64 protein-coding genes, 9 tRNA genes, 2 pseudogenes and 1 riboswitch (1 of these 76 running past the window's edge) are annotated in these 56,967 nt (G+C 38.1%); of the genes and pseudogenes, 56 read left to right on the forward strand and 19 right to left on the reverse strand.

Translation table 11 applies throughout. The annotated features are described in order from the left end of the window. Position 1 precedes the first annotated feature (1 nt). The 9 genes from F1560_RS09165 (at position 2) to F1560_RS09205 (ending at position 797) form a co-directional block, all read left to right on the forward strand. A tRNA-Asp gene (locus F1560_RS09165) sits at positions 2–78 on the forward strand. 23 nt (positions 79–101) lie between these two features. Next, positions 102–177 (forward strand) — tRNA-Phe (locus F1560_RS09170). A 17-nt stretch (positions 178–194) separates the two neighbouring features. Continuing rightward, positions 195–279 (forward strand) — tRNA-Tyr (locus F1560_RS09175). A 15-nt stretch (positions 280–294) separates the two neighbouring features. Beyond that, positions 295–368, forward strand: a tRNA-Trp gene (locus F1560_RS09180). A gap of 14 nt (positions 369–382) precedes the next feature. Continuing rightward, positions 383–455: transfer RNA gene (locus F1560_RS09185), tRNA-His, on the forward strand. A 14-nt stretch (positions 456–469) separates the two neighbouring features. Next, positions 470–544, forward strand: a tRNA-Gln gene (locus tag F1560_RS09190). 3 nt (positions 545–547) lie between these two features. Then, positions 548–622: transfer RNA gene (locus tag F1560_RS09195), tRNA-Gly, on the forward strand. Positions 623–632: 10 nt separating this feature from the next. Continuing rightward, positions 633–706: transfer RNA gene (locus F1560_RS09200), tRNA-Cys, on the forward strand. A 7-nt stretch (positions 707–713) separates the two neighbouring features. After that, positions 714–797: transfer RNA gene (locus F1560_RS09205), tRNA-Leu, on the forward strand. A 224-nt stretch (positions 798–1,021) separates the two neighbouring features. Here F1560_RS09205 and F1560_RS09210 read toward each other — a convergent pair. Further along, positions 1,022–1,429, reverse strand: coding sequence for a hypothetical protein (locus F1560_RS09210; RefSeq protein ID WP_149474329.1), 408 nt, complete (start codon positions 1,427–1,429; stop codon positions 1,022–1,024). Positions 1,430–1,785: 356 nt separating this feature from the next. Between F1560_RS09210 and F1560_RS09215 the strand changes: the two genes are divergently transcribed. The 8 genes from F1560_RS09215 to F1560_RS09245 all read left to right on the forward strand — a co-directional run bounded on the left by F1560_RS09215 (position 1,786) and on the right by F1560_RS09245 (position 10,037). Continuing rightward, positions 1,786–3,285: an aldehyde dehydrogenase family protein gene (locus F1560_RS09215; RefSeq protein WP_149474330.1), complete on the forward strand. Its 1,500-nt coding sequence runs from the start codon at positions 1,786–1,788 to the stop codon at positions 3,283–3,285. 30 nt (positions 3,286–3,315) lie between these two features. Continuing rightward, positions 3,316–4,221: a 4-hydroxy-tetrahydrodipicolinate synthase gene (gene dapA / locus F1560_RS09220; protein ID WP_149474331.1), complete on the forward strand. Its 906-nt coding sequence runs from the start codon at positions 3,316–3,318 to the stop codon at positions 4,219–4,221. Then, the gene (locus tag F1560_RS09225; RefSeq protein ID WP_149474332.1) at positions 4,218–5,642 is read left to right on the forward strand and encodes a flavin monoamine oxidase family protein; all 1,425 of its coding nucleotides are present in this window, start codon (positions 4,218–4,220) and stop codon (positions 5,640–5,642) included. Before dapA ends, F1560_RS09225 begins: the two co-directional genes overlap by 4 nt. A gap of 158 nt (positions 5,643–5,800) precedes the next feature. Beyond that, a complete protein-coding gene (locus F1560_RS09230; protein ID WP_149474333.1) occupies positions 5,801–6,886 on the forward strand; it encodes a YkvI family membrane protein in 1,086 nt (361 codons plus the stop codon). Between the two features lie 139 nt (positions 6,887–7,025). Continuing rightward, entirely contained in the window at positions 7,026–7,898 is an 873-nt protein-coding gene (locus F1560_RS09235) for a MurR/RpiR family transcriptional regulator (protein WP_149474334.1), read from the forward strand. Positions 7,899–8,012: 114 nt separating this feature from the next. Further along, entirely contained in the window at positions 8,013–8,909 is an 897-nt protein-coding gene (locus F1560_RS09240) for a DMT family transporter (protein ID WP_149474335.1), read from the forward strand. Between the two features lie 65 nt (positions 8,910–8,974). Next, a complete protein-coding gene (locus F1560_RS22105) occupies positions 8,975–9,139 on the forward strand; it encodes a hypothetical protein (RefSeq protein WP_187773676.1) in 165 nt (54 codons plus the stop codon). Between the two features lie 301 nt (positions 9,140–9,440). Further along, positions 9,441–10,037 carry a peptidoglycan-binding domain-containing protein gene (locus tag F1560_RS09245; protein ID WP_149474336.1) on the forward strand — a complete coding sequence of 199 codons (597 nt, stop codon included), beginning with the start codon at positions 9,441–9,443 and terminating at the stop codon, positions 10,035–10,037. 129 nt (positions 10,038–10,166) lie between these two features. Here F1560_RS09245 and F1560_RS22415 read toward each other — a convergent pair. Further along, positions 10,167–10,445 (reverse strand): annotated as a pseudogene (locus F1560_RS22415) (hypothetical protein); the annotation flags it as partial. A gap of 212 nt (positions 10,446–10,657) precedes the next feature. Continuing rightward, complete coding sequence (locus tag F1560_RS09255; protein WP_149474337.1) at positions 10,658–11,206, reverse strand: hypothetical protein; 549 nt, start codon at positions 11,204–11,206, stop codon at positions 10,658–10,660. Between the two features lie 394 nt (positions 11,207–11,600). Between F1560_RS09255 and F1560_RS09260 the strand changes: the two genes are divergently transcribed. Together F1560_RS09260 and F1560_RS09265 are read left to right on the forward strand one after the other, a co-directional pair. Next, the gene (locus tag F1560_RS09260) at positions 11,601–13,877 is read left to right on the forward strand and encodes an ATP-binding cassette domain-containing protein (RefSeq protein WP_149474338.1); all 2,277 of its coding nucleotides are present in this window, start codon (positions 11,601–11,603) and stop codon (positions 13,875–13,877) included. Positions 13,878–14,049: 172 nt separating this feature from the next. After that, a complete protein-coding gene (locus F1560_RS09265) occupies positions 14,050–14,523 on the forward strand; it encodes a VOC family protein (protein WP_149474339.1) in 474 nt (157 codons plus the stop codon). 91 nt (positions 14,524–14,614) lie between these two features. On the opposite strand, the gene hpaB is transcribed toward F1560_RS09265, so the two are convergent. The 3 genes from hpaB to queC form a co-directional block, all read right to left on the reverse strand. Continuing rightward, positions 14,615–16,057, reverse strand: a complete 1,443-nt coding sequence (gene hpaB, locus F1560_RS09270) for a 4-hydroxyphenylacetate 3-monooxygenase, oxygenase component (protein ID WP_149474340.1) — start codon at positions 16,055–16,057, stop codon at positions 14,615–14,617. Positions 16,058–16,499: 442 nt separating this feature from the next. Continuing rightward, positions 16,500–17,042 carry a VUT family protein gene (locus F1560_RS09275; protein WP_149474341.1) on the reverse strand — a complete coding sequence of 181 codons (543 nt, stop codon included), beginning with the start codon at positions 17,040–17,042 and terminating at the stop codon, positions 16,500–16,502. A 1-nt stretch (position 17,043) separates the two neighbouring features. Continuing rightward, entirely contained in the window at positions 17,044–17,703 is a 660-nt protein-coding gene (gene queC, locus F1560_RS09280) for a 7-cyano-7-deazaguanine synthase QueC (protein WP_149474342.1), read from the reverse strand. 363 nt (positions 17,704–18,066) lie between these two features. Further along, positions 18,067–18,113: riboswitch (PreQ1 riboswitch) on the reverse strand. Between the two features lie 242 nt (positions 18,114–18,355). Between queC and F1560_RS09285 the strand changes: the two genes are divergently transcribed. Together F1560_RS09285 and F1560_RS09290 are read left to right on the forward strand one after the other, a co-directional pair. Next, positions 18,356–18,511 carry a helix-turn-helix domain-containing protein gene (locus F1560_RS09285; RefSeq protein WP_342780248.1) on the forward strand — a complete coding sequence of 52 codons (156 nt, stop codon included), beginning with the start codon at positions 18,356–18,358 and terminating at the stop codon, positions 18,509–18,511. A 64-nt stretch (positions 18,512–18,575) separates the two neighbouring features. Next, on the forward strand, positions 18,576–19,205 hold the full coding sequence (locus tag F1560_RS09290) for a DnaD domain-containing protein (RefSeq protein ID WP_187773677.1): 630 nt from the start codon (positions 18,576–18,578) through the stop codon (positions 19,203–19,205). Positions 19,206–19,724: 519 nt separating this feature from the next. Here F1560_RS09290 and F1560_RS09295 read toward each other — a convergent pair. After that, entirely contained in the window at positions 19,725–20,318 is a 594-nt protein-coding gene (locus tag F1560_RS09295) for a Crp/Fnr family transcriptional regulator (RefSeq protein WP_149474345.1), read from the reverse strand. 352 nt (positions 20,319–20,670) lie between these two features. Here F1560_RS09295 and F1560_RS09300 point away from each other — a divergent pair, with 352 nt between their 5' ends. From F1560_RS09300 to F1560_RS09320, 5 genes and pseudogenes are all read left to right on the forward strand, one after another. Further along, the gene (locus F1560_RS09300; RefSeq protein ID WP_149474346.1) at positions 20,671–21,951 is read left to right on the forward strand and encodes an SLC13 family permease; all 1,281 of its coding nucleotides are present in this window, start codon (positions 20,671–20,673) and stop codon (positions 21,949–21,951) included. Between the two features lie 82 nt (positions 21,952–22,033). Continuing rightward, positions 22,034–22,921: a DUF6282 family protein gene (locus tag F1560_RS09305; protein ID WP_149474347.1), complete on the forward strand. Its 888-nt coding sequence runs from the start codon at positions 22,034–22,036 to the stop codon at positions 22,919–22,921. Positions 22,922–22,957: 36 nt separating this feature from the next. Then, the gene (locus F1560_RS09310; protein WP_210095891.1) at positions 22,958–23,341 is read left to right on the forward strand and encodes a cupin domain-containing protein; all 384 of its coding nucleotides are present in this window, start codon (positions 22,958–22,960) and stop codon (positions 23,339–23,341) included. Between the two features lie 73 nt (positions 23,342–23,414). Continuing rightward, positions 23,415–24,179 carry an HpcH/HpaI aldolase family protein gene (locus tag F1560_RS09315; protein WP_245347652.1) on the forward strand — a complete coding sequence of 255 codons (765 nt, stop codon included), beginning with the start codon at positions 23,415–23,417 and terminating at the stop codon, positions 24,177–24,179. 395 nt (positions 24,180–24,574) lie between these two features. Continuing rightward, positions 24,575–24,760, forward strand: a pseudogene (locus tag F1560_RS09320) (zinc ribbon domain-containing protein); the annotation flags it as partial. A gap of 381 nt (positions 24,761–25,141) precedes the next feature. On the opposite strand, the gene F1560_RS22740 reads toward F1560_RS09320, so the two are convergent. Further along, on the reverse strand, positions 25,142–25,225 hold the full coding sequence (locus F1560_RS22740; protein ID WP_223116404.1) for a putative holin-like toxin: 84 nt from the start codon (positions 25,223–25,225) through the stop codon (positions 25,142–25,144). Positions 25,226–25,498: 273 nt separating this feature from the next. Further along, positions 25,499–25,912 carry a helix-turn-helix domain-containing protein gene (locus F1560_RS09325; protein ID WP_149474350.1) on the reverse strand — a complete coding sequence of 138 codons (414 nt, stop codon included), beginning with the start codon at positions 25,910–25,912 and terminating at the stop codon, positions 25,499–25,501. A 553-nt stretch (positions 25,913–26,465) separates the two neighbouring features. Here F1560_RS09325 and F1560_RS09330 point away from each other — a divergent pair. Continuing rightward, positions 26,466–26,846, forward strand: a complete 381-nt coding sequence (locus F1560_RS09330) for a cupredoxin domain-containing protein (protein ID WP_149474351.1) — start codon at positions 26,466–26,468, stop codon at positions 26,844–26,846. Positions 26,847–27,220: 374 nt separating this feature from the next. Here the strand turns inward: F1560_RS09330 and F1560_RS09340 are convergent, their stop codons facing one another. Further along, a complete protein-coding gene (locus F1560_RS09340) occupies positions 27,221–27,796 on the reverse strand; it encodes a Maf family protein (RefSeq protein ID WP_149474352.1) in 576 nt (191 codons plus the stop codon). A gap of 317 nt (positions 27,797–28,113) precedes the next feature. Here F1560_RS09340 and F1560_RS09345 point away from each other — a divergent pair, with 317 nt between their 5' ends. The 10 genes from F1560_RS09345 to F1560_RS09390 all read left to right on the forward strand — a co-directional run bounded on the left by F1560_RS09345 (position 28,114) and on the right by F1560_RS09390 (position 35,654). Further along, positions 28,114–28,674, forward strand: coding sequence for a biotin transporter BioY (locus F1560_RS09345; RefSeq protein ID WP_149474353.1), 561 nt, complete (start codon positions 28,114–28,116; stop codon positions 28,672–28,674). Between the two features lie 7 nt (positions 28,675–28,681). Then, the gene (locus F1560_RS09350; protein ID WP_246811929.1) at positions 28,682–30,127 is read left to right on the forward strand and encodes an AMP-binding protein; all 1,446 of its coding nucleotides are present in this window, start codon (positions 28,682–28,684) and stop codon (positions 30,125–30,127) included. Then, positions 30,124–31,218, forward strand: coding sequence for an acetyl-CoA C-acyltransferase (locus tag F1560_RS09355; protein ID WP_149474355.1), 1,095 nt, complete (start codon positions 30,124–30,126; stop codon positions 31,216–31,218). Before F1560_RS09350 ends, F1560_RS09355 begins: the two co-directional genes overlap by 4 nt. Then, the gene (locus tag F1560_RS09360) at positions 31,215–31,556 is read left to right on the forward strand and encodes a hypothetical protein (RefSeq protein WP_149474356.1); all 342 of its coding nucleotides are present in this window, start codon (positions 31,215–31,217) and stop codon (positions 31,554–31,556) included. Before F1560_RS09355 ends, F1560_RS09360 begins: the two co-directional genes overlap by 4 nt. Then, the gene (locus tag F1560_RS09365) at positions 31,523–31,906 is read left to right on the forward strand and encodes a MaoC family dehydratase (protein ID WP_149474357.1); all 384 of its coding nucleotides are present in this window, start codon (positions 31,523–31,525) and stop codon (positions 31,904–31,906) included. Before F1560_RS09360 ends, F1560_RS09365 begins: the two co-directional genes overlap by 34 nt. A 77-nt stretch (positions 31,907–31,983) precedes the next feature. After that, positions 31,984–32,727 carry a pirin family protein gene (locus F1560_RS09370; protein WP_149474358.1) on the forward strand — a complete coding sequence of 248 codons (744 nt, stop codon included), beginning with the start codon at positions 31,984–31,986 and terminating at the stop codon, positions 32,725–32,727. Then, positions 32,711–33,046 (forward strand): hypothetical protein, encoded by a 336-nt coding sequence (locus F1560_RS09375; RefSeq protein WP_149474359.1) that lies wholly within the window; start codon positions 32,711–32,713, stop codon positions 33,044–33,046. Before F1560_RS09370 ends, F1560_RS09375 begins: the two co-directional genes overlap by 17 nt. Positions 33,047–33,139: 93 nt before the next feature. Further along, positions 33,140–33,778 (forward strand): YczE/YyaS/YitT family protein, encoded by a 639-nt coding sequence (locus F1560_RS09380; protein WP_149474360.1) that lies wholly within the window; start codon positions 33,140–33,142, stop codon positions 33,776–33,778. Positions 33,779–33,848: 70 nt separating this feature from the next. After that, positions 33,849–34,811, forward strand: a complete 963-nt coding sequence (locus tag F1560_RS09385; RefSeq protein WP_149474361.1) for a cation diffusion facilitator family transporter — start codon at positions 33,849–33,851, stop codon at positions 34,809–34,811. 198 nt (positions 34,812–35,009) lie between these two features. Next, positions 35,010–35,654 (forward strand): hypothetical protein, encoded by a 645-nt coding sequence (locus F1560_RS09390; protein ID WP_149474362.1) that lies wholly within the window; start codon positions 35,010–35,012, stop codon positions 35,652–35,654. An 86-nt stretch (positions 35,655–35,740) separates the two neighbouring features. On the opposite strand, the gene F1560_RS22110 is transcribed toward F1560_RS09390, so the two are convergent. Further along, the gene (locus F1560_RS22110; RefSeq protein WP_187773679.1) at positions 35,741–35,884 is read right to left on the reverse strand and encodes a hypothetical protein; all 144 of its coding nucleotides are present in this window, start codon (positions 35,882–35,884) and stop codon (positions 35,741–35,743) included. A gap of 204 nt (positions 35,885–36,088) precedes the next feature. Between F1560_RS22110 and F1560_RS09395 the strand changes: the two genes are divergently transcribed. Together F1560_RS09395 and F1560_RS09400 are read left to right on the forward strand one after the other, a co-directional pair. Continuing rightward, on the forward strand, positions 36,089–37,543 hold the full coding sequence (locus F1560_RS09395) for a SulP family inorganic anion transporter (protein WP_149474363.1): 1,455 nt from the start codon (positions 36,089–36,091) through the stop codon (positions 37,541–37,543). Positions 37,544–37,583: 40 nt separating this feature from the next. Then, a complete protein-coding gene (locus F1560_RS09400; protein WP_342780250.1) occupies positions 37,584–38,006 on the forward strand; it encodes a universal stress protein in 423 nt (140 codons plus the stop codon). Positions 38,007–38,107: 101 nt separating this feature from the next. Here F1560_RS09400 and F1560_RS09405 read toward each other — a convergent pair whose 3' ends face one another. Together F1560_RS09405 and F1560_RS09410 are read right to left on the reverse strand one after the other, a co-directional pair. After that, the gene (locus tag F1560_RS09405; protein WP_149474365.1) at positions 38,108–39,226 is read right to left on the reverse strand and encodes an NAD(P)/FAD-dependent oxidoreductase; all 1,119 of its coding nucleotides are present in this window, start codon (positions 39,224–39,226) and stop codon (positions 38,108–38,110) included. A gap of 1 nt (position 39,227) precedes the next feature. Then, entirely contained in the window at positions 39,228–39,683 is a 456-nt protein-coding gene (locus F1560_RS09410) for a DinB family protein (RefSeq protein WP_149474366.1), read from the reverse strand. Between the two features lie 294 nt (positions 39,684–39,977). On the opposite strand from F1560_RS09410, the gene F1560_RS09415 reads away from it, so the two are divergent. Beyond that, positions 39,978–40,538: a hypothetical protein gene (locus F1560_RS09415; protein WP_246811923.1), complete on the forward strand. Its 561-nt coding sequence runs from the start codon at positions 39,978–39,980 to the stop codon at positions 40,536–40,538. 78 nt (positions 40,539–40,616) lie between these two features. Continuing rightward, positions 40,617–41,546, forward strand: a complete 930-nt coding sequence (locus F1560_RS09420) for a manganese-dependent inorganic pyrophosphatase (RefSeq protein WP_149474368.1) — start codon at positions 40,617–40,619, stop codon at positions 41,544–41,546. 109 nt (positions 41,547–41,655) lie between these two features. On the opposite strand, the gene F1560_RS09425 is transcribed toward F1560_RS09420, so the two are convergent. Further along, positions 41,656–41,856 (reverse strand): cold-shock protein, encoded by a 201-nt coding sequence (locus F1560_RS09425; protein ID WP_067724698.1) that lies wholly within the window; start codon positions 41,854–41,856, stop codon positions 41,656–41,658. A 305-nt stretch (positions 41,857–42,161) separates the two neighbouring features. Between F1560_RS09425 and F1560_RS09430 the strand changes: the two genes are divergently transcribed. Both F1560_RS09430 and mscL read left to right on the forward strand, forming a co-directional pair. Continuing rightward, the gene (locus F1560_RS09430) at positions 42,162–42,314 is read left to right on the forward strand and encodes a small acid-soluble spore protein P (RefSeq protein ID WP_149474369.1); all 153 of its coding nucleotides are present in this window, start codon (positions 42,162–42,164) and stop codon (positions 42,312–42,314) included. A 125-nt stretch (positions 42,315–42,439) separates the two neighbouring features. Further along, the gene (mscL, locus tag F1560_RS09435) at positions 42,440–42,817 is read left to right on the forward strand and encodes a large conductance mechanosensitive channel protein MscL (protein ID WP_149474370.1); all 378 of its coding nucleotides are present in this window, start codon (positions 42,440–42,442) and stop codon (positions 42,815–42,817) included. 11 nt (positions 42,818–42,828) lie between these two features. Here the strand turns inward: mscL and yidC are convergent, their stop codons facing one another. Continuing rightward, on the reverse strand, positions 42,829–43,644 hold the full coding sequence (gene yidC / locus F1560_RS09440) for a membrane protein insertase YidC (protein WP_149474371.1): 816 nt from the start codon (positions 43,642–43,644) through the stop codon (positions 42,829–42,831). After that, positions 43,536–43,952 (reverse strand): hypothetical protein, encoded by a 417-nt coding sequence (locus F1560_RS22115; RefSeq protein WP_187773680.1) that lies wholly within the window; start codon positions 43,950–43,952, stop codon positions 43,536–43,538. The genes yidC and F1560_RS22115 overlap by 109 nt, the downstream gene beginning before the upstream one ends. Before the next feature lie 565 nt (positions 43,953–44,517). Between F1560_RS22115 and F1560_RS09445 the strand changes: the two genes are divergently transcribed. From F1560_RS09445 to F1560_RS09495, 12 genes are all read left to right on the forward strand, one after another. After that, positions 44,518–45,501: an ABC transporter ATP-binding protein gene (locus tag F1560_RS09445; protein WP_149474372.1), complete on the forward strand. Its 984-nt coding sequence runs from the start codon at positions 44,518–44,520 to the stop codon at positions 45,499–45,501. Next, entirely contained in the window at positions 45,479–46,252 is a 774-nt protein-coding gene (locus F1560_RS09450) for an ABC transporter permease (RefSeq protein WP_149474373.1), read from the forward strand. Before F1560_RS09445 ends, F1560_RS09450 begins: the two co-directional genes overlap by 23 nt. A 210-nt stretch (positions 46,253–46,462) precedes the next feature. Next, positions 46,463–46,894 carry a spore coat protein gene (locus F1560_RS09455; protein ID WP_149474374.1) on the forward strand — a complete coding sequence of 144 codons (432 nt, stop codon included), beginning with the start codon at positions 46,463–46,465 and terminating at the stop codon, positions 46,892–46,894. A gap of 148 nt (positions 46,895–47,042) precedes the next feature. After that, positions 47,043–47,597, forward strand: a complete 555-nt coding sequence (locus F1560_RS09460) for an SLOG family protein (RefSeq protein ID WP_149474375.1) — start codon at positions 47,043–47,045, stop codon at positions 47,595–47,597. Between the two features lie 88 nt (positions 47,598–47,685). Further along, positions 47,686–48,348, forward strand: coding sequence for an SIMPL domain-containing protein (locus F1560_RS09465; RefSeq protein ID WP_149474376.1), 663 nt, complete (start codon positions 47,686–47,688; stop codon positions 48,346–48,348). A 318-nt stretch (positions 48,349–48,666) separates the two neighbouring features. Then, on the forward strand, positions 48,667–48,816 hold the full coding sequence (locus tag F1560_RS22120) for a hypothetical protein (protein ID WP_187773681.1): 150 nt from the start codon (positions 48,667–48,669) through the stop codon (positions 48,814–48,816). A gap of 152 nt (positions 48,817–48,968) precedes the next feature. Continuing rightward, complete coding sequence (locus tag F1560_RS09470; protein WP_149474377.1) at positions 48,969–49,466, forward strand: GNAT family N-acetyltransferase; 498 nt, start codon at positions 48,969–48,971, stop codon at positions 49,464–49,466. 95 nt (positions 49,467–49,561) lie between these two features. After that, positions 49,562–50,098: a GNAT family N-acetyltransferase gene (locus tag F1560_RS09475; RefSeq protein WP_149474378.1), complete on the forward strand. Its 537-nt coding sequence runs from the start codon at positions 49,562–49,564 to the stop codon at positions 50,096–50,098. A 10-nt stretch (positions 50,099–50,108) separates the two neighbouring features. Continuing rightward, a complete protein-coding gene (locus F1560_RS09480) occupies positions 50,109–50,207 on the forward strand; it encodes an LPXTG cell wall anchor domain-containing protein (RefSeq protein WP_149474379.1) in 99 nt (32 codons plus the stop codon). A gap of 63 nt (positions 50,208–50,270) precedes the next feature. Continuing rightward, positions 50,271–50,921 carry an alpha/beta fold hydrolase gene (locus tag F1560_RS09485; protein WP_149474380.1) on the forward strand — a complete coding sequence of 217 codons (651 nt, stop codon included), beginning with the start codon at positions 50,271–50,273 and terminating at the stop codon, positions 50,919–50,921. 185 nt (positions 50,922–51,106) lie between these two features. Beyond that, on the forward strand, positions 51,107–51,595 hold the full coding sequence (locus F1560_RS09490) for an NUDIX hydrolase (protein WP_149474381.1): 489 nt from the start codon (positions 51,107–51,109) through the stop codon (positions 51,593–51,595). Between the two features lie 16 nt (positions 51,596–51,611). Continuing rightward, entirely contained in the window at positions 51,612–52,448 is an 837-nt protein-coding gene (locus F1560_RS09495; protein ID WP_149474382.1) for a GNAT family N-acetyltransferase, read from the forward strand. Positions 52,449–52,521: 73 nt separating this feature from the next. On the opposite strand, the gene F1560_RS09500 is transcribed toward F1560_RS09495, so the two are convergent. The 3 genes from F1560_RS09500 to F1560_RS09510 are packed head-to-tail and all read right to left on the reverse strand — an operon-like array spanning position 52,522 to position 55,334. After that, positions 52,522–53,868 carry an amidohydrolase gene (locus F1560_RS09500; RefSeq protein ID WP_149474383.1) on the reverse strand — a complete coding sequence of 449 codons (1,347 nt, stop codon included), beginning with the start codon at positions 53,866–53,868 and terminating at the stop codon, positions 52,522–52,524. Between the two features lie 12 nt (positions 53,869–53,880). Next, complete coding sequence (locus tag F1560_RS09505) at positions 53,881–54,606, reverse strand: small-conductance mechanosensitive channel (RefSeq protein ID WP_245347631.1); 726 nt, start codon at positions 54,604–54,606, stop codon at positions 53,881–53,883. 20 nt (positions 54,607–54,626) lie between these two features. Next, a complete protein-coding gene (locus F1560_RS09510; protein ID WP_149474384.1) occupies positions 54,627–55,334 on the reverse strand; it encodes a DUF5058 family protein in 708 nt (235 codons plus the stop codon). 163 nt (positions 55,335–55,497) lie between these two features. On the opposite strand from F1560_RS09510, the gene F1560_RS09515 reads away from it, so the two are divergent. Beyond that, positions 55,498–56,967, forward strand: partial view of a helix-turn-helix domain-containing protein gene (locus tag F1560_RS09515; protein WP_149474385.1) — the 5' portion only. The gene runs 633 nt beyond the window's last position; the window shows 1,470 of its 2,103 coding nt (coding positions 1–1,470); its start codon is at positions 55,498–55,500; the stop codon falls past the right edge of the window.

A 56,967-nucleotide genomic window follows, 5' to 3' on the forward strand; every position in this document is an offset into this window, starting at 1 on the left:
TGGTCCGGTAGTTCAGTTGGTTAGAATGCCTGCCTGTCACGCAGGAGGTCGCGGGTTCGAGTCCCGTCCGGACCGCCATTTAAAACATATTATTTAGAAAAGGCTCAGTAGCTCAGTCGGTAGAGCAACGGACTGAAAATCCGTGTGTCGGCGGTTCGATTCCGTCCTGAGCCACCATTTACTTCAATGTTGTTGGAGGGGTAGCGAAGTGGCTAAACGCGGCGGACTGTAAATCCGCTCCCTCAGGGTTCGGCAGTTCGAATCTGCCCCCCTCCACCATTTTTTATGAATAATAGGGGTATAGTTTAACGGTAGAACTACGGTCTCCAAAACCGTCAATGTGGGTTCGATTCCTACTACCCCTGCCATTTACAATTATATGGCGATCGTGGCGAAGGGGTTAACGCACCGGATTGTGGCTCCGGCATTCGTGGGTTCGATTCCCATCGGTCGCCCTCATATAATTAATTGGGCCATAGCCAAGCGGTAAGGCATCGGGTTTTGATCCCGTGTACCCTAGGTTCGAATCCTAGTGGCCCAGCCATTTGCGGAAGTAGTTCAGTGGTAGAACACCACCTTGCCAAGGTGGGGGTCGCGGGTTCGAATCCCGTCTTCCGCTCCATTTTATTTTTGGCGGTATAGCCAAGTGGTAAGGCAGAGGTCTGCAAAACCTTTATCACCGGTTCAAATCCGGTTACCGCCTCCATACCTATGCCGGTGTGGCGGAATTGGCAGACGCGCGGGACTCAAAATCCCGTGTCTTCACGGACGTGTCGGTTCGACCCCGACCACCGGTATCAGAAAACGTTGATAAGACGGCGTTCTAACGAATATTATTCGTTTAGAGCGTCGTCTTTTTTGAGTTCATTTTATACAGAACGAGCGTATAAATCCCACACGTACTTTAGGCGTTCCCCTTTGAAACCTATTCAAAGGGGAACGCTTTTATTCACTTTTATATATCAGTTCTTAACTCTAAAAAGCACTCCAAACATTGAAGTGCTTTTTTATCAAAACAGAATTAATCATAGGCATATACAATTGAATTTCCACCTGAGTATTTCTTTAAATAAAATTCGGCTTGATCACCATCTACATATCCACTGATATTTCTAAAGACATGACAGCCATTTTCATCAAAATCGTTACTACCTGCTGTTTTATAATAGAGGCCTCTAGTACCATTAGAATATACTGCATCATCTCTATTATATGGATCTTCTTCATACAGCTGATAAAAACCTGGTTGACTATCAGAACTGAGACAAATTTTAAAATTGCCCCCACCTGAAAGAAAGATTTCGCTTTGGTTGGTAAATTCATCGCTACTCTGAGGATCCCAGTCCCCGGTACCATATGCGTATGAAGTGTCTGGGGTAATTACGAATGAAAGTGCGAATAAAGCTAAAATCACACCTATTTTCTTCATTATTTTCCCTCCCGTTTTGACTTAAAAAAGATTTATAATTCACAACAAAAAACCTTATATAGAAAATAATAACATGCATTAACTTGACCTTAAATGAGTCAATATCCCTGTGTTCTGTAAGTGGGTTTCTCAAATGAAAAATAATGTTTAATGAAATTGATCCCAACCCCCTTACGTTTTGATACTAATAGGTAAAATAAAGAAACGTCCTGTCTATCTAGTCAATAAATAAATATAATAGAAGAACATTTTTGGTTTAAAATATTCCTTTTTAAATAAAACGGTTGAAATTTGTTCATATAGATGGTAGAGTAAAGTCAATTCAAAAAATTACGTTTTTAAAGAGGAGGATTAATTTGCAAACAATTCAGTTTGAATTGAAGCCAAAAGTAAGAGAGTTTCTTGAGGGGAATATAGGACTTTATATTAATGGAGACTATGTCAACGCGGTATCTGGCAATAGATTGGATGTTTTAGATCCTGCTACAGAAGAAGTCATCGCACAAGTTGATAAGGGAGATAAACAGGATATTGATAAAGCTGTTAAAGCAGCAAGGGCGGCCTTTGATACAGGTGACTGGACAAAAATGAAAGCGCCTTCCCGTTCGCGAATTATTTATAAATTTGCAGACCTTCTTGAGGAAAACCGTGAAGAGCTAGCTCAATTGGTGTCACTAGATAATGGTAAACCATATAAAGTAGCTTTAACAGATGATGTAGACGGCACGATTGAGCATTTTAGATATTATGCTGGCTTTGCTACAAAAATCCAAGGGAAGACAACGAATGTTTCTCCAGATTATATCAATTACACGCTGCATGAACCTGTAGGAGTTGTTGGGCAAATCATTCCATGGAACTTCCCATTATTAATGGCTGCATGGAAGTTGGGATCGGCCCTAGCAGTTGGTTGTACAGTCGTGATTAAGCCAGCTAGCGAGACGCCATTACCCTTACTATATATCGCAAAGTTATTTGAAGAAGCTGGATTCCCAGATGGTGTTGTCAATATCGTCCCTGGATCAGGAAGAGGAGCAGGTGAGGCGATTACTACACATCCGCTAGTTGATAAAGTGGCATTTACCGGTTCAACCAATGTAGGTAAAGATGTTATGAGGAGAGCTGCGGATCAACTGAAAGACGTCACGCTAGAATTAGGCGGCAAATCACCTAGTATTATTCTGGAAGATGCAAACATCGAAAAAGCGATAGAAGGTGTTTTCGCGGGAACGATGTATAACCATGGTCAAAACTGCAGTGCTTGTACAAGAGTATATGTACAGAGAAAATTATATGATCAAGTTTTACAAGGGATTTCAGATGAATTAGAGCAAATCAAATTAGGACACGGGATGGATCCAGAGACAGATATGGGACCACTTGTATCGAAAAGACAGCAACAAACGGTACTTGATTATATCCAGAAAGGTGTAGAAGAAGGAGCAAAGCTAATTGGAGATGATACCCCTGCATCGGGTAAAGGATTTTTTGTGAAACCAGTTATTTTTGCAGATGTGGATGATGATATGACCATTGCGAGAGAAGAAATCTTTGGTCCAGTAATGACTGTTCATGTATTTGATACAGTGGAAGAAGTTATTCAGAGAGCAAATGATAGTGTGTATGGACTTGCAGCAAGTGTCTGGACAGAAAATATTAAAAAAGGTCACTACATTGCCGGCAAGTTGCAAGCGGGAACCGTATGGTTAAATGATGTTGGACAAGAGTGGGAAACGATGCCTTTTGGGGGTTATAAACAATCTGGGATTGGACGAGAAATGGGAGGAGAATATGGCTTAGCAAACTACACAGAAGTTAAAAGTATTTATGTAAATATTGAACAAGATGAAGCATAATACATTAAAAATATGAGGAGGTTTTTTAAAATGACAAGACCAGTAGGAATGATTCCAGCTATACCAACACCGATGAATGAGGATCATACAATTAATTTTGATGGAATTGGGGAAGTTTTAGATCACTTAATTGATAATGGAATTGAGACCGTACTAGTTGGCGGTAGTAACGGGGAATATTCCCTTATGAGTCTGGAGGAAAGAAAAGAAGTTATTCAATATGTTTGTGACAAAGTTAAAGGAAAAATGAAAGTAATGGCCGGAACAGGATGCCACCGGACAGAAGATGCGATAGCCTTGACTAAATTTGCATCAGATGCAGGTGCAGATTGGGCTTTGGTTATTAACCCTTATTATATGCATACAAGCGAGCAAGGAATTATTGATTTTTATAAAGCGGTTGCAGAGAACTCTGATATCGGAATTCTTATTTATCATTATCCTGATGTAACAAACGTGGAATTAAGTCCAGAATTAATCCATGAGATTAGCCAAATTGATGGTATTGTTGGGATAAAAAATACAGCAGATCAACTGCATACGAATAAGTTGTTAGCGTTAACAAAAGACAACGAAAGCTTTTCTCTTCTAACTGGATTCGAGCATCTGATTTTACCGACATTGGCAATCGGAGGGCATGGAGCAATTGGTGTCGTGCATAATTTAGTTCCAGCTGAATTGGTTCGTTTATATAATCTAGTTGTCAATGAAAATAATATTAAAGAAGCGAGTGAGTTAAACCAAAAATTAATGCCGCTTTACGATGTTATTGAAGAAGAAGTCATCCCAGGTACGGTGAAAGCTGGTTTAGAGGCATTAGGATTACCTGGAGGACCGAGTCGAGCACCTCTAATAGCAGCATCAGAGGAATATCGGAAAAAGGTAAAACAACTGTTAGCAGATGCAGATGTGTTAAAAACGGAGGAAGCGAAATGAAAGATGTCATCATCATTGGTGGAGGACTTGCCGGGCTCTCAGCAGCCTGGCGTCTGAAGCACCATAATCTATTAGTCTTAGAGTCGGAAAATCGCATTGGTGGACGTGTTCATTCAGAGCGTCGTGGGAATTACTGGCTGAATTGGGGTGGTCATTTATATGCCGGACCTGGATCAGCTACAGACGAATTACTACAATCTGTTGGAGTAACAGCATCACCTGTACCTGGCAAGTTAACAGCAATGTCTTTAAACGGAAGATTACTTTTAAATGGTGCTGTAGAAATGTATCCCTTTAGAGTTCCAATGTCATGGAAATCTCGCTTTGCTTTGATACGTGCCGGTGCAAAAGTACGGGCAGCTGTTATTCGCTACGGAAAAATGGCAAAAAGAAGACCTGGAGAAGATTATCGGGTCCAGCAACAACGAATTTTAGAATTTATGGGCGATCGAACGTTTACCGATTTTACAGGTAAACTACCGACAGACGCAGACTCCATTTTTAGACCTACGGTTAGTCGTTCAACGGGTAGTCCGGAGACAATCACAGCAGGATCAGGAATAGGATATTTCCACACCGTATGGAATAAAAGCGATGGACTTGGAAGGAATATTGATGGAGGACCATCCACACTTACAGACACGATTGCAAAAGCATTAAAGGAAAGCATCCAACTGAATGCGCAAGTAATTGAAGTGCTTCAGAAAAAAGAATCCATCGTCGTACGTTATATCCAAAATGGTATCGAACATGTGGAGGAATCTCGTTACGCAGTACTTGCTACTCCAGCTACAATAACAAGGAAAATAGCAACGAATATTGATTCAGAACTTGGTGAAGCACTCGAAAAGGTTACGTATGGTCCGCATGTAAGTGCAGCATTTCTAACCAATGAAACGGAACCGCAAGCCTGGGATAATGTTTATTCTTTTGCGACGCCGAAAAGAGCTTTTGATATTATTCTTAATCAAACGAATCTCATACGATCAAGAGAAACAAAAAGACAGCCAGGCAGCAGTATTATGACCTTTTCACCTGGCGAAAGTGGAAGTCGTTTAATTGATAAACCTGAAGAAGAAATTATTGAAATTATATTGAATGATTTAGATGACATCTTTCCTGGTTTTAGCGATCGCGTTGTTGAGGCAAGCGTAAATAAATATCCATTTGGATCAGCTTATATTTTCCCAGGACGGGCAGAGATACAGCCAATTTTAACAAAACCGGATGGCCGTTTATTCTTAGCAGGAGATTATTTAGGATCAACTTATACGGAGACAGCTATTCAGTCAGGGTTCACTGCTGGGCAAGAGATTAATAGCCTTCTGGGTGCGGATACGAATGAATATTTAGCAACAGCTACTCACATACAACCGAGCCTACATGGACTAATGAATCATGATAAAGCATTAATTAATTGAAAGCAGATTATTTGTAATACATGATTTATTTTAGGCGATGAAACCCATGCATTACAATTCAATTTTAATGGCATATGTTTCTTATTATTTGTAATCGCTTACTAAATCGGTTTGCAAATACTTTTAATGTAGTTTATTCAAGTTAGGAAGGGGAGCATATGAAAAATGTATTAAAAATTAGCAGTGCTTTTATTGGAGCAGTTTTAGGTGCTGGATTTGCCTCGGGACAAGAGATTATGCAATATTTTACAAGCTTCGGTCAGATAGGAATCCTCGGTTCGATCGTTGTTGCAGTACTATTTGGTATTACCGGCATGTTATTAGTGAGCATCGGATATCGATTAAAAGCTGTCTCTCATATGGAAGTCATTCGCAAAATAAGTGGACGTTATTTAGGAATGGGGTATGACATCGTTCTTATATTTACCCTTTTCGGAATTGGGGTAGTAATGCTAGCGGGATCTGGTCCTATTTTCAATCAGCAATTTAATATACCGACATATGTAGGCACGATACTAATGTCAGCACTCGTTCTAATAACGATTATGGCGGGAGTAAAGAACGTAATCCAAGTGCTTGCACTTGTAACACCGTTTTTTTTACTCGTCATCATCTTTGTAAATATTTATAGTATGGTAACCAGTGGCAATTCAAATGGAGATATGGAAGCAATTGCAGTACAGCAACATTCTGTGTCAAATCATTGGTTTTCCGCAGCATTTAATTATGTGTCTTTAGTTACACTTACAAACGCAGCCATGCTCTTTATTATGGGTGGAAATGAGACAAATGGTAAAAATGCTGCAATCGGAGGTTTCCTTGGTGGCTTATTTTGTGGACTATTAGTTCTTGTCAGTAATATTGCCATTTATCAAAACATAGATATTGTTGCAACTCTCCAAATGCCTACTTTAGGATTGGCGAGCGAAATATCTCCGCTTTTAGGGATAATATTCTCTATTACTCTATTTGGAATGATTTATGGAACAGCAGTAAGTATGTTTTTCTCTTTCAGTTCCCGCTTTTTTGAACCGAAAACGAAAGGTTTTAACCTATTTAGTGTGCTTAGTGTAATCGTAGCCTGTGGCTTAAGCTTTTATGGGTTTTCTGATTTAGTTTCCATTGTATTTCCTATTATTGGATACTTGGGATACATTTTTATGGTCATCTTAGTAGTTGGAGCATTTCGGCTAAAACCTAAAAAAGCAATCCCAGCAAAAGAAGAATGGAAAATAGCAAAGTAAATACGCATCTATTCTATTAGCTAGAGAGAGCTCCCTATATTGTTAATCATGACGTTTGCCACATGATAAGATATAATGTCCTATATGTACAGCAAGCAAGGCATTATATAAAGTGGATGATTTTAAGGAGGAACATGTAATGGCAGAAAATAATCACTCCTTGTTAAAGAATATGATCAACATGAAGGATAGTTTACCTAAAAGACAAAGACATTTATGTGATTATGTATTAAAAAATTATCAATCTTTAGGTTTAGTTACGATTCAGGAGCTCTCTCGCGAATCCAGTGTCGGTGTTTCAACGGTTATGCGGACCATTCATTCTTTAGGGTATAGTAATTTTAATGATTTTAGGAAAGATATTTATGATGAATCTTTGACTGAAACTACGAATTCACAATGGAAGTTAAGAACATCTCTTGAGGATGTTGTGGAAGGTAAGGAATACGAGCATACATTGGTTAGGATGTATAAAGAGTCTGTAAGTCTGCTAGATAAATCACTAAATGAGGATTTGCTAGAGAGCTTTGATAGGGCAATTGATATGCTGGTTCAAGCTAAATGTATTAATATTTATGGCACAAGACCCTATAAGCCGGTCGCTCTTTATTTTGAACAGCTAATTGGAGAGTTTTATCCAAAGGTAAGGCAGTTAAGTCACGATTCTGAAATCGTTTTCGATAAGGTGCTGCAAATAGAAAAGGACGAGGTTTTATTAGTTTTTGCCTTTGAACCATATACCGAACGAATTATTCGCGCTGCTAAAGTAGCACATGAATTAGATATTCCAATTATTTTAATCACCGATCATATATCTTGTCCAATTATTAAATATGCAACAACGATCCTGAAAATCGAAGTGAGCGAGGATAAATTCTCTATTATCCCGACAATTGCTCTAGTAGAAGCGATGGTAATTGAATTTGGGAAACGTTTTTCTGGTGACTCTATTGAAAAGCTGAATAAATTAGAAAAGATACTGAAAGAAAATTATGTAACGTTTTCTTATTAGAAGACGACCAGACGATTAACGGTACGAAGTAAAATCAGGTCAGTTAAATAAATACTGCCTGACTTTTATTAGGTTGTTTAGAAAATATAAAAACGTACTTATGGAGGGACAATATTGAAGCAGAGAACCATTAACATTCTATTAGTAATTACAATTATCTGCATCTCCTTATCTGCGATATTTGTGAAATTATCAGATGCCCCCTCTACGGTTATGGTCATGTATCGGATGTTTTTGGCGTGTTTATTAATTTCACCTATGGTTTTTAAACACCGTAAAGCATTTCTGGAGATAAAGATGAGAGAATGGGTAGCCATTGTATTTGCTGGTATCTTTTTAGCCGGCCATTTTGGATTATGGTTTGAATCATTAAACCATACGACAGTGGCAAGTTCTACTCTAATTCTGGCATTACAGCCTGCGATTGCCTTAGTCGGGGGGCTCCTCTTCTTTAAAGAAAAGGTAGATATCCGTACTGTGTTTGCGATGGGAGTTGCTTTTATTGGTGTTGCCATTGTTGGAGGGGGAAATTTAGGAGGCGGAAGTGGCGTTTTATTAGGAAATATTCTATCTTTCTTTGCTGTCATTTCTGTTGTTCTATATTTAATGATTGGCCAACGAAATGTTAAATCAATTAATCATTGGATATACAGCTTTTTAGTCTTTTTTATGGCTGGGGTAACTGTTGCTATCTTTAATTTGATCGGCGGGATATCTTTTATTGGTTATAGTACAAATGACTGGGTCGTCTTCATCATGCTCGCCATTTTTCCAACAGGAGCACATATCATCTTCAATATGCTATTAAATTATGTTAATACAACAACTGTTTCCATGAGTACATTAGGGGAACCGATTGGAGCTTCTGTTTTAGCGATTATCCTTTTAAATGAGATGCTCACTCCTGTGGAAATGGTTGGCGGTATCCTTATAATTGTAGGGATATTTTATTTTCTAAGATTGCAGGGAGGATTCAAACAGGTGGTTCTCAAGGAATCGGAAAGCTTGTAATGAATATGGGCATATCTATATGAAATATAGATATAAAAATAATAAAACCAAGGAAGAATAAACACATGATTACTGAATCGGTCGAGGGACTTGCTTCCTTGGCCCTTTTGTATGAAGAAAAAAACAAAGAGAACCAAGCCAGTTCAGCTACCTTCAAGATGACAGTCGGGAATACATTTGATAAATGTATGCTATTTTTCTCTGATAACATCATTATAACAAAGTTATAAAAATAAAAAAGATTAACAAAAAGTGTTTTACACATTTTTAATAGGGTACATATACAGTATTCAATTAATAACCTCTTGGAATAAGAAGGCTAAGGAGGTGGTCGAGAGCGAGGGAAAAAGGGATTTAAACACGCTCGTGACCAAACGGACCGCATCATGCGCAGCTGTATACAGACGTTGATACATCGGGAAAATAGTGCAGGTTATCCGTTATGGGTACCAAGAGATGTGACAAGGTATAGCTTGTCGTATCTGCCTCAGCGAATGCCGAAGTCTATCATTATTTTAGGAGGAGATTATGTTGAAAAAGAAATGGTTAGCTCTAATACCTGCAGTTATGCTTGTAGCAGTGCAACTTCCCTATCAAACCGCAGACGCTGCTTCAGAAAATGAAGCGATTCAACTATCGAAATCAGAAATACCACCAGGATATGAAGCGATATTAAATTGGCCACCTGAAGAGCAGCCAATTGTCAAACAAGGCAGCCAAAGTTTTGAAGCCGAATTTATTCAAGTGATGTTAAATCACTTTGGACTTGAAACAGGAGTTGATGGAGTTTTTGGTCCACATACTAACGAAAAAGTCCGTCAATTACAAGCTGTTAACGGATTAGTCCCGGACGGAATAGTCGGTGTGGATACATGGACTATATTACTTGACGAATATGAAGCAGGGTTGTTTACAGTCGAATCGGCGGTTGCTTATGCAGAGGCTGCTCTTGATAATGATGATCTAGTGTTTAGCAGCAATGGTGTGCTTCATGAGGACTCAGATGGAAGCGTATTTTATTCATTAAAAGCACAAAGTCAGGATTTTATTGATGACGGAGGTACTGGCACGGTCAGATTTTATGATGTTTATCAAAATGGAGATGTTGTGGAATCTGAACCAAGATAGACATCGACTTTATAGATTGAATCATTAAGAGAAAGTCCCCGACCACTGGTATCTAAAAATCAGTAGTATCAAGGCTTTCAACGTTTATGTTGAAAGCCTTTTTAACGCAGTAATAACGATAATGGTAATCTATTCGTTTGTACAAAGCGCCAACAAGCGTTTTAGGTTATCTTCAATAAATTTATTATCGGCACTGTTGATTCAGCGACCTGCAAAATGTCCTCAGATTGACTCGATAGGATTAAAAATAGTATTAGGTATAAACTTACCCCCGTATTCGTTATCTTCCACTATGCAGAAGAGATTCGTGTTCTTTGGCATGATACAGACATGCGCTTTAATGCTTTGGAGCGCCGTATCGAAATCCCCATTATAGTAGAGATTTGAACTAATATCTGCATTTTGTCCTCATAGCCAGGACCTTGTGGGATTCATCCAAAATTCGGACTTGCATGTTTATACACAGATACTATGGCATAAAAATAAGTGGCATTCACCAATCATATTATTTTTCATAGAAGCAGCAAGGGAAATTATCGCTATAGATGTGGAGAACAGCATAGGATTTACGTAAAAAAATAAGGCTCCACATTTACTTATGGGGCCTTTTATCCGTTTTGTTATTCAAAAGTTACACTAACTTCAGCATCTTCTTCATAATCCATGTTATCCCAGCTAAATACGTGAAGTAGCATTTCGAAATCTTCATCAAGTGAAGGGATCTCGCCACCTTCATAATCTTGAATAGTTAGTACTGCATCCGCTAATTTACCACCTGCAACTTCTGTGCTCATGCTAAGTAGCGCTTCATCAACCATTTTTCCATTGATAGACACTTCGCGAGCTTGGAAATCTACTGTGTCATCACGTTTATTTTCTACTTCAAATGTAACTTCGATTTTTTCTTCATCCCAAAATTCGTCATAGATTCTTTCAATACTAATTAAAGTTGCTTTAAAGTTCTCGTTATCTTCAATTTCTTGATTGAATTCATAAAGTTCTTCTTCATTAGCAGCTTCTTCTTCTTTTACTTCTTGCTCTTCACCGGAAGTCTGTTCTGTGTTTTCTTCGGCAGATTGATCAGAAGATGTACCTGGATCGCTATCGCCACAAGCTGCGAGGAATCCAACTAATAAAATAATAATTCCTAAAAATGATGCTTTTTTCATGGTGCTATTCTCCTTTTATGTAATGATATAAATATATCATATATAGTAAATAAAAGGAAGATAAATATGACTTTAGACATGCATGATAAGAACAGGTCATTGTAGCAGTTTCATTCATTTTAACCTAGAAGGAAGTAGGGTAATAAAAAAGAATTCGTTGATATTGTCTATTCTGATAAAAGTCTAGTCTTATATTTGTATATTAAAGCTTGGTTAGATATCCGAATATTTTGCTTTTAAGTAATGGAGAGGATAATATAATTAAGAAGTAAATGAACGTAGTGAGGAAATGAAACTAAAAAAATTTGTATAAAACGCTTTTTAATAATGGAAGGAAAGCCATTCATTGATAAAGAAAGAAATGTAAGTATTTAAAATAAGAAAGGATGTCAAAATGCCTAAAGCAAATGATGAAATAATGTTAAGAGGGCTAAAAGAAAATAATCTAAAAAATATTGATTTAAACATACCAAAAGGAAAAATCATTGTATTTACTGGTCTTTCAGGCTCGGGAAAAAGCTCAATTGTTTTTGATACATTAGCAACAGAAAGTAGAAGACAAATGACGTTAAACTATCCTCACTATCTCAGATATCAAATGCCAAGATACGAAAGACCTCACGCAGATCTTATGCAAAATTTAAGTCCAGTTGTAGTAGTAGAGCAAAGAGCTGTGGGAGGCAATTCTCGCTCAACAGTTGGCACCTATATGGATATACATCCTTTAACTAGACTTTTATTTTCAAGAATAGGAAAACCATCAATAGGTTCTGCTAACGAGTTTTCGAGCCAAAGCTCCTTTGGTAGGTGTCGAAAGTGTAGTGGATTTGGGGAGGTAGTTACGCCAGACCTAAATAAGATAATCGATTTCGATAAGTCACTTCGAAATTATGCAGTGAAATTCAAGCCATTGTCGCCTTCAGGTTGGCAAGGTAACTGGATGATGACCTGCGGATTATTTGATCCAGATAAACCGATAAAGGACTACTCGGAAGAAAAACGTCACCTGCTATTACATGGTCCCCCAGAAGGTGAAAAAGTCAATGCACCGTTTCACACAAAAAACGGACCTCAAAGGCATGATTGGGATGGGATATTGCCTAGATTTACGCGCCTTTATATCAATAGAGACGTCTCCAAGCTAAAAGGAGTATCCCAAGATGACATCTTAGCAGTATCAACACGGGTCTTTTGCCCAACCTGCAAAGGTTCAGGCCTAAACCTAAAGGTATTAGAATGTAGAATAAATGGTTTAAATATAGCAGAATACGATCAATTAGAGCTTACAGAACTACTGGAAGAACTAAAGAACATAAAAGATCCATTGGGGGAATATATAGCATTGCAAGCAATCCCACATATTAAACAACTAGTAGAAATGGGATTAGGATATTTGAGCTTATCAAGGAAAATGGGAACCCTATCCGGAGGAGAAGCTCAAAGAGTAAAAATAGCTCGCCATTTAGGGAGCAGTTTAAACAATATCACGTATATTTTCGACGAACCAAGTGCTGGTCTCCATCCAGAAGAAGTGGATATGTTAATACAGATGCTGAAAAGTCTGAAAGAGCAACATAATACGGTAATTATAATAGAACACGATTTGTCTGTAATAAAAGTAGCGGATGAAATAATAGAGATGGGGCCAGGAGCAGGTGTAGATGGAGGCGAAGTTGTCTATCAAGGAAAATTAACACGACTAAAAAAATCTCCAACTGCAACACATCTAAATCACAAGTTAAAAATAAACAAAAATCCAAGGAATAGCAACGATTATTTTACAATAAATAGAGCAAGTAATCATAACTTAAAAAATATAAGTGTAAATCTCCCTAAAAATGTCTTAGTCTCTATATGTGGCGTATCTGGTTCAGGTAAAAGCTCTTTAATGATGGAGGCATTCCCTGAAATTTATCCAGAAACCATCATGGTCGGGCAAGGAAGTATAGGAATCTCCAGTCGTTCGACACTAGCTACTTATATGGGAATAATGGATGATATTCGTTCCATATTTTCAAAAGAAACAGGACAACCAGCAGGTTTGTTCAGCTTTAACTCTTCAGGTGCATGTCTTGTCTGTAAAGGAAAAGGTGTCATTAAACCAGACGTAGCATTTGCAGATCCTGTGACAATTGCATGTGAAGCATGTGGTGGAACGAGATATTCAGACGAAGCGCTGTCCTATCGATATCAGGAAAAAAATATAGTGGAGATTTTAGAGCTAACGATCGATCAGGCTATGAGCTATTTTAAAATACCAAAGATCATAAAAAGAGTGAATACGCTAAAAGAAGTAGGATTAGGGTATCTAACTTTAGGACAAACGACAAGTTCTCTAAGTGGGGGGGAAACACAACGTCTGAAACTTGCAAGCCACTTACAAAAAGAAGGACAAGTCTATCTGTTAGACGAGCCGTCCTTAGGATTGCACACAAAAGATAATGGAAAGCTCTTAGAGGTATTTCAAAATTTTGTAAATAGAGGTAACTCTGTTATCATAATTGAACACAATTTAGACTTTATTGCGGCAAGTGATTGGGTTATAGAGATGGGTTCAGGGGGAGGAAAACAAGGTGGGGAAATTATATTTGAAGGAACTCCGGAAGAGATGTTGCATGCTGAAACATTGACAGCGAAGTGGTTAAAGGATGGAGTTAGAAATCCTGTTTAATGTCTATTCTTAAATTTAACGTCCTATAGAGCTAACAGAAGTAAAAAAAGAAGCATTCTTTTAGTCATTAATCTGTAAAAGTTTAATGGCTTTTTTGCTGTTGAATTTTTAAATAAATTATGGGAGTAACAGGCATATTCAAAGGGAATGTGTTCTTCAGGAGGGATTTATAATGACAGCAATTACACATATAGGTTTATCCGTTCCGGATATTGAGGCAGCTATCAAGTGGTATGGGGAGGTCTTAGGTTTCAAATTAATTGCTGGGCCATATACCTTTGTCTCGGATTTAGAAAAGGAACCTAATATGACCAATGACTTATTGGGGAAAGACATCAAAACAATGAGGAATGCTCATTTGATTTCGCAGAATCAGGTTGGCCTTGAGCTTTTTGAATTTCAGGAACCAAAAATGGAAGACAAAGGGAAGCAGGATTATCAAGGCTATTTTCATATCTGTTTAATAGCGGATAACATGGAAGAACTTGCGGATAAAATTGCAAATTCAGGTGGGAAAAAGCGGAGTGATATTTGGAATACATGGGAAGGGAAGCCCTATTATTTAGTCTATTGTGAAGATCCATTTGGAAATATAATTGAACTCTACAGCCATAGTACTGAGACTATGTATGCCAATAAGGAATAAACGTTTCAGCATATTAGGAACTTACCTTGGTTAATCAAGTAAATTAGATGATTACACAGAATCTGGCTTATTAGGCCAGATTCAAATAACTTCAATCCATCCCCAAAAAAGTCTTTACTCGTTTTACATAGGCTTCCTTATCATACGAAAAATACAAACCACTAGATAACCGGATTGGATCACCAAAGAAAAATCGTTCATATTGGGTTTCCCGTGTACCAAAGGCACTCATTGTCATTTCCCAAGCTAAGCGGAAAATCTTGACACGTGATTCAGCATCATCGGCTTTCGATTGCAAATATTGATCCAAGTCTTTTCTTAGTGATGATCGAAATGCCTGTTCCGTTGGGATCGACATCAATCCACTGGCTCCTAGTTGCTGGATAATTTCACCGAATCTTGCATAGGCCCGTGGAAATACATTACAAGCTACCTGTAGCGTTTTTTGATTAGGTCTCATGAATCCCCATTCATCCAATTCAGCTTCAACTTCTGCTTTGATAATCAATGCTTTCATAGTTTCCAATGCAACGATAATTTCTGATACCTTTTCCTGAACATGTTGGTAGTCACTAATATTGATAGTATCAATGATTGATTGAGCTACACCTAAGACAAATTCAGTTTTAACGATCTGTCTGGATACAGCCTGATGTAAAGTGAACGGCAAAAATGAACTAGCATCCATGAAAGTATTAGAGACTTGTATGTTATTGTAATAAAACACGCGTTCCCAGGGAACAAGTACATTATCGAAAACTACAATCGTATCCATTTCTTCATAGCGTGAACTTAATGGATAGTTAAATGTGGAATCACCGCCAACAAATGATTCCCGGCAGATAAATTTCAAACCTTTTGTATTACTGGGGATGGAAAATGCAAAACCATTTGCCTTATCTTGGATTCCGCCTGCCGAAAATACAACGATTTCATCTGTTATCCCACCCTGTGTTGCCAATAGCCTAGCCCCTTTAACAAGGATACCTTCATCTGTTTTGTCTATAACTTTTGTGGCAATTGGTTCATCATCTTCATCTTCAAAATAAAATTGTTCACGATTGACTTGTGGGTTTACAAATGTATGTGTCATGGAAATGTCGTTTTCACGGGCATATTCATAAAAGGATAATAAATGCTCGGGGAAACAGTTTTCCTTTCCTTTTAAAAGGTCTATGGATGATGCAAGTGCCATCATCACCGTATTCATATAGTCTGGACTTCTTCCCATCATGCCATTAGTTGACATAGCCCATTGTTGAACCATCTTTCTTCTTTTTACCAGATCCTCTTTCGTCTTTGGCTGCAAATAGGACATCCCAACGTGCTCACTAGTTGATGGAGAAGAATAGGTCATGATAGCTTGTAATGATTTATCATGCTGTAAATCATATAATGCAGCTTGACTCCTCATAACCCCTTTAAATGCTGGGTGCTCAGAGACTTTTCCTTCGATCGGATGGCCATCTACCCATATATCCATTTGCAGACGATCGATTCGATCAATATATTCACTCCCCGTAATGATTGACATATATTCACCCCTTATGATTTTTACAGAGTATAATCAAACGCCTATGCCATTTTATTCGGATTGTATTCGGATGTTACTGTTTTTAAATTCATTCCATGTTCATTTCTGAGGATAAACACTGGCGATATGTAACATCTCTATTTTTTCACAGGTGAATCAATGGAGAAATTCAACTATTTTCGAACAGGCTATTAACAGTATTGGATAAGGTGTTAAAGGTGTTTTCTTCTAAAATGACAATGCAACTGACACCGGGTTTTCTATTATTATATGAAAAAGAACTTTAATATTGAGGCTGAAAAACAGCCTGATTTAGCCATTAATCATTGATATAACAGCAAAAATGACGTACCCAGTTCATACGTCATTTGATCTGTCATTTAATTTATATGCGCCTAAAAACGGACCCTTTGACTTAGCCAGCACCCTTTTTTACGCGAATTTAGCCCACTGTTACTCGTCTTGCTCTCACCACATACACCTGATTTAGAATTAGTGCTCCAATTAGCTGAATAACGGTTTTCGCAATTACCTGCCCTAAAATCGCTGCTGGAACGGCCTCCCAAGGGATAAATCCTGCACCTAGTGGACTTAATCCAACAATAACGAAAACGACTGAATCTAGCAGTCCGCCGACAATCCCACTATAAAATACGCGCCATGCGATTGGCAGTTTTAATCTCGTATAAATCTCTGTATCTGCCGTTTCGGAAATAATAAAAGAAAGGGCAGAGGCTGCAACAATCATTAGTGTATCTCCAAGTAAAAAGGAAACTAGACCAGATAAAATTAGGGCTGTAAGAATGAATAAATAGGTCTTTGATCTTCCGTATTTGTTTTGCACCAAGTCACGAAAGATAAATGTCGCACCGATTAGAAATGTTCCCATTGGAATGATAAAAACACCAATCTCTAAAGGCATCATTGCCGCAGTGATGACATTAGCCGTGACAATTGAAATTAAATAAAAGAATACACGTACCATATTATTTCTCTCCCTTTTTCAGCAAGTATTGCTCTAAACCATTATGACGAAGCTTACAAGCTGGACACGCACCACAGCCGTCAGCCTTGATGCCGTTATAGCAGGTCAAAGTCTTTTCCCGAATTACATCTAATACACCTAACCCATCTGACAATTCCCAGACTTCCTTTTTATCCAACCACATTAACGGAGTATGGATTTCAAACGGTTCATCGATTGCCAGATTTAGCGTTACATTTAATGATTTAATAAAACTATCTCGGCAATCTGGATAGCCACTAAAATCCGTTTGACTAACCCCTGTCACTAGATGTTTTGCACCAACTTGTTTTGCTAACACACCAGCGAAGGATAGAAAAAGTAAATTTCTACCTGGTACGAATGTGTTAGGGAGTTCCGTTTCATCGCCTTCAGCTACGTCAATATCATCCCGCGTTAAGGCATTGGGTGCCAATTGATGCAGCAGCGACATATCTAAAATATGATGTTTTACACCAAGATCTTCTGCAATCTCTTTCGCACATTCAATTTCTAATTTATGGCGTTGACCATAATCAAACGTAACCGTTTCAACATCTTTAAATTGTTCCTTTGCCCAGAATAAACAGGTCGTGCTGTCCTGTCCTCCGCTAAAGACAACAATGGCTTTATCTTTCTTCATGTAAAAACTCCTTCTCCAAAAGAAAAAACAGCACTAAGAAATGCTGTTTTCTTAGTTTTTTATAGAGGGTAGCTAAAACCTCTTTGTATTCATTTTAATGCATATATTCTTCCTGAAATATGTATGACCATATCCTTATACGTTCCCGATTTTAAACAGCAATGGCCAATCAAAATTTGAAGACTAACAATACATGGACACTTTGTTACCACGAATTGTGTAATCCTTTTAAACCTTATGCTTGGCTATTCTCAGACATGAAAAAACCTCCCCGTATTTTTCCAAAACACTACGAGAGGCTATAGCAAACTACGATTCTAACAAAAAAAGCCACATCCAATATGGACATGGCTAATCGTCAATGTATCCATAGTTTTTTATAGAGGGTTTCAGCTATGAACCTCTTCCGATTCCGTGTTTCATTCCTATTTATGATAGCTGAGAATGGGGATGGTGTCAATATGATTGATATTTTCGGGAGATTTTTATGGTTATTAAAAAAGTAGTGATGAAGGATGCTGATTTTGAATCTCCGTAATACCATTTACCCCACCTAAGCAAAAAACAACCCACAATAACCCTACCAATCCCCCCTAAACCCAACTACTTTCGATTATAAAGATGAAAGGGGGAAACGATAGAGCATCGAATGATGACCGTAAAAGAAGTAGCTGCTTTTCTAGGTGTTCATTCCGATACAATTTATGATTTAGTGCGCGATCAGGAAATTCCACATTTTCGAATTAGAAGAAGGATTTTATTTTTGCCGGAAGTGATCGAGAACTGGATTCAGGAACGAGGAAATTAGCAGAGATAGGTGCTAGATAGAAGGCGCCATTTCCGAAATGCACATGGGAAAGGAAGCGGAGCATATGAATGTATGGAAAGAGATGAATGCTTTTCGGGATTGGCTATTATTAAACGAAATGTCCAGCAGCGGAATTGTATTATGGTATAGCTTATTTACCATATGGAATAAGGTTAGCTGTCAGAGTAAATTTAATGTATCCAATTCGACGCTGATGAAATTAACAGGTTTATCTAAACAGGGTCTAATCAATGCGAGGGCTACTCTTATTCAGCACCAATTTATTCATTACGAAAAAGGCAAGAAGGGACGTGCACCGGTTTATCAGTTGAACTCATTGGTCCAATCCGTTGAATCATCAAGATACCAATCGCAGTTCCAATCCAAGACCGAATCCCTTCCCTTACTAGATGATTTGAGAAATAGAAGAAGAGAAGGAAGAAAGATCGCATCCGAAAAACTGCTTGTCGTTTATGAACAAAATTTTGGCGGTCTTCCCCCAATTGTTATGCAATCCTTACATGATTGGTGTGAGGAGCTAGAAGAAGGGATTATTTTGGAAGCAATTGAATTGGCCGTGAAAAAAGGGGCGCGTACGTTTAGCTATGTGGAGAAAATTCTAGAGCAGTGGAAACGTGCCGGATTGAAAAACACAGCGGAGGTCAGAAATTACATAAAAATTAAAAGCAATTGAAAAAATGGATATCACAGAGCGGATAAAGTTATTCAATACGTTATTTGATAATTATTTTGACTCAAGACGCTCAAAAGAGCAAATTATAAGAGAGAAAGAAGAAATGCTTTACGGTAAAGAAGGTGAGTAGGATAGGCAAGCGCGGTGAAGTATGGACCGTAGAGTTAAATGGAAAGGGAAGACCAGTTTTTATTGTTAGAACTGACATTGTCATAGTAGAGATAGATTCAGTTGTTAGTTCACAAAGAAGTAAGCGCAAAACATAGTCACAGGGGCGGTTACTTCTTTTAATTTAAAAGAATGACGATGGTTACAATTAGGATTAAGCTTAAGAATTTCAGTTAAAAATCGCCATCTTGTATGATAGTGGTAAAAATGCAATTCTGGCATTCTGCTGAGACCTATTTTATTACCGAATTTAGCCCAATAGAAATGTTGAAAAAATAATTGTGTATAAACCTTATGGCAGAAGTCACATATTTAAACATAGAAAAAATTGAAGATATATATATAACAATTTCAATCCACAAAATCAGGATTACAATAAAGCTTAAGTTGTTCTGAATCCAGAACTTCAATGCAATTCCTTGATGTTTTGATGACATTCCCCTCGCGCAATTTTTTCAGAGAGCGGGCCACCTCTAACCTTGTTTCCCCAATCATCTCGCCGATTTCCGATTGTGTTAGGTTAATCCCCATTTTATTCAAGTAGTGCGTATATATGTAAACAATGTTGCATGTCTTAACGAAAGCAGAATCATAGCTGAGAGTAAGCGATTCGCGCATGAACAGATTGGAGTGCATAATGACATAATCCAGCATCGCAATGCTCAAATCAGGATTCTCCCTGAGCGCCTGATAGAAATCCTCTGGGCGGAAGCGAATCGTCTCGATATCGGTGATGGCGGTTATAACGAAAAAATCAACATCAATTTGGAATTTGCCATCCAACGGTCTACTTAAGGAGTAGGGGCAAATAGAACCCTCACCATGAAAGCAAATCGTCTTGCTTTCTCCTTCTATGTGATCGACAGATAATTTAAAGATGCCTTTCTCTACATAGTACAAGTATAAGGGTTCGATATTATTAGTGATGACATTGCCTTTCTCCAATAGATGCTCCTCCCCGATATTTAATAGTAAGGTTTTAAAATCTATAAATTGATTTTCGAAAAACAGATTGATCTTCCGCAAACTGTTCAATTCTCCCTTCAAATGTAAATTAATAAGCGATTAAATAAAAATCGAGATACTGATGGTAGATACTATCTTCCTTTTGTTTATCATTTATTATACAACAATATTAAACTTCTAATCTAAAAAAATAGCTATGTATCAAATGATATTGAAAGCGCTTTAAAATATTTTGTAAGATATGATTACAAAGGAGCAGTTATCAATCGCAGCATGTAGGTGAGTGAAAACGGTAAACTTACTGAGAAAAAGTATAGGAGGAACGAATGGAATGGAAGTTATTTCTTTATTATCACTGGTCATTGTAATTGCATTAGGGGTTTTCTTGAAAAAAAATATTGGTATCATCTCACTTGCGATGGCCATCATACTAGGAATGGCTGGTGGGATATCAAGTAATGATGTTGTCGTTGGATTCCCTACGAGTCTATTTCTGAACTTGTTTGGGATGTTCTTCTTTTTTGCAATTGCGCAGAATAATGGCTCTTTAGAACTGCTGTCCAAAAAGCTTTTTGTAAAACTTGGCCGTTATGCTTCCTTATATCCTCTTATGGTCTTTTTAGTAAGCGCACTCATCACTGTTGTCGATCCAGGTGGTTTGACTGCTTATGTGGTATTGCCCGCAATTGTCATGAGTGTTGGTTATCAAATGGGTTACAACCCGATTCTGATAGGCGTGCTGACTATCTATGGAGCGAACACGACGCTTATGACACCAGTTGGCGTGTTTGGAAATACAGCCAACCTGATTGTTGACAGTGCTGGCTTTCCCAGTTACACGACTCAAATATTATTAAACGGGACAATTCTGTTTACCATCGGGAGTATTCTAGTTTATATCGGTTTTCGTGGATGGAGAAGAAGTCATTCTGTTGAAAGTAAGCTTTCTTTGGAAGAAAGTGCAAGTACAATCGAAATTCCAGCATTCAATTTCACGCAAAAACTGACCTTGGCCATGCTTGTATTTATGATACTCGCTATTATGCTACTAGGAGCGCATGCAGGACTTACGGCGCTGGTTTTTGCTGTAATCCTGCTGATTGCTAAGGCAGCTGATGAAAAAGCGGCATTTTTAGGGGTTCCATGGGAAACAATCTTCCTTTGTATAGGGATTGGCCACCTTTTGAGTGTTATAAGTGACCTTGGTGGATTAGCCCTTTTGGCAAATCTTTTGTCTTCTGTTTCTTCAACATGGACACTGGCGCCGTTACTCGGTATCACTTCGTCGATCATGTCATTCTTCTCATTAGCGATTGCGGGACCTATCCCTACCTTAATTCCGACAATCGAGACGTTGAATGCATCGGTTGGCAATATGTTCTTGGACATTGAGTTAATAAGTACAATTATCAACGGTGGCTTCACAGCCGCAATCAGTCCATTGTCGATGGGCGGTGCGATGGTTCTGGCTGCTTATGGAACACTATTCAAACCTAGCGCTGAAGAGAGAACGGAAATATTTAATAAGCTATTCCTTGTAGCTATCGTGATGTCGATTATAGCTGGGATTCTGGCAAATACAGGCATATATGGAATAACTGCTGGTTTGTAGTTCCGCCTACTTACTGCAATGAGGTGACTAGCAGAAATAACTGAGCAAGTCATTAATAAGCCTATTTTAAGGAGGAAAAGAAATGGACAGAAGTATATTAAAAGGAATGTATGATGTGCATGTGCATTGTGGACCATCTACAGCGAAGAGATCGGTGGATGCTGCCGAGATGTTGAAGCTCGCGGAAGAAGCTGGCTATGCAGGTTTTGTTGTTAAGGATCACTATGTTCCGGCACTTCTTGGAACGAAAATGGTTGAAGAACATTTAGGCAATGGGACCTGTAAGGCTTATGGATGTTTGGTTCTGAATAATGCGGTTGGCGGTTTTAATGTGAATGCAGTAGATAAAGCGAGACAATTGGACACAGCAATGGTTTACTTCCCTACTGTCTCCTCTAAGACGCATATCGTCAATCACAAGGACTCGGGATTTGTTGGTGGTGCTGGTGCTTCGGAGGTAGTGGAAGAACCAATCGTTATCGCTGATGAAAATGGGAATTTGAATACGAAAGCTGTGGAAGTAATCGAGTATATGTCCAAGCATGATATGGTACTTGCAACTGGTCACGGAAATGAGATTGAGGTGGATGCGACAGTCAAAAAAGCCTTTGAACTTGGAATGAAACGTGTCCTTGTAACGCATCCACATTATCAGGTGGGAGCAACCATTGAAGATATGAAGAGATGGGCAGAAATGGGTGCCTATATTGAGATCAACGCCTGTGTGTTTAAAGATAGTGGCTCTAAAGTGGAAGCAATAACTGATCTTTCCGTCGCAAAAGAGATGATTGATGCATGTGGCGTGAATCGCATTATTATCGATACGGACTATGGGCAGGCTGTCAATGGCTCTCCAGTAGATGGCATGTTTAATTTTGTCAACGCACTGGAAGAACATTTCGGAATCAGCGAAGAAGAAATCAATATCATGACTAAGAAGAACCCAAAAAAGCTGTTCAATTTTCAATAATAGCATCAAGCAACTAAAATCAGGGAGGAAATAAAGATGACAAAAATCGATTACGGTAATCTGGATAACTTGCCTTGGCAATTTGTGAGAGAAGGCATAACACGGAAAGTATTTGGAATGGGAGCAGAAAACATCAATGTCACAATTAATAAAGTTGAGAATGGCAATGAGAAAAAACCGCATAAGCACGAAAAAAATGAACAGATTGCACTTATCCTGGAAGGTGAATGCGACTATTATGTAGAGGGTAAACTTTATCGCATGACGAAAGGTTCCTGGATTACAGTTCCAGCTGGTGTAGAGCATTATATAGATGTCTACGATAGCCCTGTACCTGTACTTAACATGGATATTTTCTATCCATTAAGAGAAGAGTACAACGAATCTTACGGGAAATTCATTGAGAACTACCGTAAGTAAATAAGAATTATGTGCTGAGCTAATTGACTGATTGTATTACGTAACGGTTCGAAGGGAGGAAAACATAGTGAAAATGCACAATTTAGTCAAAGAGAAGCTGGAGAAAAGCGGGTATGTTTTAGGTGCGTTCGTTGCTTCTGGTTCACCGACCAATGTGGAAATTTTAGGACTCAATGATCTCGATTTTGTCCTTATTGATATGGAGCATGCCCAAACCGATATGGAAACCATGGTGAACATGATACGTGCCGCGGAATTATATGACATGGCACCACTTGCTCGTATTTACGATCCGCATGATGGGCCTATGATGGCCCGAATGCTCGATGTAGGCATACATGGCTTGATGATACCTATGGTGGAAACGAAAGAGCACGCCGAGTATATTATTAAGAATATGAAGCTTGCACCTCTTGGAAAAAGAGGGATAGGTGCAGGACGCGGGCCAAGATGGGGCTGGTATGAAAATTACAATAAAGGTGAAGTAAACGATAATACCTACGTCATCATGCAGTGTGAGACAGTGAAGGGTGTAGAAAATATAGAAGAAATTTGCCAGACACGAGGACTTGACTGTATCTTTATTGGAACAGCCGATTTATCGCAGGATATGGGTGTTTTTGGCGAAAGCAATAACAAGGAGTTAGAATCTGCAATTGACAAAGTATTGGAAGCCTGCAAGAAGTATAACATCGTACCAGGCATCATTGCGGGAACGCAAGAAGTCGCAACGATGCGGATTCAGCAAGGTTTCCAATTCGTTACCATCATGAATGATCTGGGATTCTTCAGAAGCGTGACAAAGAATCGAATCGATGCAGTTAGAAATAGTCTGTGAATCATTGAAGCTGGGACATAACTATTGACGTTGGGATTAATAAATATGCTGTTCTTTCTAATGGCGTAATGTATGAAAATCCTAGGTTTCTTCGTAAAAAGGAAAAGTAATTAGAGAAAGCCCAACGTAAACTTTCTAAAAGGAAAAGAGGCTCTGCTAACTATATTCAAATAAGTACACCAGGTTCGACAATTACAAGAAAAAGTAGTAAATCAGCGTAAAGATTTTTGCATACATTAAGCTACAGCCTAGCGAAAGATTATTCAGTGGTTGCGGTAGAAAATCTAAATATCCGGTCAGAAACAGGAAGTTATCGAAATCTATTCTTGGATGGGGAATGTTTCGAAATATGCTTGCTTATAAATGTAAAAAACAAGGTGTAGCCAAAATTCACTTCTCAAGACTGTTCTTGTTGTGGCAATCGAGTAATGAAGTCTCTTTCCGTTTGCACTCATATATGCAAGAAATGTGGAGGGGTACTTGATCGAGATCATAACGCAAGCGTAAACATTCTACAAAAGGCAAAGGCAGAACTTCTTTATAACTGTAGGGCAAGGTTGTGTCCAAACAGTATAATCTAAGCCTGTGGAGACTGTATAAGACTTGTTAGGGTACTCCAACAAGCAACGGTCATTGAATTAGGAAGCCCCTTCTTCAAATAACCCAAAAGAATGTAAGGAGGGGTCATTCACTATATCTGCACATTAGTTTTACCATTTCATATAGTATTATACCTGTAAAGTAGATGACTTGAGGCAACTGCTACGAATGAAAAGCAGTTCTTTTGGTCAAAGTTCTTTAAAAAGGCTAAAATCGGGTATCTATATATAAAAATAGTCATACAATATAAAAAACGCTTGGTGCTGTAACACCAAGCGGGTTTGTGCAGTAGCACTTTAAGGGGCAGCTCACAAATTAACGAAAAATAACCACACGAATTGCTGGCTGGGCGATATGGGTGGTTATTTTTTTTCGTGAAAAGACAGTACAGTTACAATCAAAGAAGCAAACGAAATACAGATGACCAAGCTTTCAAAAATCGTCATTCTCTCACCCCCTTTCTTCTTGAATCAGAGGGACGAGCCACCACGAAAAGCCGTATGCACTTAAATGTATTAGAATCCTTAAACCTGTTGCTGCAATAAAACCACAGAGATTCAATTACTAAAAAAAACCTGAAGTTTAATCATTCGAAACTTTTGCCTTGTTTTATTTAGTTTAGTTAAACGTATGGTAATGACGACTTGTACTATTCCAAAAAAATAAAAAAAACGAGTTTTTTACTCGTTTTATAGCACCATCCCAAACATATTCCTATTTCAGCCGGCCTTTTTAATATATAAACATTCATGAATAGGTGGACAACCTAATGTTAGCCAAATAGCAAAAAAAGTGTCAGCTCTTAACGTCTTTTCATTATTAAAGATCAAACTGAGGTTTGCCTTTTTAAGTCCAGTCCTTTTACAAATATCAACTTGTTTCATTTTCTTTTCTTTAGCAATTTCCTTAAATCGGTTTTTAATTTCTAAACTCTCCACTTCCCTAGAATTTAGTAAAGGAGACATTGTTTCTACATCCAATAATTTAGAAATTGCTGCACCTTTTATAAAATCCTCAATTTTGGCTTCTGGAGTATCATTTTTTCCACGAAATGAATTATCTAAATTAATCCAGTCAATCATATTCTTGATCTTTTCATACGTTTCATCTTTCATTTCAATCTCTATTCTCATGTATAAAAACCTCTTTTCAAGTGCATGATATTTAAAAACGAAAGGCTTTAAAGGAGTTGTATCTTATGTTTCGTAAAAATAATGATGATTTAAAGGAATATGTTGAAGACATATTAGATAAGGGAAGAAAAGGATAAAATTCAATTAAATATATGAAGGATTTTGTTTAACTATGCTAAACTTTTTGTTCTAAAAGGAACTACACCGAGAACGTATGAAAAACAATATAAGATGTTGTCTGTGGTATCGGGATGGGTGTGAGTGTCTTTTTTAATTGGATGACGACAAACTTTCTGACCACTTTGGCATTCCCTGTAGCACTTGATTACGCTGGATTAGCCATTATACTCATTTGGTTTGTTGTTTAATTAATATGCGCCTCAAAACGGAACCCTATACTTGAATGAGGAATCCATTTAAGTTCAGAATGGGTTCTTTTTTATTGTTTAATTTAGCAATCCTTCTAATCCATTCGTGATTCTCCTCAATCAAATTTTTCGTGATATTTTATAGTGAATTGAAGAAAATAGTGTAAGGAAAGGAGGGATTGCTCTTGTCTGTAAAAAATTGGTTGGCTGGATTATTTGTGATGATAATGGTTATGTCCATTTCAGCCCCGCTACATGCGTTTGCAACAACAGAAAGCGAAACAAAACCTGTGGATACGGTCGAAGGGATGGTGGTCGAGTTACATGATGATTATTTTAATCCAGATGTGATTACGATAGCCAAAGGAGAACCGACAAAGTTGTTATTGAAAAATGAAGGTCAGAAGCAACATACCTTTACGGTGGAAAAGCTTGGTATCGATGTCGAAGTTCAGCCGGGAGAACAGAAAGCCATTATTGTAAAAACGGAAGAGACCGGTACATACGACCTCATATGTCGGTTTCATGAAAAAGAAGGAATGGTTGGAGAAGTAATCATTGAATAAAAAAACAAACTTTCTTTTTGAAAACGAGCAAAGGATAGAGGATAAATCTTTTTAAAATAAACGAAATAGCGATAGTCTAGCGTGAATGCTATTCTATCGCTATTTTTTATGACATGTTTCCACTGTAGATTAGGCTTTAATTCCGTTATTAAAATAGCGACCATAATGAAAGCGGCACGCGTAGCCATACGCATTGTATGCACCTCATGCCAAAAAATGCAACGACACCTATGAAGGAGGCTGTAATAAATTGGACGATAGTCAGTGATATCGCATCTTCTTTTTTTACAAAATGATGTGTGTGAAAAATATAAAAAGCAAACGCTACTGCGCAAGCAATCGATAGTGCATCTCCAATATTGATTGTTATGGACCTAATCTAAATCAGGATATATAGAAAACTTCCTAAGCTCTCTAACAACACGGGAAATAGGAAGGCCCACTACATTGTAGTAATCCCCATTAATTTGCTTCACTAGCAGAGCACCAAGGCTTTGAATACCATATGCACCTGCTTTGTCGTATGGATCCTTTGACGATACGTACCATTCAATTTCGTTAGTGCTCAGTGGCCAAAATTCAACCCGTGTACGTTCCACGAAAACTGTTCTCTCCTTACATGAACGAATCATGACACCAGTAAATACATCGTGTACGTCACCGCTGAGCGCTGAAATCATTTGGTAGGCTTGTTTCTTATTATTAGGTTTTTCGAATATCGTTTGTTTATAAGCAACTACCGTATCCGCAGCTAAAATCACTTCATCATGATTAATAGGAACGTTCTTGGCTTTTAGCATGGCCAGCTGTTTCACTTTTTCGATTGGATCATTGGTGGTAATTTGTGATTCATCTACATTAGGACTCTTGGAAGTAAAGGGAATTCTAACTTGATTTAGCAGTTCTTGCCTTCTTTGAGATGTTGAGGCTAAGATTAGTTTGTTCGTCATGAAAATTCCTCCTGATGGTGATTGTTATAGGTTTATTATAGGAGACTCATGGAGATTGTAAAAGCTATCAAGAAAGGAGGTCAGGAAGGCTTTTTATAAATTCAACCGCGAATTTCCCTATACAACATATTATTCTCTTAGGAATAAGACTGGTTTTACCCGTCTTATTTTTTTGCGCATTCAATAAATCAAGAAGAGTGTCCAAATGTATTTTATGTTTTAATAGACATATACCTAACCTTTTTCAAAAAAATCAATTTACGAAACGTAATATTTATACTAAACTATTGTTAACTAAACTTAAGAGGTGGTTGACAATGAGTGTGAGAAAACTTGTATATGTATCTTTATTTGCAACAGTTATGGGCGTATTAGGGCTAATTCCACCGATTCCATTGGGATTTTCACCAGTTCCGATAACGCTGCAAACATTAGGTGTTATGCTTGCTGGAAGTGTGCTGGGTGCTCGTTTTGGTCCGAAGTATGCTGCATATAGTTTAATTTTGTTTTTATTTTTAGTTGCAACAGGTTTGCCATTATTGTCAGGCGGCAGAGGCGGGCTTGGCGTATTTGTTACCCCATCAGGAGGGTTTCTCATTGGCTGGGTTGCTGGTGCGTTTATTATTGGTTACATATCCTACAAAATGAAAGAAACATCCCTATTTAAATTAATGGTAGCTAATTTTGTTGGCGGTATGCTGGTTATCTATCTGTTTGGGATACCATATCAGGCGTTTGTGATGGAAATCTCGATTGGGCAAGCTGCCATCCTGAATCTGATCTATTTACCGGGTGATTTCACAAAAGTTATGATTGCTTCGTTACTAGCTATAAAATTACAGAAGCGTGTTCCGTTTTTAAAGGAGGTCAAAGTTTAAATTGAAAGTGACAAGTACGTATGATAAGCATAAGGAATTAAACCCGAATAAGCCTGCAATTATTACAGAACAAAACTATCTGACCTACGGGGAATGGTATGAAATCGTACAACAAACCGCAGCTGCTTTTTCAATGGAAGAGGCTATTACAAGAAGGGTTGCTCTTTTTTTACCAAATGATGAAGTGTTTTTACAAGTATTTGCAGGCGCATGTGAGGCTGGCTGGGCTAGTATTATTGGTGACATGAGATGGAAAAAGGCTGAAATCGAAGCACGGTTGAAGCAAACTTCACCCGATTTCATTATAGCTGATAAAAGAATGCGTAACATCCTGTCTGATCTCCCTTACAAGGTTGTTTTTTCGGATGATTTGGCTCAGTGGGCAAATGGCAAAAGTTTTCAAAAGACAGATATAGAAGAAAATGTCCCATTTTATATTGGATTTACTTCCGGCTCAACTGGGATGCCAAAGGCTTTTATACGTTCGCATGAATCATGGGTCGATACATTTACATGCAATCGAGAAGATTTGGGGATGAGTGGGAGTGAACATGTACTGATTCCTGGGTCATTTGTAAATTCAACGTTTCTCTATGGGGCAATAAGTACGCTCTTTGATGGAGGAACGGTTTATTTGCTGAGGAAATTCAATACGGCACATCTAATGAGGACTATAGATGAATATCCTATATCAACGGTTTATGTTGTTCCGACAATGATACAGGCAGTGATAAATGAAGAATTTCAGAGTGATAAGCAGTTGACCTTTATTTCAACGGGGGCTAAGCTGTTACCAAGTGTGAAGAAGACATTTCGAAAACAGTTTCCTAGTGTGACCATCCATGAATTTTATGGTGCGTCAGAGCTTAGCTTTGTTTCGCTTATAAAAGATGATGCGGATAAAAAAAATGATACTTCTGTTGGCAAAGCTTTTCATAACGTAGAGATTTGCATCATGAAGGAAGATGGGGAAAAAGCCGAAGTTGGGGAAGAAGGAATATTGTATGTGAAAAGTAATATGTTTTTTGATGGTTATATCAATAATCCAGTCGAAACCAAAAAGGTACTTCAAGGAGATTGGGCGACCGTTTATGATATTGCCAAAATGGATGAAGCTGGGTACATATACATTCTTGGGCGGAAAAATGACATGATTTTATATGGGGCGTACAACATTTACCCGCAGGAAATAGAAAAAGTGCTAAAAAGCTATCATGGTGTAAAAGAGGCGGCAGTCATTGGAATCAGTGACGCATATTGGGGAGAGAAGGTGGCCGCTTTTATCGAGGGCGATGTTTCGATTCAATCATTAAAAACCTATTGTCTTAAAAACTTAGCGGCATACAAGATCCCTAGAATCTGGAGGGAAATCGACTCCTTTCCGGAAACAGCTGGTGGCAAGATTTCCCGTCAAGAATTGAAAAAGCAATTCGAACAAGGGAGTTATGTATGAAAAAGGCAGTGATTGTAAATGCAAAACGAACGGTAATTGGAAAGGAAAATGGTGTGTTGAAGAACTATTCTCCTGAACAATTAGCATCTTTTGTCATCCGGGATCTTACAAAAGACCTTAACGAACCTGTTGAAGATATCATTTTAGGAAATACGGTTGGTCCTGGCGGAAACCTTGCTAGACTTTCAGCTCTGGAAAGTGGTCAGCCATATACTGTTCCAGGAATAACCATTGATCGGCAATGTGGTTCTGGGCTAGAAGCAATCCGACTTGCTTGTCACCTCATTCAGGGAGGTGCAGGGGATATCTATATTGCAGGTGGGGTGGAAAGTGTAAGCACGTCCCATTTTAAAAGTCGAGCGCGTTTTTCGCCGGAGCATATTGGTGATCCGGATATGGGCATTGCAGCTGAGAATGTTGCTGGGAAATATGGGATTACAAGAGAAATGCAGGATGAATTTGCGACTTTAAGCTATCAGCGATCGCTTGAATCCTTTGATAAAGGATATTTTTCTGATGAGATGGTCCGGATTGCAGGTATTCCTTTAAGAGATGAAGGGTTAAAACCGGATTTGAATTATGAGCGGATGCTAAAGCGCGTGTCCCCTTGTTTTAAGAAAAATGGAACGGTGACAGCTGGTAATTCTTGCGGTGTCAATGATGGGGCGGCAGCTGTTCTGATTATGTCAGAAGATAAAGCAAAGGAATTGAATCTGCAACCAATCCTCAGTTTTGTAGATAGCAGTGTAACTGGAGTCGATCCGAACTATCCAGCATCAAGTCCGGTTCAAGCCGTTTCAAAGCTCCTATCTAAAACTAATTTATCCATAGAAGACATCGACCTAATTGAACTAAATGAAGCTTTTGCGGTAAAGGTTGCTTTATTTGCCCAAGCGTTTTCTATTTCGTATGACCGTATAAATCCAGAAGGCGGTGCGATTGCGTTAGGGCATCCATATGGTGCATCGGGAGCGATTCTTGTGACAAGATTGTTTTATGAGGCCCAGAGACTTGTGCCCAATTACTGTGTTTCAGCAATTGGAATCGGTGGTGGTCTTGGTATAGCGGTGCTATGGGAGAGAATAACATGAAGTCAAAAAGGGTTGTCGTGACAATCACAGAAAAAATGGTGGAAAACTATGAAGCGATTTTTGGTAAACAAAATCAATTGCCGCCGACCTTTCCGATGCTATTTTATAAGTATATCGAGGTGCCATGGGAATACGAGGCAGAGCCAATTCATCGAAAGCAAAAATGTGTTTGTTATTCTCAACTTATGATCGGCGAGAGCTACGAATGTGAAGTTTTGCTTGATCGAAAAGTAAGAAGAGGGGTGAATACATTTTATACACAAACCCTTGTCGGTTTCGATTTGGGTGGAAAGGAGAACTTTCGATGTGTGTCCGAACTAGTTGTAAGGTCGTCTTAACAGAAGAAAAAGTAAAACAATATACGCTATTATCAGGTGATCAAAATCGCATTCATCAAGATGAAAAAATTGCAAAGCAATACAAGTATAAACGGCCGATTGCCCATGGAATGCTAATCATGGGTATTGGTGCTGAGCTTTGTTCTACACGTTGTGAAAGCAATGTGATGATTTCCAACTATGAAATGCATTTTCTGCAGCCAGTATATGTGAATGACGAGCTGAAACTGATTGTGGAGAGGAAAAACGATTTACAATGGCTTGAAATCAGGGGAACAGTCGATGGTGTACAAGTGGTAAGAGGGAGAGTCAGGTTTCGAAGAGTAGATAAGGATGAGAAGAATACATAATTGTTTCAGGTAGCTCTAAAATAGTTATAGTTTGCTATAATAATAGCAGAACATATAAATACAAAGGGGGGCTTTTGATGCTGCAAAAACTATCCGCAGACAAACATAAACAGCCATACAAAGGCTATTTCACAGTAACTCGCGTGCAGCCTGGTGATATTATTGATCAGCAGTTTCATGATACTGCATTTGGACCTTTAAGTGTTATTGATCATGCTGTGATGAAAAAAGGACTAACAATCAAAATGCATGAGCATGTTAACGATGAAATACTAAGCTATGTTTATAAGGGGACATCAAATCATAAGGATTCTGCAGGATTAGAAGCACCAATATTTCCTGGGAAAATTATGATGATGAATGCTGGTTCTAGCTTTTGGCATGAGGAGAAGGTAGACCAGGAAGACGTAGAAATGCTGCAAATCTTCGTGCGGCCAAGAGTGGCAGACCTGGAACCAAGAATACAATTTCATGATAAAGAGGTAGCTAATCGAGAATGGTATGTGATGGTAGGTCCAGAGGATAGTCAGGCACCGTTGCATGTTAGAAATAATGTTTACATTCTTGACGCTCACCCAAAAAAGGGAGATGTCTTAGATATTCCTGTTTATCCAGGGCTCGTGCCTTTTTTTTATGTGCTAGATGGAGAAATTGAAATTGGAGATCTTCAGTTAAAAAAGAAGGAAGCCATAACGGACTTAGAAAACTTGCTTCCAGCAATTACAGCAATAGAGGACACGTCTGTTGTCTTATTTTTTGTCGATATGGATGCAGTGATGTCTATGTCTGGGACGATTAGTGGGAATGCAAGTAATCGTTAAAGAAACGACGTTTACTAAAATCAATGAAAGGATCGGAACAATGTTACAAAAAATGAAATCATATAGTCAGCTTTTTATCGCAAAGAAATCGTTGAAGACGCTGTTAAAAACGAATCGTTACGAGTCCGAAGAAGTAATGAAAAATTACTATAGAGCATTGGTAGAGAATAATCAACTGAATGAGGACTTAACAAAAGGCTCCGTCGAAGGCAAGAATAAACTTTCCAAACAATTGATTGATTCTTTTGTTGAGCTTCGAGAACATCTGCATGATGAAGATTTCTATACCCAAGTAGCAAAGCAATGGGTGAAAAAGTAAATAGGGGTTCGTTTTTTTTACGAACTGATACTATAGCCGAAAAACAAGTAGAGAAATTAATAATTTTTTAAAAGAGTACAGGGGGAGGTTAAAATTAATTATCCATTTCGTTTAACATTTTATTTAGTTGGGGTTATTGTATTCAGTGCAGGTATTACATTAACCATTAATATGCAGCATCTAGGGATACATCCATGGGATGTGCTCAGTGTTGCTTTTTATGAAAAATTAGGTCTGTCGATTGGTTCATGGAATATCATCATATCTGCGATTTTGATCACGATAACGTTTGTAATAGGCAGGGAATATATTAAGCTTGGTACGTTTATGAATGCCATTCTAGTAGGAGTTTTCGTCGATCTGTACCGTTGGCTGGATATTTTGCCAAATGCAACACAGTCATGGACCGATATCTTATTCATCATTTTAGGCATTGTTATCATGGGATTTGGTGGTGGAATGTATAATGCAGCAGGTTTGGGAGCGGGTCCAAGGGATGGATTTATGCTGTCAATTGCCGATAAGCTGGCAGCGCCAATTGGCAGAGTGCGGATTATCACTGAATGTAGTGTACTTGTTATTGGACTTTTAATCGGCGGTCCAGTCTTTATCTTTACATTTATCTTTACGTTTATTCAAAGTCCAATCTTCCAGTTTACATATTTGAGACTGGGTAGGGTTGTACTGCAACGGGATTACAAGCAGCCAGATAGAGCAACTGATGCAAATTAATAAAAGCACTTCATTTCTCCTAATATAACTGGGCAACTATGGGTATAGCTATCCATATAGGAGGTATGTGATGCGTATTATTGAAAGATTGAAACAGGGAAATACATCATCGGGTATTGCTGCACTTGGAAACACGTTTTTAGCTGCCATTAAAGGTGTAGCTGCTGCATTCAGTGGCAGTGGTACGATGTTTGCCTCAGCCATGCATTCCTTAGCAGATGCGGTTAATCAAGGCTTTGTTTATTTTGGTAGTGTTCTTGCCGAATTGCCACCCTCGAAGCGTTTTCCAGCAGGGTTTGGCCGTGTTATTAATATCTTTTGCATGATTGCTGTAGTTGTTGTAACGATAATGGCATATGAAACAATTAAAGAAGGCTGGCATTTATTACAGCATCCAACAGAATCAACGCACTTTTGGCTTAATATAATCATTTTATTGATTGCGTTTTTGATTGATGGATTTATCTTGTATAAAGCAATGAAAGAAATCAGGATGGAAACCGGAGCCGATAAAGCTGTCTCCATCATTCCTTATGCGTTTAAAAACGTAAATAAGGCTTCTCCTGCAACAAGGCTTGTGTTTTATGAAGATTTGGTTGCTACGGCTGGTGCGGTACTAGCGATTATTGGGATTGTACTGGCGCAATTTTTCGGTATCCTTGCCGCAGATGGAATAGCTTCTATGATTATCGGGGTTTTAATGCTCTATGTCGCCTTTCGGGTTGGCTATGATAATATGGTTGGGTTAATCGGTGTAGCTGCTCCAGCTGAGATTCAGGATAAAATATACAACTTATTATTAAAGGATGAAGATGTCGTTGATATTCAACGGATACGGATGATTCAAGAAGGTCGGTTGTACCATGTGGAAGGTACGATTGAGCTAAGAAAAGGACTAACATTAGATGAAGCGGATGATATTAAATATCGTTTAAAAGATGTTTTATTAAGGGAGTCTGAAGTTGCCGATGTTTTGTTGGGGATAGTAGAAACAGATGATATACAGAATTGGAAACCAGAAGATAAAAAATAGACATGTGCTGCATGTTTATTTTTTTTGTATTTTAAATGGAATACCATTATGGAGTAGAACAGTAGTTAGAAAAACCAATTTTAAGTAAAGAAAAATTCAACTTTTTAGGAGCAACCTCGTCTATATTTATTTTTTGTGCGCTGGTAATATATGTTGGTCATGCTAAAATAAATAGGAGCGTTGATAGGAGGGGGAAAAATGACAAATATTGTTTATTATACGGACAAGCTAACAGAAGAATTATACGCTATTTTAGATGATTTATTATTTTTTGCGACAGATCAGTATCAAGAATTTATTTACAATCAAATCGAAGCGATGATTGGGCAGCTCGATATCCTTGAAGAATATCGGGATGGATTGTTTCAATCTTTTATTTGGATGGCTATCTTCTGTATTCGTGATACAGACGGCTTAACAATATACCAACATTACTTACGGAAGAATCGGCAACGATGGGAAAATAAAAGCGTGAAGTTACGTGAAGTATTATATAGTTGGCTTAAAATGAATCCTAGTTTTTATCATGTAACAAAAGCAGGGAGTAGAAGTGGGAGGGTATTTATTTTTCAAGATGTAATTTGTAATCAATCAAGTGTCGTTTATTATCCTAATTTGAAATCTCCGGTTCCGAAGAACGGTGATCTGATTAGCGGGTTGCTTATCCCTTTTGGGAATGATTTTTATATAACTATTAGTAGGCTACTACAAGTGAAAGCAGGTGCTAGAAAGGAGACAGAGAGATATGTACGGAATTTTTCTGTACAATCTAGCAAATGGAAATTAGAACTGCAGGATTATATGACATTAATGAAGCAGACATACAAGATGCCTGTAGAATAATACTCTCCTTAATTGAAAACAGGTTTTATGATAATACGACGCTAGGAGAGAAAAACCAAAGAAATAATGATTTCTCTGGCCTGTTTTTAAATAGAAGACTCCACCGTTTCTCCTAACGATTTTCTCTCAATATCGTAATCATCAATAATATTCTCCATGTACCACCAAGTTAAAAACATAGCAATGAGTGTTACAAGTACAATGATAAGTATAACTACTTTCCCTTTCATATAGGACACCTCTTTCGCCTAAAGATAGGTTACCAAATTCGTTTATACCTGTAAATATATAATTCTTAACGTGAATAAATGAATAGTATATGCGCTTTATTGCTATTTTGATAACTAGCATAAATTATGGTATGATAATCTTTTGGAAAATATTAAATGGAGTCGTTCAAAAGCTTCATATACAGATTAGGAAGAGGTAAGGGATTGAAGATCGAACAATTAAAACAAGATTGGTTTGGGAATGTTAAGGGAGATATCCTATCTGGAATTGTCGTTGCTTTGGCACTTATTCCAGAGGCAATTGCATTCTCTATTATAGCGGGTGTAGATCCAATGGTTGGTCTATACGCTTCTTTTTGTATTGCAGTTGTTATCGCATTTGTCGGCGGAAGACCAGGAATGATATCTGCTGCAACGGGTGCGATGGCATTATTGATGGTAAACCTTGTTGCAGAATATGGGCTGCAGTACCTGTTAGCAGCAACGATTTTAACAGGAATTATTCAATTCATCTTTGGGGTATGCAAGTTAGCAAAAGCAATGAAGTTTGTCCCACATTCAGTCATGATTGGGTTTGTCAATGCATTGGCTATACTAATATTCGTTGCTCAAATTCAACATTTTATTGGTGAAACGTGGATTATGTACGTACTCGTTGGATTGACTTTAGCAATTATTTACCTTTTCCCGCGTTTTACGAAGGCAATACCGTCTACATTAGTTGCAATTATAGTTGTTACTGCTATTGTAATTCTCGGTAATATTGATATACGAACGGTTGGGGATATGGGCGCTTTAACTCAGCAGTTACCAGTCTTTTTTATTCCGTCTGTTCCATTTACGTTAGAAACATTGATGATTATCTTCCCGTATTCTTTTGCTTTAGCAATTGTTGGGTTATTGGAATCACTTTTAACAGCGAATATTGTAGATGATATGACAGATACGGAAAGTGACAAGAACAGGGAGAGCCGCGGACAGGGAATCGCCAATATCATAACAGGCTTCTTTGGCGGGATGGCTGGCTGTGCAATGATTGGACAATCTGGGATTAATGTAAAATCAGGTGGAAGAGGTCGATTATCCACGTTTATAGCGGGTGCATTTTTGATGTTTCTTATTGTAGTCCTAGGCGACTTCGTTGTACAAATACCGATGGCAGCTCTAGCAGGTGTTATGGTGATGGTCTCCATTAGTACGTTCGATTGGTCTTCGGTACGTAATATTTTAAAAGTACCACGAACCGATGCGTTTGTAATGGTTGCGACGGTTGCTATTGTTCTTGTGACGAACAATTTAGCATTAGGAGTTTTTGCAGGTGTGATGTTAAGTGCCATCTTTTTTGCGGCGAAAATTTCTAAAGTAACGGTTACAGATAGCCTTGTTGAAGCTAGGAATACGAGGATTTACGAAATAGTAGGACAGCTGTTCTTCGCATCTGTAAGTGACCTGCCGAAGCGGTTTAACTATGAAGATGCTGTAGAGCATGTTGAAATTGATTTGACTGATGCACATCTATGGGATGATTCAGCAATAGCTGCATTGGATAAAATTGAATCGAAGTTTAAAGATGCTAACATTCGTGTTACGTATACGGGGTTAAATACGGAAAGTAAGCAACTGAAAAATAAAATCCAAGGTATTCCTTCCGAACATTAATTTTGTTGTGCTATGATGGTAGAAAACGATAAACGGGGTGGTGCGTTTGTTTAAACGAATTTTACTTGCAGTTGATGGCTCAGAGCATTCCATTCGTGCTGTAAAATATGCGATCGAACTTGTTAAAAAGTTTGATGGCGTCATTGAAGCCGTTTATGTTGTAGATGAGAATACCGCCAAGAAGGATGTACTGTACGCTACAAATAAGTTTGAGATCGAAGCAAAACGGAAGGAAAAAATAAAACCGATTCGGGAATTATTGGATCAATCGGATGTTGTTTTCGGAACGCACGTCCTTCATGGAGAACCTGGGCCACGTATTGTTGAGTTTGCAGAGGAAAGAGAAGTTGATTGTGTCGTGATTGGGAGTCGTGGATTAAATCAAGTACAGTCCTTTCTTCTGGGAAGTGTCAGCCATAAGGTTGCAAAGCGTGCAGCATGCCCAGTCTTAATTGTTAAATGATCCTATAGAACAGAAAAACTGCCCAATTGATAGGCAGTTTTTCTATGGAAAAAATTCTTCAATTTCTACTACTTAAAAAATAGGATGGAAAAAATGCCATCCTATTGAACAGCCCCAGCTACAGCATAGTCTTCTAAATCAATTTCAAGTTTCTCACCTAATGCTAGATTTGCTAATTGCATACCGATGTATGGTCCCATTGTTAATCCAGTAGAACCTAGTCCATTCGCAAGAAGTAATCCTTTGAAATTAGGTAGCTCGCCGATTACAGGAAGAAATCCCGGGGTAACTGGTCTAAAACCGATTCTTGTTTCTAATACGGTGCTATTTCGTAATCCTGGTGCTACTTCAATCGCTTTATTTAAAATTTCTTGCATGCCACCAGCTGTATTTCGGTAATCAAATCCTGTGTCATCTTCGTATGTTGTACCAACGACAATTCGTCTATCATCAAATGCTAGCATATACTGATTATTCGGTGGCATGACAACAGGCCATGTAGATGTATCCATGTCAGGAACTGCTAGATGCATAATTTGTGCACGCTGTGGGGTGACTTGAAATGTCACGCCAAGTGGCTGGATCAGCTCATTCATCCATGCTCCTGTTGCTGCAATTACACAATCTCCATCAATGGTTTTTCCATCTACAGAAATTCCAGTAATTTGAACGTCTTCTGTCATTAGGCTTGCATTTCCCGTAATAAATTCAGCACCATGTTTTTTCGCAGCTTGAAGCAGCGCATCCCGTAGTTTACGCCCATCAACTCTAGCGGCACCACTAACATGTACGGAGCTATATTCTTCAGAAAGAATTGGGAACATGGACTTCGTCTGTGTCGAATCAAGTAAGGTGATTTCACCAATTTCTGGGGCGGTTTCCCGGCGCTTGATTGCACGGTCACGCATTGCGAGAAGCTTTTTTTCATCGGTGTGGAGACTAATCACACCTACTTGTGCGTATCCAACATCCTTTTCACCGTCGTCTAGCAATTCATTGATTAACTCATGGTACATCCGTGCCCCATTTTTGGCTAAGTTGTACCATGCTTTATTTCGACGCTGGGAAAGCCATGGACATACAATTCCCGCGGCTGCATCTGTTGCTTGTCCCTGATCGTTTCGATCGATGATAACAACTTTGGCACCCTTTTTAGCGAGATGGTAGGCTGTACTAGCTCCTAATATTCCAGCTCCAATTATAATGCATTTCTTACTCATATTACCCGACTTTCAGAACTTGGTGCATTGCTTTGATTTTTCCAATATGCTCTGCTTCATGAAAAGCAAGCATGATTAACAAATCTCCATGTGTTTCGATGCTACCAAACGGTACCTTAAACTTAACGTTCGATTTCCAAAAAAGATCATCAAATTCATTTACGCGATTTTGCTGATTTTCCAGTGCTTCGATTAGTACATCTAATGTCGGAGCCTCAGAAGTCCAATCACTAGGTTTTGTACCTGAACTAAATAGCTCTGCAAAATCCTTAGGAATATGTGTTGACTTAGCAGGATATCTAAATAGAAATTTTTCTGTTACTACAAGTGCATGTCCAATGTGCCAACGGATGGTATTATTGAAGTATTCCGATTGGCGATCAACAGTATCTTCGTCTAATTCTTTAATAAATGTCAGTAAGGAAGTTCTTGTTAAATTGAATTGTTTTCGTGACATATTTATCCCTCCAATAGTATTGATTATAATGGAAATAGCACTACTTTAACAATTATATCGAATTATATAGAGGAAATTGTAGATTTCTCAAGAATAATAAAGGAGTAGGAAGTTTAGATAAACAGTTTAACGAAGTATGATTATTTCAATTCCATTCAGAAGGGCTGAAGGGTATCTATATAGAAATCGTACATGTGTTGAATAAAGATAGGATACAATGAAGATATTGCTCAAGCTCTCGAACGTGGAATAATAAACTGTTTTCATTAATTGGAACAAGGGGGTGTCGCTTTGGTGAAAGAGAAAAAAATTAAATTGGGATGGTTCGGCTGGACGATGATTGGAGTTGTTTTGATTACGGTGATTGCATCTAGTTTATTCTTTTTTAATGTATTCCAACTAGATATGAAGTCCCTATTCCGCGATGATGAATTGGTCGGATCGGTTGATCAGAATGATATTTCGGAAGAAGCAATGGGAGAAATTAATCGGGTGCGTGCTACTATTGGGGGTGAAAATGCGGAATTGGGTCGGTTTATTCGGGCGATGCATGAATTTTATAATAAAACAACTGGATATGGTGGGATAAATAATCTGGATTGGGACGAGCAAAGAGAGCAAGCAGAAACAGTTATCGATAGGATTGAAGGGATTGATACAGAAATAACAGATGAATCGTTGCTTGCGGATTTAAAACAAATTGTTGACTTAGCAAACCGTATATCGGATGAGCAAGATAGCGAGCTTATACGAAGTTTGCATCGTTATTTTCATGATTTAGATATTGCGTTGAATAATTACACAACCTTTGATCGAATTTGGAATGTAACGGAAACATTAAAAGGCATAGAATAAGTCAAAAAATAACACATAGCGACAAAAAATATGGTACTCTAGTACAAGAGAAAATTCACATCAAAGGAGTTATAAAGTATGACTAAACCATTCATTTTTGGACATAAGAATCCAGATACAGATACAATCTGTTCGGCTTTAGCTTTTGCGGATTTGAAAAATAAAATAGGTGAAGAAGCAACACCAGTAAGACTTGGGGTTGTTAATAAAGAAACGCAATTTGCGCTAGATTATTTTGGGGTAGAAGCGCCTGAACAAATTGAAAAAGTAGAAGATGGTGCGAAGGTTATCTTGGTCGATCATAATGAATTCCAACAAAGCGCAGAAAACATTGAAAATGCACATATTATAGAGGTTGTTGATCATCATCGTGTTTCTAACTTTGAAACGAGAGAAGCTTTATATTTTCGTGTAGAGCCAGTTGGTTGTACGGCTACGATTTTAAATAAAATGTATAAAGAGAAAGGCATTCCTGTTACGAAGGAAATTGCTGGGCTACTTTTATCAGCGATTATATCTGACTCTTTATTGTTAAAATCTCCGACATGTACTGCGGAAGATGTAGATGCAGCACATGAGCTTGCAGAAATTGCTGAAGTGAACATTGAAACCTATGGTTTGAAAATGCTTCAAGCTGGAGCGGATTTAAGTGATAAATCTGCACGTGACTTAATTACGATGGATGCAAAAGAATTTTCAATGGGTGAAGCAAAAGTCGAGATTGCTCAAGTAAATGCGGTTGATACAAGTGATATTTATAAGAGTCAGGCAGAAATTGAAGCGGAAATGGAGAAAGTAGTGAAAGAGAAAGAACTTGATTTGTTCCTATTCGTTGCAACGGATATTCTAAACAATGATTCCGAAGTGCTTGCAATTGGAAGCGGGAAAGATAAAGTAGCATCTGGATTTGCTGTGACATTTGATGGCAACAACAGAGCTCTGTTAAAAGGAGTCGTATCACGTAAAAAACAAATTGTAACAACCTTAACGGATGAATTCTTAAAATAAGCAACAAAAATGGATCTCTACCTAGTACTGGGTAGAGATCCATTTTTGTTAGGGTATATAAATAAAAAAGCTTTCCCAATTAAGGGAAAGCTTTTTTGATTTCACTTACTTACGCTTTGTTAACGTTAGTAGCTTGTGGTCCACGGTTACCTTCTTCGATATCGAAAGTTACTGTTTGACCTTCTTCTAAAGTTTTGAAACCTTCGCCTTGAATTGCTGAGAAATGTACGAATACATCGTCTCCACCTTCAACTTCGATGAAACCGAAGCCTTTATCTGCGTTAAACCATTTTACTGAACCTGTGTTCATAAAAAAAACCTCCATGTGCATTTTGCACGTTTATTACTATTTTTGTTCAAGATACAACTCAAGACGAAATCACTAAAGAGATACTACTGTCTATCCTGTATTTCTCACGAACAACAATAAGTATTTATATTATAGCATAGATGTCTAAAAAATATCCACTTTTTTTAAAAAAAGTTTCAAATAGAATTTTTTTGCTGTTTAAAGAGCTGTTATAGCAACGTTTGCAGTGAATTTCCAATTTAAGATAGCGCATAATATCACTCTTAAAATAGAAACTAAAATGAAGCCGAAAGGAGTGAAACGAGATGTCAAAAAATCCAAAAGGTCCGAAGCAACAAGAGAAGGTGAATTTACCAAAAAGTCCAGTACAGCCATATGGTGAGCCATTGAGTGGCTCCAAAAAGGATAAAAATACGAATCATTCCAGACAAAATCATAATCCACATCATGGTTTATAATCGTTTTTCGTATTTAAGGAGCATAATCAGTTACGATTATTGCTCTTTTCTATTTTACCCCCTAATATTATAATTGTGTTACGAATTATTATTTAGTGTAATACTTTTTAAAGGAGAAATTAATGATGTGGAAAGAGTTTAGGGAATTTGCTTTTCAAGGGAATATCTTTGACCTAGCTGTTGCAGTGGTAATTGGTTCAGCTTTTGGTGCAATTGTAACATCCTTTGTTGAAAATATTATTACGCCTCTCGTAGGGATTTTAGCAGGGGGTATTGATTTTACTGGATTAAGTATAACGGTTGGAAATGCGGAAGTATTATATGGCAATTTTATTCAATCCTTTGTTGACTTTTTGATTATTGCATTTGCAATCTTTATGGCAATCCGTGTCTTGTCTAAATTCAAAAAGAAAGAGGAAAAGGCAGTTGAAGAGGAAGTTGATAAACAAGAACAGCTGCTAACCGAAATCAGAGATCTATTAAAAGAACAACATGTAAAATAAAAACCTGCAGATTATGCTTCTGCAGGTTTTTTGTCTTTTTGGTAAGTATTATACATTTTCTTAGCAATCAATTGCTGAACAATCATGAAGATTCCACCGACAGCCCAGTATAATGGCAATGCTGCTGGAGCATTTAACGAAATTACCCCGATCATGATTGGTGAGAGGAGCCCCATGAATGTCATCTGCTTTTTCATTTTTGGTTCCATTCCAATTAAGGAAACTTTGAATTGGAAAAAGTATATGATCACAGCTAGCATCGTTAGGATAATATCCGACTGTCCTAGATTAAACCAAAGAAAAGAATGGGAAGCAATTTCAGGTGTTCGGAGAATCGCATAGTAAAACCCAATTAATATGGGAAACTGTATGAGCATTGGTAAACATCCACCAAGTGAAGCTAATGGATTTACCTGATGTTTTCCATAAAGCTGCATTAATTCCGACTGCATTTTCTTCTGTTCTTCTACATCCTGCTTGTTGCGGTACTTCCCTTGTATTGCATCCATTTCTGGTTTTAATACGTTCATTTTTTCCTTCATTGCAGCATTATTCTTAATTTGCTTTAGCATGATAGGCATCAAGGCCAATCGAATAAATAGTGTCAATAGGATAATGGATAGTCCATAGTTATCATTGAAAAAACCGGCTAAGCCCTTTATTAATACTGAAAACGTATAGACGAAATAATGATCAAACCAGCCAGTCGAATTAGCACTTATCGGCTCGGTTGCGCCTTGACAGCCTGCAAGTAATACGATCGATAAAAGTCCAAGTATGATAAAGCTATATTTCTTAAGTTTGATGAATACAGAAGTTGATTCCATTTTTGCCCTCCTCGATTTTTATAACGATAAAAACCTAGAGAAAAGCTGTCTTCTTCATTATCATCTGGTATTTCGATCCGTTTTGTTTTATTAGTTATCCAACTACGTATATCAAGTACTGTTGCAGTTAATTCAGGCACGGAAAGCAATTGAAATTGCAATGCATGTGACCTTCGAATATACATATCTGTTTGATAGGTGTTTGGATGATTGTAAATTCGAATGGGAATGATTGAAAGCAATAAACCGATATAAAAATAAATTGGCGAGAACTCATTCAATAATTCGGATAAGAGCTCGATGAACATCTGTATTCACCTCCGTTCTAAAATGTACTATTATCAAGTACGATTCAAAAGCAGTTTAGGTTTCATTTTTTTATAAATTTAATTCCGTTTTGATATAAGCCTGGAATTAAATTGAAATGATGGTTGAGCGTTAACCCGCTCCGAAGACCCCGCAGAGTGGTTTTCTCGAGGAGGCTGAGGCCGTGCCCGCGGAAAGCATCCGTCCGCAGCGATCCCGGACGGCGGCAGTTGCTCCTGCCACAGCAATTAGTTAGGAATTTATATAAATTGATTGTTTATAAAGGTTATGAGAGCCCGAACAAGGAATGATTTACTTTAAACGGTTACTCATAAAGGTGATAAGAGCTCGAACAAAGAGAGAGTCACAGCAAGTGTTTGGCTCATTGGGGTAACGAGTGCCCGAAACACTAACTCAGTAAATGAAGTAATCACATTCAAACGAATCACTGCACTGCGTTACATGTGAATATCAGTCTGTAGACGTAGTTGATTTACAACTTCGGGTAGTAGCTGTGGGATTAATTTCTAATTAGAATGAAAATAGATTAAAGAGAGGATGAAATAAATGGAACCAATTATTGAAGTTCAGAATCTTAAGAAATCCTATAAAAAACGAAGGTCAAAGGAGTATGTACACGCAGTTAGTGATGTCTCCTTTAAGGTAAATCGTGGTGAAATTCTTGGCTTGCTTGGACCGAATGGAGCTGGGAAAACAACAACAATTAAAATGATCTGTGGATTGCTCATACCGGATTCAGGTACGATTCGAATTAAAGGAATCGATAATAAGGAGAAACGGCTAAAGGCGTTACGTCATATCAGTTCAGTGCTGGAAGGGAATCGAAACCTTTACTGGCGTCTAACAGTTAAGGAGAACCTGGAATATTTCGCAGGTAATCGCGGAATGTCACGGAAGGATGTAAGCGAACAGATTGAGGATCTTTTAACAAAATTCAATCTAAAGGATAAGGAAAATGAGCTCGTTAATCGGCTTTCCAGAGGGATGCAACAAAAGTTAGCGATTGCTGTTGCGATGCTAGCTGAAAGCGAGGTTATCTTGCTTGATGAACCAACCCTTGGCTTAGATGTCGAGACGGGTTATGAAGTTCGGGAAATTTTAAAGGCGATTGTTCGGGATTACAATCGAACGATTATTATTAGCTCACATGATATGGATGTTATTCAGGATATTTGTGAGCGCACCGTTATTATAAATCAAGGAAAGGTTTTAACAGATGATCGAGTAGAGAACCTATTAAAATTATTTGAAGTTCGTGCCTATACTATTACACTTGGAGACCCATTGAGCAGTCAGCAACAGCAATTACTTCTGCAGAAATTTCCACAACATGACTATCAACAAGATGCCTATCAATCCAGTTTAAATATTGAATTAGCAAAAAGTGAAGGAATCTATGATCTATTCGATGTGCTTCAATTAAATAATACGTCAGTAGAAGCGATTGATCGAAAGACGATTAACTTCGAACAAATATTTATGAAAATTGTAAAGGGGGAAAAGCAAGATGCGATGGTTCAATCTTCTTAAAGCAAATACGAAAAAGGAATATATCGAATTAAAACGCTATTTGCCAAATACAATTGCCATGCTGCTCACCTTTTATATTATTTTTATAGGAATGTTCGCAGGGATTCAATTAATTGGGGACCCAAGTACACAAGATAGCAATATTCAGTATGCTATTGTAAATTATATTTTCTGGTTTTTATCCTTTATGATTATTAATAGTATCGGCTATGAGATTATTAATGAAGCGATGAAAGGAACGTTAGAGCAACTTTCTATGTCACCGATGGGAATGTGGAGAATTATGACAACCCGGTTAATTTCCACAACATTAATTAATCTCGTTATCGTGATTGTATTATTATACTTGTCAATGGCAACGGCAGGACAGTGGTTGAATATCGATGTTGTAACGATTGCTCCAATCTTATTGCTAACTTTGATTAGTATGTTTGGTGTGGGATTTATTATTGCAGGAATATCAATCATTCTAAAACAAGTTCAAGCTTTTTTACAGATCCTGCAATTTATTTTAATGGCGTTAACGTTTATTCCCTTATCGTTATCGCCGATGCTTGCTTTTTTACCTTTTGTAAAAGGGATTGACCTAGTACGTGAAGTGATGATTCATGGGGCTACATTTAGCCAGCTTCAAGTCGGGGATTTTATGATATTAGGATTCAATGCACTAATTTATTTCGTGATAGGACTTGGAGTGTTCCTGTATTGTGAACGTGTTGCTATGACAAAAGGATTAATGGCACATTATTAGAGAGCTTTTTATTTTTTTAGGGAGACAACGCCTAGGGATTAGGACTCTAAAGAATAAGTTTTTTAAAGCAGGGAACGCTTTTTCCAGAAACGTTGTAATGGATGCCGAGATTTCAAAGAAATTTTGCAGGAAATAGGTACATGTCTCATACATTCCCTAAGCAATTAACATAGGTTAGAAGTGAACCAATAATAGAAAGGGGATTATTTAATGAGACATCGTCATGGACGTCATTGTGGTTGTCATTCATGTAAGACAATTGTACATCCGACTAAGTATAACTGTGTTGATACTTTCTCAGAAAGTACAGTTAACCATGTGCATCCTTCCCATACGACTGTAACAAACCATCATTTAGTTAAAAATAACCACGTATTTCCACACTCAACATCTTACCAAAACACAACAAATAGTGTTGATGTGTATGGAGGTTCCTTCCAAACTCCTGGCGGTCCGGGACAAGTAGCAGGAGCTATGTCACCAGGGTTCGGTCCAGGAGGTCAAGTAGCAGGAGCTATGTCTCCAGGATTCGGTCCAGGAGGTCAAGTAGCGGGAGCTCAGTCACCGGGGTACGGTCATGGTCCAGGAGGTCCGTCACACGGGTGTGGACATCACTGGAAAAAACCTTCAAAATGGTGTTAACTAAAGAAAAGAGCTGGCACAATATAGAGTTGCCAGCTTTTCTCTTTTGAATGATAGGAAGGCATACCCCGTTCCTATAAATTGGAATGAAAACATTCGCTTAGGAAGTTTCGTGAATGTCAAGTTTTCGAATGAGGTGTTTCTACATATGAAAGTTTTAACTGTATCTGGCTATAAACCAATGGAATTGAATATTTTTAAAGAAAATGACCCACGTATAACGTTTATTAAAGCAGCTATTGAAAAAAGACTAATTGGTTTTATTGAAGAAGGATTGGAATGGGTATTAATTTCCGGGCAAATGGGTGTTGAGTTATGGACTGCTGATTTAGTACTCGATTTGAAAGAGACGTATGATATTAATATTGGCGTCTTTCCACCTTTTGAAAATCAGGACAACCGCTGGCCTGATCATATAAAAGAAAAATACCAAGAATTAATTATGATTGCAGATTTTTATAAACCTCTGTATCAAGGTGATTATAAAGGTCCTTATCAGTTCAAGGCCAAAAATATGTGGTTTGTAGACAAGAGTGATGGCTGTCTCTTGTTAATGGATGAGGAATTTCCAGGAAGCAATCGATTCTTCTATGAATCGGCAAAAAAAGCAGATAAGGATTATCCGATATTCACGATTACACCAGCGGACTTGGATGATGCTGTAGAGGAAATCAGAATGTCGGACCCTGATTATTGGGAATAAGCGTTTGCTGTTCATCTAACCTTTAAACATTTCACTTTCCTGTGCATATTATCTATGGAAGACAAAGATGATGAGAGGTGGAATGAGGATGTATTATTCGTATGTACCTCCTTACAGACAACCTGCTTCGAGACAACAAGACCGTATGCTAACAGTGACGGGGAATGGCAGGGTGTCAATTGAACCGGATATAGCTAGTATTCAGCTTGCTGTTATGACGGAGGATGAATCGTTAAGCAGTGCGCAACAGGAAAATGCGCAAATCATGAATCAAGTTATTCAATCGTTGGTGGATTTAGGTGTACCAAGGGAAAACATCCGTACAACATCCTATCAAATTTTCCCGAGATATGATTTTGTAGATGGCCAGCAAATATTACGCGGATATGAGGTTACGAATCAGATTTCAGTTCGTATTACCCCGATTTCCGAGGTTGGAACAGTTATTGATACTGCTGTGCAGAATGGTGTTAATCGAGTATCAAGTATTCAGTTTTCGGTTGCTAATTCTCAAGACTATTATCAACAAGCGCTTGTCCGAGCACTTGAGAATGCACAAGCAAAAGCCCAAACGATTGCAGAAAGCTTGCAAGTAGACCTTGATCTTACACCAGTCAAAATTACGGAAGAGTTTTCGGAAACCCCTGCTGCGTTCAAAACAATGGCGGTTTCTGCAGAAAGCTTTTCTACCCCAATTGAACCTGGACAAATTGGTATCCATGCTGTTGTAGAAGTTCAATTTCAATACTAAGTAAACCAAGGGACCGAAAATGTACGTCCCTTGGTTTACTGCTACCATAGATAGTCTAGAATGTCTTCATGAAATAGGTTTGTATCAATGTTCATTCCATGATCAAATCCACGTGCATCATTTACGTGATTGTAAATGACAAGTATTTGGATGTCTTTGTCATGGAGAAATTTACTTCATTATATCTATTGTTATTCTTTGAGAAGGAATAGCCGCGACCTAGAGGGAGGCATTAATCGTTTGTTATATAGTCAATTCTGGTGGTAAATCATAGGAAGCATTATAATAATAGAATAGCGATGTGCGGGGGTGTTTTTAGTGGACTTTGTGTTGAATTTGGTTGTTTATGCAGTACCATTTTTAATCTTGTATTTTGTTATTGCTGCAGCTGTTAAAAGAGGAATTGACAGATCAGAAGTAGGGAAAATGTTAGTGGAAAAACATTTGGAAAAAAATAATAAAAAATAAATAAAATCGTTGGTAGATAAAAGTATTGCAAATCAGTTGCAATGCTTTTTTAGATGCAAAAAATTGTTAATGCCTACTCCTTTTTAAATTAATTGATGATATAATGTTAGAAACTATTCGAATTCAGTAACAATTATAAAAGGATGAGTTTTATGGACTATTTAATTCGGAAAATGAAAAAGCGAGATATGAAGCAAGTTCAAGACATTGCGAAAACGAGCTGGAATGCCACATATGAAGGAATTATTCCGTTAGAAATTCAAGAACGTTTTCTGAAGGCTGTTTATAGTAAGCAAAATTTAAAATGGCGCTTAAAAAACACAACTTTTTTTGTTGCTGAAGTAAATCAAGGAATAGTAGGCTTTGCTAATTTTTTTCGAGTTCCTGAAAGCGGGCGAGTAGAGCTAGGTGCGATTTATATATATCCCGAGTACCAAGGAGCAGGAATTGGAACAGCATTTTTAAAGGTCGGAATGGAGAAACTTGGTATAAGAGAACTTCATTTGAACGTGGAGAAAAATAATCAAATCGGAATGACCTTTTACCGTGCCAAAGGATTCGAATCTGTAGCCGAATACGATGATTATTTGGATGGTCACACCTTGAAGACTGTTCGGATGGTGTTACGTGTAGGTGAGAAGGGAATATAAGATATTCCTATATGCAGATGTATGCGTATACCATTTTGCGAAAATAAGGAAATTACGATAGAAGAATACACTAAATTAAAGGGGAGAGAGAATAAATGATTATAAGGAAAGCAACGATTGTTGATGCAGAAGATATTGCTAAAGTACATGTTGATAGTTGGAGGACAGCTTATAAAGGAATCTTACCTGAGGAATTTTTAAATCGTTTATCCTATGAGCAACGAACAATGCTTTGGGAACGTAACACATTGGAGCAGAATGTATACGTTGCAGAAAATGCGGAAGGGAGCATTGTTGGCTTTTCTGTTGGTGAGAAGGAAAGAACGGAGATGTATGATGGGTATGAAGGAGAGCTAAATGCGATTTATATTTTAAAAGCGTATCAGCGGCAAGGGATTGGTAAACTACTTATTCAGCCTGTTGTAGAAGAACTTCTAGAAAAAGGAATAACCAGCATGATTGTTAAGGTTATCGAAGAAAATCCATCAAGGGTTTTTTATGAAGCATTAGGTGCGCGTATAGTCGATTGTTTAGAAATTAAAATAGCTGGTGCATTCATGCATGAAATTGTTTATGGATGGAATGATTTGGAACTATTACAGAAAGTTGCTGAACGAGAGTACGAAAAGTGATAGTTAAAGCATGGGAGGAAATGGGATGAACATAGGATCGTGGGTTGCGATTGGTGTTGCAGTTGCGGTTGCGTTAGGTTTGTTCGGTAAGCAGAAAAAGAAGAAGTAAGAGCGTTGCTCCTCTCTTAGAAAGGAAGGGAGGAGCTGGTTGAGACATTAGGGGGAAAATAAAATGATCCTACATACGGAAAAATCAGGGGATGGAGAAACAATTATTTTCCTGCATACAGGGCTACAAACTGGGAGAACAGAGCTTACGGAACAAGATGCTTATTTCCGTGAAAAATATCAAGTAATATTACCGGATTTACGTGGTCATGGGAAATCTGTATCGGAAGCGTACTCGAATTATTTCAAGGAGTCTGCGAATGATCTGTTGGAGACAGCGGATCATTTAGGAATTGCATCTGCTCATGTTGCGGGCTGTTCACTGGGAGCGCTCGTTGCTTTAGTGTTTGCAAAAATATATCCCAAAAGAGTGAAGAGCTTAATCTTATCCGGAATTATTCCTGAGAAACCTTTAGATTGGGAAGCGATGGAAAAAGAGGATGCGGAGCAAGAAGCAAAAATACTTGCTGTTCAAGCGAATGTGGATTATTTTGACAAAATCCATCATGGAGATTGGAGGAAGTTACTTCAATCAACTCGAGAAGCAGATTGGTATCCATTTGATGAAACGGGAGATTTATCGGAGCTTTCTATGCCAGTGTTATTTATAGTTGGTGAAGCAAATCAACATGAAACTGTCGGAGCGATCAAATATCCGAATTCAAATGAAAATATTCATGTGGCAGAAAGGTTTCAACTAAAACGGCTGTATTAACTACTAGAAATGATAATCAATCGGCACATGTATTGTATCGCAAGCTTGGCTTTATAGTGATAGATGATTCATTCATGCCTGTAAATAGTCATCCTACATGGTTTATTTTCGGGAAAGCATTAGCTGATGAAGTCGTAAGCGGTATAGAGATTTAATGTAATTTTCAAGATGAAGGAGAATGAATTGTGTTTAAATATACCATTTGCTTCATTAGACGGGGCGATGAACTATTAATGCTAAATCGAGAAAAGTCTATCTGGATGGGCAGGTGGAACGGTGTAGGAGGAAAGGTTGAACCCGGAGAAACGCCAACGGAATGCATTTTGCGTGAGGTGAAAGAGGAAACGGGAATTTCCTTGTCATCGGTTCAGTATAAAGGGACGGTTACATGGGGAGATGAAAGCCAATACTCAGGTGGCATGTATGCATATGTTGCAGAGCTTCCTCCTGATTATGTTTATCAAACACCAGTCAAAACAGAAGAAGGAATATTGGATTGGAAAAAAATTGATTGGATTGTGCATCCCGATAATAGTGGTATAGCCAATCTGAACTATTATTTATTACAAATGTTAAATGAAAAAACCACACATGAATATCGGTTTATTTATCAAGGGGATGACGTCGTAGCGTGTAACGTTTTTCCGCTTGAAGAATATGTGCCAATAAGTTAAGTAGACGGAGGATTGTATGTTAACAAAAGAACAATTACATGATATTAAAGGGCTTCAGCTTCTTTGTGAAGCGAATGATCAAATAACGTTAAAATTGAATTGGGACATGCTGCAAAGTAGAGAGGCACAAGAGCAGAATGACTATTTTCTCTATGAGAATAAAGAGCTAATCGCATTTCTAGGATTGTATGAATTTGGGAGTAAGGCAGAGATATGTGGAATGGTTAAGCCGGATTATCGTAGAAAGGGTATATTTTCAAGTTTACTGGATGAAGCACTTGCAGTATGTAAAGCTCGGAAGTATAGAGAGGTTTTATTAAATGCACCTGCAGCATCTGCTACAGCAAAAGCGTTTTTAAAAACGATTCCATGTGAACATTCATCAACAGAATACCAGATGAAATGGTCGTTTATGGAACTTCCTGAAGAAAAGGATATTAGAATTAGGTCCTCTAAATCTGACAATGATTTAAAGGCGGAAATACAATTAGATATAAACTGCTTTGATTTTTTAGAGGATGAAGCAGTGGATTATAATAAAAAAATAAGAAAAGATGGGAAACAGCAATTTTTTATCATTGAACATGGAGAAAAGACGGTTGGTAAAATACGTGTTTCGCATGAGAAATCAGAAGCATGGATCTATGGCTTTGCTGTTTTTCCTGAATTTCAAGGAAAAGGAATTGGAAGAAGAGCTTTAAGACAGGTTATCTGGAAAGAACATAGAAATGGTTACGATGTGTTTCTGGATGTAGAAGCGAAAAATTCCAATGCGCTGAAATTATATGAATCCTGTGGCTTTCAAACATTTCAAGCGCAGGATTATTATACGTATACAGATTCTAAAGGTTAGAATAGTAGTTTATAGTTACAAAAAATGCTCCTTCCAGTTAAAGACCGGAAGGGGCATTGGTTATGATCCATGTTTAAATTCCTGCTTGATATTCTTTTCCATCACGGAGTCTCTCGAATGTTTCTTTTGCTTTGTCGAGGATATTGTCTTTATTGATAAGCAAATCATAGGCGGAAAGTGCCATCGTACTTGCAGCTAAGTGCATTCCTTTATAGCCGATTTGCGTTCCAAATGAAGCAGTTGCCTGCCAAGAATGCAGCGCTGTTCCTACTGGTGCGCAAGTCGTAGTGACCATTCCAGTTGGTACAATCCAGCTGACATCACCGACATCAGTTGATCCAGGCAGCGACTCTCCTGCTTGATAAGCATTAAAATGAATCGAAGCTGGAAGCAATTCCTCGACAGGTTTTCCAGCGGTTGGTAAAGATGCTGCAAGGCTCTCTATAAATGCATGCTCCTCTTGGACGTATGTAAGTGGAGTGCTTTCGAGCATGTTCTGATACATTAATTCGTTCAGTGGGTCATTTGGCAATGTATCATAAGCAAAAGCAAGGATTTCGGAATCAACTTCCGTTTCATTCATCAGGGCAGCACCTTTTGCAATGTTTTTTACTCTGTGTAAGATTCCTTCTACTTCTTCTTTGGAACTAGCTCTAAGAAAATACCAAACCGTTGCCGTCTCAGGTACAATATTGGGAGCTTGCCCCCCATCCGTAATGGTATAATGCATACGTGTACCGTCAGGAACATGTTCGCGTAGATAGTTAACGCCAATGTTCATTAATTCCACACTGTCCAGTGCACTTCTGCCAGCCTCAGGTGAAGCAGCAGCATGTGCGGGTTTTCCCTTAAAGTGAAACTTGATAGAAACCATCGACTGCATGCTTTTATGCATAACCGCATTGTTTGTCATAGGGTGCCAGGTTAATGCACAATCCAAATCATCAAAAACACCAGCTTTAGCCATATGTGTTTTACCAGATAGAACCTCTTCTGCTGGGCAGCCATAATAACGGATGGTGCCAGTAAGGTTATCTTTTTCCATTCGTTCTTTCAGCGCAATCACCGCTTCAACTCCTGCAGTTCCTAGTAAATTGTGACCACAACCATGTCCGGGGCCATTTGCAATAACTTCCTCTTTCTCTGGAGTTGCCTTTTGGGATAGGCCGGGAAGAGCATCAAATTCTCCAAGAATACCAATGATAGGCTTACCTTGTCCGTATTCAGCTACAAATGCTGTATCGATTCCATTAATCGATTGTGTAATGGAAAATCCTTCAGCTTGTAGGGCATTTCGTTGCAGTTCACTTGCATATTTCTCTTCATAGGCTGTTTGTGGATGGTCCCATATATCTTGAGCCATGTCTGTATAAGTTTGTTTATGCTTCTCGATCCATTCCGTAATAGCTGCTTTACTCATTTTTATTTCCTCCTATTGTTGTGTCTGTTTTTTTTCTTTATATTTCTCTAATTGTAGACAAATGAAGACTGTAAGGACGATGCATGATAGGCTCTTTAAGTAAATAGGCAGTGCGGTTAGATTTATTGTAAGCCCAATGATTAAGGCAATAACACCATAGATCGGTTTCTTTATAGCGAATTGTGCCAACACTGCACCGAATATTGCTGGTAAAATTAGCGGGAATATCCCTTCCAGATGTTCAGGGATGTTGGAAATGACGAAAGACCCGGCTAAAATAATGGGAATGAGTATCACCTTATTCACAAGTGATGCGGCACCAATTCCGAGCGTGGCTGTGAGCTCTCCTTTTTTTGTCCCTGGTTCTGCGCCAACAGCATGCTGAGCAGCAGCGGCAGAGGGAAGGCACATATTTCCAATATTACCCGTTAAGAAACTAATATAGGTTCCAGACACACCTAGAATAGGAAAATACATAACTGGTTCTAACACCCAAACGACAGCGATAACACCTGCGTAAGCTGCAAGTGCGTTTAAAATAACTGTCCACCCTGGATGGTAACCAAGACCGAATGAAAGATAAAGCGGGAGAAACAGTGTTAGCGCAATAACGGCCCATATGGTCAGCCGTCCCCAAAAATGTGCTTTGATATGATATGCGTCCATTGTCAGCGTGCTGGTATTCGTAGGTTGTTTGGTGTTTTCAGTATCGATATTACTTACTTGTTCAGCGTTCATGGAATAGCCTCCTTATATGTTTAGATGAAAAAGTAGCCGAAGCATAAGCTAATTAGAATGGAAAGTCCAAGTGACCATTCACGCAACCAACTAACCTGGAACCTTTCCGAGAGTTTCGTTGCGGTAATCATCGTAGTAGCGGCGACAACGGCTACTACGACAGGAGCCAATCCTCGTATTAATTCTGCACTGACAAGATTACCGAAAGCAGCAACAATCGCAGCAGTTGCGACAACACCCATTATTTGCTTGCCTTTTTTTCCTTTGTTGATTTTCTTTTCCATATTATCGAGTGATTTGGTGAACAGGGCAGTAAATAAGAGCCAGCCCATCCCTCCAAGACATAAGGTCCAGACGATAGCTGTAATTACCATTTCATTGTAGCCTTCACCACCGAGACTAGCTCCAGATGCTTCAGCAGCAAAGCTAGCTCCAACAGACTCGATTGGTGCAGAACCGATAACACCAATCCGAAGTAAGGTAAGTGGATTACCGAGAAAAGCAATTAACGAGATAGCTACGATAACAATTGCGATAGATGGTCCAATCGCTGCAATCGCTCCGGTCTTTAAAGCGCTACGAACTTCTTTTTTACTCATTCCTACATCAATACTTGCCTTTGATGCAAGCTGAATGAATTTAACACTTTGAAAAATAACGATTCCAATGACTAGGGAAGCGATAACCCACATCACACTACTATTTGCAATTTCCATTGATTGTTGCATTTGCTTCTCCCCTTCCTTAAAAATAATATTTTTTCAGATAATTATATAGACTTTTCAAATAATTATTTCTAGTATACACTGAGTAAGAATAGCGAACAATGTGTATTTATACAAATTTATCTATAGATTTATAGAAGATTCTACATTGCGGAGGAGGGGAACGATGAATCTAGAAAAATATATTGCCCAGTATATGGAAGAGGAATTTGGTGAAAGCGGTTATCAAATTTGGAGTTATGATGCGACAGTGGGAAATGCCCGGTTGCTAGAAGATCGAGGAAGGAAAAAAGGTGACAATGTTCCAGAATGTAACCCAAGTATAGGATACTATTACATAAAGAAAGATGACGCTCATACGGATCTTCATTTTTACTATTTGAAAAAACATGGGATTGTGCTACGCATTTTTAAACAGATCGAAACAGTGAGGGAATGCGTGATGGAGCATCTTTTTTACTGTTTGCATTCTTTCGTGCTTGAAGAAAGGCTAAGCACGAAAGTCGAAGAGCAAAAAGTAATCATGGAGAGTATGCATTCTATTTCTTCCAGTCTTGATCTGGATCATGTATTAAAAACCATTATCCGTCATGCACTCAATGTAATTCCGGCAGCAGATGCGGGTTACTTGATGATTTATAACCCCCAAAAACAAAAACTAATACCGAAAGCGCCGGTTGGTTTTAATGATGCGATTTATCAATTTCAGACGAGGATTGGTGAATCGATTACAGGGAAAGTTTTTGAGGATGGTAAAAGTAGAATTTACAACTCTTATGAAGAAATAATTGCAGCAATGCATGCACATCATGTATTACCGGAAATCTTCCAACAAATTCATCTGTCATCTGATGGTGTAGAAGGAGCAATCTGTGTTCCAGTTTCGATTGATGCTAACCGCATTGGAGTGATGATTATCCACCAATGCAAGTTGAGGAAGCGACTTGATCAAGAAGATATGATGTTACTGGAAGGGTTTGCTACGCAGGCTGCGATTGCGATTCAAAATGCCCAATACTATACCGAAACAAAAGAACAACTGCAGCAAATTACCAATTTAAGTGCACAATTGAAAGAGAGAAATGCGCAATTACAAAAAAGACAAGAAGTTCATGATACGCTCACGATGCTTTCCCTCAAAAACAAAGGAATTCATTTATTGGTTGATGGTATGCAAAACATGATGGATCGGAAAGTGATTTTTTTTAATGGGTTGGAAAATGACTTTTATTCGTCAAATGAAAATGAAGCGGCGTTTTTTAGTGTCTTTGAAATTAGGACGTTGTTTTCAGAGCGACGCATGGATTTTTACGCGTTTACTGAAAAAGAAGCGTGCTTTTATTTTTATCCGATATATAATGGAGAGATTTTTATAGGCTGTCTAATTATTCCGCTTGATAAGCCAATTTCTGAATTTGACCGGATTACGCTTGAACAAGGAAGTACGGTTCTAGCATTAGAATTGGTCAACCGTCAGACTGCAACGAAAATTTATCACCGAAGAGTTTATGAACAGTTCCGTAAGTTACTCGCCTGTGAAGATAGAAATCTTTTGATTCAGTATGGAAAGGAAATGAATCTAGATATAAATGGCTATTGGATGGTTGCAGTATTGGAAATACCAAAAGAGAGAGTA

It is taken from the genome of Oceanobacillus polygoni, assembly GCF_008304605.1.
Taxonomy (GTDB): domain Bacteria; phylum Bacillota; class Bacilli; order Bacillales; family Amphibacillaceae; genus Oceanobacillus; species Oceanobacillus polygoni.

Bases quoted from the DNA above. Each gene is read 5' to 3' on its own strand.
- F1560_RS09460 (WP_149474375.1), top strand. From the start codon at position 47,043: ATGAAAGTTTTAACTGTATCTGGCTATAAACCAATGGAATTGAATATT.
- F1560_RS09475 (WP_149474378.1), top strand. From the start codon at position 49,562: ATGATTATAAGGAAAGCAACGATTGTTGATGCAGAAGATATTGCTAAA.
- F1560_RS09315 (WP_245347652.1), top strand. From the start codon at position 23,415: ATGCACAATTTAGTCAAAGAGAAGCTGGAGAAAAGCGGGTATGTTTTA.
- F1560_RS09275 (WP_149474341.1), bottom strand. From the start codon at position 17,042: ATGGTACGTGTATTCTTTTATTTAATTTCAATTGTCACGGCTAATGTC.
- F1560_RS09450 (WP_149474373.1), top strand. From the start codon at position 45,479: ATGCGATGGTTCAATCTTCTTAAAGCAAATACGAAAAAGGAATATATC.
- F1560_RS22110 (WP_187773679.1), bottom strand. From the start codon at position 35,884: ATGAAAGGGAAAGTAGTTATACTTATCATTGTACTTGTAACACTCATT.
- F1560_RS09290 (WP_187773677.1), top strand. From the start codon at position 18,576: ATGAATGTATGGAAAGAGATGAATGCTTTTCGGGATTGGCTATTATTA.
- F1560_RS09355 (WP_149474355.1), top strand. From the start codon at position 30,124: ATGAAAAAGGCAGTGATTGTAAATGCAAAACGAACGGTAATTGGAAAG.
- F1560_RS09260 (WP_149474338.1), top strand. From the start codon at position 11,601: ATGCCTAAAGCAAATGATGAAATAATGTTAAGAGGGCTAAAAGAAAAT.
- F1560_RS09430 (WP_149474369.1), top strand. From the start codon at position 42,162: ATGTCAAAAAATCCAAAAGGTCCGAAGCAACAAGAGAAGGTGAATTTA.
- F1560_RS09445 (WP_149474372.1), top strand. From the start codon at position 44,518: ATGGAACCAATTATTGAAGTTCAGAATCTTAAGAAATCCTATAAAAAA.
- yidC (WP_149474371.1), bottom strand. From the start codon at position 43,644: ATGGAATCAACTTCTGTATTCATCAAACTTAAGAAATATAGCTTTATC.
- F1560_RS09305 (WP_149474347.1), top strand. From the start codon at position 22,034: ATGGACAGAAGTATATTAAAAGGAATGTATGATGTGCATGTGCATTGT.
- F1560_RS22105 (WP_187773676.1), top strand. From the start codon at position 8,975: ATGATTACTGAATCGGTCGAGGGACTTGCTTCCTTGGCCCTTTTGTAT.
- F1560_RS09425 (WP_067724698.1), bottom strand. From the start codon at position 41,856: ATGAACACAGGTTCAGTAAAATGGTTTAACGCAGATAAAGGCTTCGGT.
- F1560_RS09230 (WP_149474333.1), top strand. From the start codon at position 5,801: ATGAAAAATGTATTAAAAATTAGCAGTGCTTTTATTGGAGCAGTTTTA.
- F1560_RS09455 (WP_149474374.1), top strand. From the start codon at position 46,463: ATGAGACATCGTCATGGACGTCATTGTGGTTGTCATTCATGTAAGACA.
- F1560_RS09510 (WP_149474384.1), bottom strand. From the start codon at position 55,334: ATGCAACAATCAATGGAAATTGCAAATAGTAGTGTGATGTGGGTTATC.
- F1560_RS09345 (WP_149474353.1), top strand. From the start codon at position 28,114: ATGAGTGTGAGAAAACTTGTATATGTATCTTTATTTGCAACAGTTATG.
- queC (WP_149474342.1), bottom strand. From the start codon at position 17,703: ATGAAGAAAGATAAAGCCATTGTTGTCTTTAGCGGAGGACAGGACAGC.
- F1560_RS09485 (WP_149474380.1), top strand. From the start codon at position 50,271: ATGATCCTACATACGGAAAAATCAGGGGATGGAGAAACAATTATTTTC.
- F1560_RS09285 (WP_342780248.1), top strand. From the start codon at position 18,356: ATGACCGTAAAAGAAGTAGCTGCTTTTCTAGGTGTTCATTCCGATACA.
- F1560_RS09265 (WP_149474339.1), top strand. From the start codon at position 14,050: ATGACAGCAATTACACATATAGGTTTATCCGTTCCGGATATTGAGGCA.
- mscL (WP_149474370.1), top strand. From the start codon at position 42,440: ATGTGGAAAGAGTTTAGGGAATTTGCTTTTCAAGGGAATATCTTTGAC.
- F1560_RS09500 (WP_149474383.1), bottom strand. From the start codon at position 53,868: ATGAGTAAAGCAGCTATTACGGAATGGATCGAGAAGCATAAACAAACT.
- hpaB (WP_149474340.1), bottom strand. From the start codon at position 16,057: ATGTCAATCATTACGGGGAGTGAATATATTGATCGAATCGATCGTCTG.
- F1560_RS22740 (WP_223116404.1), bottom strand. From the start codon at position 25,225: ATGACGATTTTTGAAAGCTTGGTCATCTGTATTTCGTTTGCTTCTTTG.
- F1560_RS09385 (WP_149474361.1), top strand. From the start codon at position 33,849: ATGCGTATTATTGAAAGATTGAAACAGGGAAATACATCATCGGGTATT.
- F1560_RS09340 (WP_149474352.1), bottom strand. From the start codon at position 27,796: ATGACGAACAAACTAATCTTAGCCTCAACATCTCAAAGAAGGCAAGAA.
- F1560_RS09365 (WP_149474357.1), top strand. From the start codon at position 31,523: ATGTGTGTCCGAACTAGTTGTAAGGTCGTCTTAACAGAAGAAAAAGTA.
- F1560_RS09235 (WP_149474334.1), top strand. From the start codon at position 7,026: ATGGCAGAAAATAATCACTCCTTGTTAAAGAATATGATCAACATGAAG.
- F1560_RS09375 (WP_149474359.1), top strand. From the start codon at position 32,711: ATGCAAGTAATCGTTAAAGAAACGACGTTTACTAAAATCAATGAAAGG.
- F1560_RS09310 (WP_210095891.1), top strand. From the start codon at position 22,958: ATGACAAAAATCGATTACGGTAATCTGGATAACTTGCCTTGGCAATTT.
- F1560_RS09225 (WP_149474332.1), top strand. From the start codon at position 4,218: ATGAAAGATGTCATCATCATTGGTGGAGGACTTGCCGGGCTCTCAGCA.
- F1560_RS22115 (WP_187773680.1), bottom strand. From the start codon at position 43,952: ATGTTCATCGAGCTCTTATCCGAATTATTGAATGAGTTCTCGCCAATT.
- F1560_RS09420 (WP_149474368.1), top strand. From the start codon at position 40,617: ATGACTAAACCATTCATTTTTGGACATAAGAATCCAGATACAGATACA.
- dapA (WP_149474331.1), top strand. From the start codon at position 3,316: ATGACAAGACCAGTAGGAATGATTCCAGCTATACCAACACCGATGAAT.
- F1560_RS09255 (WP_149474337.1), bottom strand. From the start codon at position 11,206: ATGAAAAAAGCATCATTTTTAGGAATTATTATTTTATTAGTTGGATTC.
- F1560_RS09410 (WP_149474366.1), bottom strand. From the start codon at position 39,683: ATGTCACGAAAACAATTCAATTTAACAAGAACTTCCTTACTGACATTT.
- F1560_RS09480 (WP_149474379.1), top strand. From the start codon at position 50,109: ATGGGAGGAAATGGGATGAACATAGGATCGTGGGTTGCGATTGGTGTT.
- F1560_RS09465 (WP_149474376.1), top strand. From the start codon at position 47,686: ATGTATTATTCGTATGTACCTCCTTACAGACAACCTGCTTCGAGACAA.
- F1560_RS09470 (WP_149474377.1), top strand. From the start codon at position 48,969: ATGGACTATTTAATTCGGAAAATGAAAAAGCGAGATATGAAGCAAGTT.
- F1560_RS09360 (WP_149474356.1), top strand. From the start codon at position 31,215: ATGAAGTCAAAAAGGGTTGTCGTGACAATCACAGAAAAAATGGTGGAA.
- F1560_RS09325 (WP_149474350.1), bottom strand. From the start codon at position 25,912: ATGAGAATAGAGATTGAAATGAAAGATGAAACGTATGAAAAGATCAAG.
- F1560_RS09405 (WP_149474365.1), bottom strand. From the start codon at position 39,226: ATGAGTAAGAAATGCATTATAATTGGAGCTGGAATATTAGGAGCTAGT.
- F1560_RS09505 (WP_245347631.1), bottom strand. From the start codon at position 54,606: ATGAACGCTGAACAAGTAAGTAATATCGATACTGAAAACACCAAACAA.
- F1560_RS09300 (WP_149474346.1), top strand. From the start codon at position 20,671: ATGGAAGTTATTTCTTTATTATCACTGGTCATTGTAATTGCATTAGGG.
- F1560_RS09210 (WP_149474329.1), bottom strand. From the start codon at position 1,429: ATGAAGAAAATAGGTGTGATTTTAGCTTTATTCGCACTTTCATTCGTA.
- F1560_RS09370 (WP_149474358.1), top strand. From the start codon at position 31,984: ATGCTGCAAAAACTATCCGCAGACAAACATAAACAGCCATACAAAGGC.
- F1560_RS09495 (WP_149474382.1), top strand. From the start codon at position 51,612: ATGTTAACAAAAGAACAATTACATGATATTAAAGGGCTTCAGCTTCTT.
- F1560_RS09390 (WP_149474362.1), top strand. From the start codon at position 35,010: ATGACAAATATTGTTTATTATACGGACAAGCTAACAGAAGAATTATAC.